General features: G+C 69.7%; 61 protein-coding genes and 1 pseudogene (2 of these 62 running past the window's edge). 30 read left to right on the top strand and 32 right to left on the bottom strand.

From position 1 onward, the window contains the following. On the top strand, positions 1-659 hold the 3' portion of the coding sequence (locus tag ACQPYK_RS32725; protein ID WP_433239470.1) for an enoyl-CoA hydratase/isomerase family protein. It extends 97 nt beyond the left edge of the window; only the last 659 of its 756 coding nucleotides appear in the window; its start codon lies beyond the left edge, outside the window; it ends in the stop codon at positions 657-659. A 39-nt stretch (positions 660-698) separates the two neighbouring features. Here ACQPYK_RS32725 and ACQPYK_RS32720 read toward each other — a convergent pair whose 3' ends face one another. Continuing rightward, positions 699-1073, bottom strand: coding sequence for a VOC family protein (locus ACQPYK_RS32720; RefSeq protein ID WP_433239467.1), 375 nt, complete (start codon positions 1071-1073; stop codon positions 699-701). A 10-nt stretch (positions 1074-1083) separates the two neighbouring features. Next, complete coding sequence (locus ACQPYK_RS32715; RefSeq protein ID WP_433239464.1) at positions 1084-1245, bottom strand: hypothetical protein; 162 nt, start codon at positions 1243-1245, stop codon at positions 1084-1086. 44 nt (positions 1246-1289) lie between these two features. Between ACQPYK_RS32715 and ACQPYK_RS32710 the strand changes: the two genes are divergently transcribed. Further along, the gene (locus ACQPYK_RS32710; protein WP_433239461.1) at positions 1290-1412 is read left to right on the top strand and encodes a hypothetical protein; all 123 of its coding nucleotides are present in this window, start codon (positions 1290-1292) and stop codon (positions 1410-1412) included. A 100-nt stretch (positions 1413-1512) separates the two neighbouring features. Here ACQPYK_RS32710 and ACQPYK_RS32705 read toward each other — a convergent pair whose 3' ends face one another. From ACQPYK_RS32705 to ACQPYK_RS32695, 3 genes are all read right to left on the bottom strand, one after another. Next, positions 1513-1968 carry a hemerythrin domain-containing protein gene (locus tag ACQPYK_RS32705; protein ID WP_433239458.1) on the bottom strand — a complete coding sequence of 152 codons (456 nt, stop codon included), beginning with the start codon at positions 1966-1968 and terminating at the stop codon, positions 1513-1515. A 1-nt stretch (position 1969) separates the two neighbouring features. Continuing rightward, positions 1970-3037 carry an alkene reductase gene (locus tag ACQPYK_RS32700; protein ID WP_433239455.1) on the bottom strand — a complete coding sequence of 356 codons (1068 nt, stop codon included), beginning with the start codon at positions 3035-3037 and terminating at the stop codon, positions 1970-1972. 344 nt (positions 3038-3381) lie between these two features. Beyond that, positions 3382-6615 (bottom strand): BTAD domain-containing putative transcriptional regulator, encoded by a 3234-nt coding sequence (locus ACQPYK_RS32695; RefSeq protein WP_433239452.1) that lies wholly within the window; start codon positions 6613-6615, stop codon positions 3382-3384. Between the two features lie 102 nt (positions 6616-6717). Here ACQPYK_RS32695 and ACQPYK_RS32690 point away from each other — a divergent pair, with 102 nt between their 5' ends. The 3 genes from ACQPYK_RS32690 (at position 6718) to ACQPYK_RS32680 (ending at position 9334) form a co-directional block, all read left to right on the top strand. Further along, positions 6718-7356 (top strand): hemerythrin domain-containing protein, encoded by a 639-nt coding sequence (locus ACQPYK_RS32690; RefSeq protein ID WP_433239449.1) that lies wholly within the window; start codon positions 6718-6720, stop codon positions 7354-7356. Positions 7357-7391: 35 nt separating this feature from the next. Continuing rightward, a complete protein-coding gene (locus ACQPYK_RS32685) occupies positions 7392-7820 on the top strand; it encodes a DUF4267 domain-containing protein (RefSeq protein ID WP_433239447.1) in 429 nt (142 codons plus the stop codon). A 203-nt stretch (positions 7821-8023) separates the two neighbouring features. After that, positions 8024-9334 (top strand): FAD-binding oxidoreductase, encoded by a 1311-nt coding sequence (locus ACQPYK_RS32680; RefSeq protein WP_433239444.1) that lies wholly within the window; start codon positions 8024-8026, stop codon positions 9332-9334. Here ACQPYK_RS32680 and ACQPYK_RS32675 read toward each other — a convergent pair. Beyond that, positions 9316-10572 (bottom strand): Tn3 family transposase, encoded by a 1257-nt coding sequence (locus ACQPYK_RS32675; RefSeq protein ID WP_433239442.1) that lies wholly within the window; start codon positions 10570-10572, stop codon positions 9316-9318. The genes ACQPYK_RS32680 and ACQPYK_RS32675 overlap by 19 nt on opposite strands. A gap of 76 nt (positions 10573-10648) precedes the next feature. On the opposite strand from ACQPYK_RS32675, the gene ACQPYK_RS32670 reads away from it, so the two are divergent. The 3 genes from ACQPYK_RS32670 (at position 10649) to ACQPYK_RS32660 (ending at position 12468) form a co-directional block, all read left to right on the top strand. Next, positions 10649-11716, top strand: coding sequence for an LLM class flavin-dependent oxidoreductase (locus ACQPYK_RS32670; RefSeq protein ID WP_433239440.1), 1068 nt, complete (start codon positions 10649-10651; stop codon positions 11714-11716). 9 nt (positions 11717-11725) lie between these two features. Next, entirely contained in the window at positions 11726-11929 is a 204-nt protein-coding gene (locus ACQPYK_RS32665; protein WP_433239437.1) for a sigma factor-like helix-turn-helix DNA-binding protein, read from the top strand. Positions 11930-12306: 377 nt separating this feature from the next. Continuing rightward, positions 12307-12468, top strand: coding sequence for a hypothetical protein (locus ACQPYK_RS32660; RefSeq protein ID WP_433239434.1), 162 nt, complete (start codon positions 12307-12309; stop codon positions 12466-12468). Positions 12469-12595: 127 nt separating this feature from the next. On the opposite strand, the gene glgC is transcribed toward ACQPYK_RS32660, so the two are convergent. Next, a complete protein-coding gene (gene glgC / locus ACQPYK_RS32655; protein WP_433239432.1) occupies positions 12596-13822 on the bottom strand; it encodes a glucose-1-phosphate adenylyltransferase in 1227 nt (408 codons plus the stop codon). 48 nt (positions 13823-13870) lie between these two features. Between glgC and glgA the strand changes: the two genes are divergently transcribed. Next, on the top strand, positions 13871-15049 hold the full coding sequence (gene glgA, locus ACQPYK_RS32650; protein WP_433239429.1) for a glycogen synthase: 1179 nt from the start codon (positions 13871-13873) through the stop codon (positions 15047-15049). Between the two features lie 146 nt (positions 15050-15195). Here glgA and ACQPYK_RS32645 read toward each other — a convergent pair whose 3' ends face one another. Then, a complete protein-coding gene (locus ACQPYK_RS32645; RefSeq protein WP_433239426.1) occupies positions 15196-15561 on the bottom strand; it encodes a PH domain-containing protein in 366 nt (121 codons plus the stop codon). A gap of 98 nt (positions 15562-15659) precedes the next feature. On the opposite strand from ACQPYK_RS32645, the gene pgeF reads away from it, so the two are divergent. Next, positions 15660-16346 carry a peptidoglycan editing factor PgeF gene (gene pgeF, locus ACQPYK_RS32640; protein ID WP_433258979.1) on the top strand — a complete coding sequence of 229 codons (687 nt, stop codon included), beginning with the start codon at positions 15660-15662 and terminating at the stop codon, positions 16344-16346. A gap of 34 nt (positions 16347-16380) precedes the next feature. Here the strand turns inward: pgeF and ACQPYK_RS32635 are convergent, their stop codons facing one another. From ACQPYK_RS32635 to ACQPYK_RS32625, 3 genes are all read right to left on the bottom strand, one after another. Then, complete coding sequence (locus ACQPYK_RS32635) at positions 16381-16788, bottom strand: nitroreductase family deazaflavin-dependent oxidoreductase (protein WP_433239423.1); 408 nt, start codon at positions 16786-16788, stop codon at positions 16381-16383. Between the two features lie 72 nt (positions 16789-16860). Further along, on the bottom strand, positions 16861-17676 hold the full coding sequence (locus ACQPYK_RS32630; RefSeq protein WP_433239420.1) for a sirohydrochlorin chelatase: 816 nt from the start codon (positions 17674-17676) through the stop codon (positions 16861-16863). A 108-nt stretch (positions 17677-17784) separates the two neighbouring features. Then, on the bottom strand, positions 17785-18342 hold the full coding sequence (locus tag ACQPYK_RS32625; protein ID WP_433239417.1) for a GNAT family N-acetyltransferase: 558 nt from the start codon (positions 18340-18342) through the stop codon (positions 17785-17787). Between the two features lie 232 nt (positions 18343-18574). On the opposite strand from ACQPYK_RS32625, the gene ACQPYK_RS32620 reads away from it, so the two are divergent. Continuing rightward, entirely contained in the window at positions 18575-19750 is a 1176-nt protein-coding gene (locus ACQPYK_RS32620) for an alpha/beta hydrolase (RefSeq protein ID WP_433239414.1), read from the top strand. Here ACQPYK_RS32620 and ACQPYK_RS32615 read toward each other — a convergent pair. Both ACQPYK_RS32615 and ACQPYK_RS32610 read right to left on the bottom strand, forming a co-directional pair. Further along, positions 19736-19927, bottom strand: coding sequence for a ferredoxin (locus tag ACQPYK_RS32615; RefSeq protein WP_433239411.1), 192 nt, complete (start codon positions 19925-19927; stop codon positions 19736-19738). The two genes, ACQPYK_RS32620 and ACQPYK_RS32615, sit on opposite strands and share 15 nt — an antisense overlap. A gap of 11 nt (positions 19928-19938) precedes the next feature. Continuing rightward, positions 19939-21138: a cytochrome P450 gene (locus tag ACQPYK_RS32610; RefSeq protein ID WP_433239408.1), complete on the bottom strand. Its 1200-nt coding sequence runs from the start codon at positions 21136-21138 to the stop codon at positions 19939-19941. Positions 21139-21247: 109 nt separating this feature from the next. Here ACQPYK_RS32610 and ACQPYK_RS32605 point away from each other — a divergent pair, with 109 nt between their 5' ends. The 5 genes from ACQPYK_RS32605 to ACQPYK_RS32585 all read left to right on the top strand — a co-directional run bounded on the left by ACQPYK_RS32605 (position 21248) and on the right by ACQPYK_RS32585 (position 26263). After that, entirely contained in the window at positions 21248-21874 is a 627-nt protein-coding gene (locus ACQPYK_RS32605) for a TetR/AcrR family transcriptional regulator (RefSeq protein ID WP_433239405.1), read from the top strand. A gap of 172 nt (positions 21875-22046) precedes the next feature. After that, a complete protein-coding gene (locus tag ACQPYK_RS32600; protein ID WP_433239402.1) occupies positions 22047-23372 on the top strand; it encodes an aminotransferase class V-fold PLP-dependent enzyme in 1326 nt (441 codons plus the stop codon). Positions 23373-23496: 124 nt separating this feature from the next. Then, entirely contained in the window at positions 23497-23880 is a 384-nt protein-coding gene (locus ACQPYK_RS32595) for a hypothetical protein (protein ID WP_433239399.1), read from the top strand. An 83-nt stretch (positions 23881-23963) separates the two neighbouring features. After that, positions 23964-25022, top strand: a complete 1059-nt coding sequence (locus ACQPYK_RS32590; RefSeq protein ID WP_433239396.1) for a PLP-dependent cysteine synthase family protein — start codon at positions 23964-23966, stop codon at positions 25020-25022. Beyond that, on the top strand, positions 25022-26263 hold the full coding sequence (locus ACQPYK_RS32585) for an MDR family MFS transporter (RefSeq protein WP_433239393.1): 1242 nt from the start codon (positions 25022-25024) through the stop codon (positions 26261-26263). The genes ACQPYK_RS32590 and ACQPYK_RS32585 overlap by 1 nt, the downstream gene beginning before the upstream one ends. 61 nt (positions 26264-26324) lie before the next feature. Here ACQPYK_RS32585 and ACQPYK_RS32580 read toward each other — a convergent pair whose 3' ends face one another. After that, positions 26325-26765 (bottom strand): Lrp/AsnC family transcriptional regulator, encoded by a 441-nt coding sequence (locus tag ACQPYK_RS32580; protein ID WP_433239390.1) that lies wholly within the window; start codon positions 26763-26765, stop codon positions 26325-26327. Positions 26766-26911: 146 nt separating this feature from the next. On the opposite strand from ACQPYK_RS32580, the gene ACQPYK_RS32575 reads away from it, so the two are divergent. Further along, on the top strand, positions 26912-27766 hold the full coding sequence (locus ACQPYK_RS32575) for a tryptophan 2,3-dioxygenase (RefSeq protein WP_433239387.1): 855 nt from the start codon (positions 26912-26914) through the stop codon (positions 27764-27766). 34 nt (positions 27767-27800) lie between these two features. On the opposite strand, the gene ACQPYK_RS32570 is transcribed toward ACQPYK_RS32575, so the two are convergent. Next, positions 27801-28790 (bottom strand): LysR substrate-binding domain-containing protein, encoded by a 990-nt coding sequence (locus ACQPYK_RS32570; protein ID WP_433239384.1) that lies wholly within the window; start codon positions 28788-28790, stop codon positions 27801-27803. A gap of 71 nt (positions 28791-28861) precedes the next feature. Between ACQPYK_RS32570 and ACQPYK_RS32565 the strand changes: the two genes are divergently transcribed. After that, on the top strand, positions 28862-29728 hold the full coding sequence (locus ACQPYK_RS32565) for a 4-hydroxy-tetrahydrodipicolinate synthase family protein (protein ID WP_433239381.1): 867 nt from the start codon (positions 28862-28864) through the stop codon (positions 29726-29728). Here ACQPYK_RS32565 and ACQPYK_RS32560 read toward each other — a convergent pair whose 3' ends face one another. The 7 genes from ACQPYK_RS32560 to ACQPYK_RS32530 form a co-directional block, all read right to left on the bottom strand. Further along, on the bottom strand, positions 29729-30538 hold the full coding sequence (locus tag ACQPYK_RS32560; RefSeq protein WP_433239378.1) for an Fpg/Nei family DNA glycosylase: 810 nt from the start codon (positions 30536-30538) through the stop codon (positions 29729-29731). Positions 30539-30778: 240 nt separating this feature from the next. Continuing rightward, positions 30779-31228, bottom strand: coding sequence for a DUF2809 domain-containing protein (locus ACQPYK_RS32555; RefSeq protein WP_433239375.1), 450 nt, complete (start codon positions 31226-31228; stop codon positions 30779-30781). Between the two features lie 52 nt (positions 31229-31280). Further along, the gene (locus ACQPYK_RS32550; protein ID WP_433239372.1) at positions 31281-31595 is read right to left on the bottom strand and encodes an L-rhamnose mutarotase; all 315 of its coding nucleotides are present in this window, start codon (positions 31593-31595) and stop codon (positions 31281-31283) included. A 239-nt stretch (positions 31596-31834) separates the two neighbouring features. Further along, positions 31835-32197 carry a DUF5615 family PIN-like protein gene (locus ACQPYK_RS32545; protein ID WP_433239369.1) on the bottom strand — a complete coding sequence of 121 codons (363 nt, stop codon included), beginning with the start codon at positions 32195-32197 and terminating at the stop codon, positions 31835-31837. Further along, on the bottom strand, positions 32194-32637 hold the full coding sequence (locus tag ACQPYK_RS32540; protein WP_433239366.1) for a hypothetical protein: 444 nt from the start codon (positions 32635-32637) through the stop codon (positions 32194-32196). Before ACQPYK_RS32540 ends, ACQPYK_RS32545 begins: the two co-directional genes overlap by 4 nt. A gap of 186 nt (positions 32638-32823) precedes the next feature. Then, positions 32824-34113, bottom strand: coding sequence for a M1 family metallopeptidase (locus tag ACQPYK_RS32535; RefSeq protein WP_433239363.1), 1290 nt, complete (start codon positions 34111-34113; stop codon positions 32824-32826). Positions 34114-34127: 14 nt separating this feature from the next. After that, entirely contained in the window at positions 34128-37925 is a 3798-nt protein-coding gene (locus tag ACQPYK_RS32530; protein WP_433239360.1) for a Pls/PosA family non-ribosomal peptide synthetase, read from the bottom strand. A gap of 333 nt (positions 37926-38258) precedes the next feature. On the opposite strand from ACQPYK_RS32530, the gene ACQPYK_RS32525 reads away from it, so the two are divergent. The 4 genes from ACQPYK_RS32525 to ACQPYK_RS32510 all read left to right on the top strand — a co-directional run bounded on the left by ACQPYK_RS32525 (position 38259) and on the right by ACQPYK_RS32510 (position 42927). Next, complete coding sequence (locus ACQPYK_RS32525) at positions 38259-39338, top strand: NAD(P)H-dependent amine dehydrogenase family protein (RefSeq protein ID WP_433239357.1); 1080 nt, start codon at positions 38259-38261, stop codon at positions 39336-39338. Next, positions 39335-39877 (top strand): carboxymuconolactone decarboxylase family protein, encoded by a 543-nt coding sequence (locus ACQPYK_RS32520; protein WP_433239354.1) that lies wholly within the window; start codon positions 39335-39337, stop codon positions 39875-39877. The genes ACQPYK_RS32525 and ACQPYK_RS32520 overlap by 4 nt, the downstream gene beginning before the upstream one ends. A gap of 198 nt (positions 39878-40075) precedes the next feature. Then, a complete protein-coding gene (locus tag ACQPYK_RS32515; protein WP_433239351.1) occupies positions 40076-41632 on the top strand; it encodes a GMC oxidoreductase in 1557 nt (518 codons plus the stop codon). Positions 41633-41850: 218 nt separating this feature from the next. Further along, positions 41851-42927 carry a DUF2332 domain-containing protein gene (locus tag ACQPYK_RS32510; RefSeq protein ID WP_433239348.1) on the top strand — a complete coding sequence of 359 codons (1077 nt, stop codon included), beginning with the start codon at positions 41851-41853 and terminating at the stop codon, positions 42925-42927. Positions 42928-43320: 393 nt separating this feature from the next. Here the strand turns inward: ACQPYK_RS32510 and ACQPYK_RS32505 are convergent. Beyond that, a pseudogene (locus ACQPYK_RS32505) lies at positions 43321-43467 on the bottom strand (hypothetical protein); the annotation flags it as partial. Then, positions 43460-43594, bottom strand: a complete 135-nt coding sequence (locus ACQPYK_RS32500; RefSeq protein ID WP_433239345.1) for a hypothetical protein — start codon at positions 43592-43594, stop codon at positions 43460-43462. The gene ACQPYK_RS32500 and the pseudogene ACQPYK_RS32505, both read right to left, overlap by 8 nt. A 128-nt stretch (positions 43595-43722) precedes the next feature. Between ACQPYK_RS32500 and ACQPYK_RS32495 the strand changes: the two genes are divergently transcribed. Both ACQPYK_RS32495 and ACQPYK_RS32490 read left to right on the top strand, forming a co-directional pair. Further along, positions 43723-44013: a Scr1 family TA system antitoxin-like transcriptional regulator gene (locus ACQPYK_RS32495; protein WP_433239342.1), complete on the top strand. Its 291-nt coding sequence runs from the start codon at positions 43723-43725 to the stop codon at positions 44011-44013. After that, positions 44004-44243, top strand: a complete 240-nt coding sequence (locus ACQPYK_RS32490) for a DUF397 domain-containing protein (RefSeq protein ID WP_433239339.1) — start codon at positions 44004-44006, stop codon at positions 44241-44243. The genes ACQPYK_RS32495 and ACQPYK_RS32490 overlap by 10 nt, the downstream gene beginning before the upstream one ends. A gap of 90 nt (positions 44244-44333) precedes the next feature. On the opposite strand, the gene ACQPYK_RS32485 is transcribed toward ACQPYK_RS32490, so the two are convergent. Both ACQPYK_RS32485 and ACQPYK_RS32480 read right to left on the bottom strand, forming a co-directional pair. Then, on the bottom strand, positions 44334-45581 hold the full coding sequence (locus ACQPYK_RS32485) for a tetratricopeptide repeat protein (protein WP_433239336.1): 1248 nt from the start codon (positions 45579-45581) through the stop codon (positions 44334-44336). Further along, positions 45578-47029, bottom strand: a complete 1452-nt coding sequence (locus tag ACQPYK_RS32480) for an AAA family ATPase (RefSeq protein WP_433239333.1) — start codon at positions 47027-47029, stop codon at positions 45578-45580. The genes ACQPYK_RS32485 and ACQPYK_RS32480 overlap by 4 nt, the downstream gene beginning before the upstream one ends. Positions 47030-47296: 267 nt before the next feature. Here ACQPYK_RS32480 and ACQPYK_RS32475 point away from each other — a divergent pair, with 267 nt between their 5' ends. From ACQPYK_RS32475 to ACQPYK_RS32460, 4 genes are all read left to right on the top strand, one after another. Next, positions 47297-47683: a TraR/DksA family transcriptional regulator gene (locus tag ACQPYK_RS32475; protein WP_433239330.1), complete on the top strand. Its 387-nt coding sequence runs from the start codon at positions 47297-47299 to the stop codon at positions 47681-47683. Between the two features lie 291 nt (positions 47684-47974). After that, complete coding sequence (locus ACQPYK_RS32470; RefSeq protein WP_433258977.1) at positions 47975-48361, top strand: transposase; 387 nt, start codon at positions 47975-47977, stop codon at positions 48359-48361. Between the two features lie 45 nt (positions 48362-48406). Beyond that, the gene (locus ACQPYK_RS32465; protein WP_433239327.1) at positions 48407-49210 is read left to right on the top strand and encodes a helix-turn-helix domain-containing protein; all 804 of its coding nucleotides are present in this window, start codon (positions 48407-48409) and stop codon (positions 49208-49210) included. Next, positions 49201-49440: a DUF397 domain-containing protein gene (locus tag ACQPYK_RS32460; protein ID WP_433239324.1), complete on the top strand. Its 240-nt coding sequence runs from the start codon at positions 49201-49203 to the stop codon at positions 49438-49440. The genes ACQPYK_RS32465 and ACQPYK_RS32460 overlap by 10 nt, the downstream gene beginning before the upstream one ends. 203 nt (positions 49441-49643) lie before the next feature. On the opposite strand, the gene ACQPYK_RS32455 is transcribed toward ACQPYK_RS32460, so the two are convergent. From ACQPYK_RS32455 to ACQPYK_RS32430, 6 genes are all read right to left on the bottom strand, one after another. Then, entirely contained in the window at positions 49644-49964 is a 321-nt protein-coding gene (locus ACQPYK_RS32455; protein ID WP_433239322.1) for a type II toxin-antitoxin system PemK/MazF family toxin, read from the bottom strand. Beyond that, positions 49954-50184 (bottom strand): hypothetical protein, encoded by a 231-nt coding sequence (locus tag ACQPYK_RS32450; RefSeq protein WP_433239319.1) that lies wholly within the window; start codon positions 50182-50184, stop codon positions 49954-49956. Before ACQPYK_RS32450 ends, ACQPYK_RS32455 begins: the two co-directional genes overlap by 11 nt. A gap of 336 nt (positions 50185-50520) precedes the next feature. Next, positions 50521-50733, bottom strand: a complete 213-nt coding sequence (locus ACQPYK_RS32445) for a hypothetical protein (protein WP_433258975.1) — start codon at positions 50731-50733, stop codon at positions 50521-50523. Then, the gene (locus ACQPYK_RS32440) at positions 50630-51253 is read right to left on the bottom strand and encodes a DUF6082 family protein (RefSeq protein ID WP_433239316.1); all 624 of its coding nucleotides are present in this window, start codon (positions 51251-51253) and stop codon (positions 50630-50632) included. The genes ACQPYK_RS32445 and ACQPYK_RS32440 overlap by 104 nt, the downstream gene beginning before the upstream one ends. Next, positions 51250-51798 carry a DUF6879 family protein gene (locus ACQPYK_RS32435; protein ID WP_433239313.1) on the bottom strand — a complete coding sequence of 183 codons (549 nt, stop codon included), beginning with the start codon at positions 51796-51798 and terminating at the stop codon, positions 51250-51252. The genes ACQPYK_RS32440 and ACQPYK_RS32435 overlap by 4 nt, the downstream gene beginning before the upstream one ends. A 33-nt stretch (positions 51799-51831) precedes the next feature. Next, complete coding sequence (locus ACQPYK_RS32430; RefSeq protein WP_433239311.1) at positions 51832-52071, bottom strand: hypothetical protein; 240 nt, start codon at positions 52069-52071, stop codon at positions 51832-51834. A gap of 559 nt (positions 52072-52630) precedes the next feature. Between ACQPYK_RS32430 and ACQPYK_RS32425 the strand changes: the two genes are divergently transcribed. Beyond that, positions 52631-53140, top strand: a complete 510-nt coding sequence (locus ACQPYK_RS32425; RefSeq protein WP_433239308.1) for a hypothetical protein — start codon at positions 52631-52633, stop codon at positions 53138-53140. 141 nt (positions 53141-53281) lie between these two features. Continuing rightward, positions 53282-53444: the beginning of an alpha/beta hydrolase gene (locus tag ACQPYK_RS32420; protein ID WP_433239305.1), read on the top strand. 1679 nt of this gene lie beyond the right edge of the window; 163 of the gene's 1842 nt are visible here — the first part of the coding sequence; the start codon lies at positions 53282-53284; its stop codon lies off the right edge, out of view.

The raw sequence follows: 53444 nt of genomic DNA, 5'->3' as shown, positions 1-53444 counted from the left end.
TGTGGCGGGCGCTGCCCGGGGTGCTGGCGCCGCTGGCGGGCGACCCCGGGGTGCGCGTCCTGGTGCTCACCGGCGCGGGCGGGACCTTCTGCTCCGGCGCGGACATCTCGGAGATCGCCGGGCTCTCCGCGGCCGGCGACGACACCGGGCTGACCGTCGTCGCGGAACGGGCGCTGGCCGAGTTCCCCAAACCGGTGATCGCGATGATCGAGGGCTTCTGCGTCGGTGGCGGCTGTCAACTCGCCCTCGCCTGCGACCTGCGCCTGGCCGCCGAGGACGCCCGTTTCGGTATCACTCCGGCCAAGCTCGGCATCGTCTACCCGCTGAGCTCCACCCGTCGTCTGGTCGACCTCGTCGGCCCGTCCGCCGCCAAGCTCCTGCTCTACTCGGCCGACCTCGTCGACGCCGACCGGGCGCTGCGCACCGGCCTGGTGGACGAGGTCCTGCCCGCCACCGAGCTGTCCGAGCGGGTGTACGGCCTCGCCCGCACCATGGCCGGGCGCTCCCAGCTCACCCTGGCGGCCACCAAGGAGATCGTGGACGGCCGGGCCGGCGAGGAGCGCCTGCGCGAATGGCAGAAGGAGTCGCGAGAGGAGGTCGCCGAGGGCGTGGCCGCGTTCCTGGAACGCCGGCCGCCCCGGTTCACCTGGTCCCCCTGATCGGCGGGTCCTGCCCCTCCGGCGTCTGGTCCGAGGGTCTCATTCGGGGGACATGACCTCGTAGAGGTTGCCGGAGTCGTCGACGAAGAACAGGCCGCGGGCGCGCAGCGGGTGGTCGATCCGGCCGTTGGCGGGATCGGCGGGGCTGTTGCCGTACGGCACGCCGCGCGTGCGCAGGCGGGTGAGGACGCCGTCGAAGGTGACGGGATCCACGTCGAAGGCCAGGTGGTGGCCTCGGGGCACGTCGACGGTCATGTAGTCGAAGGTGAGGGAGGCGTTGACCCGGACGGGCGCGAAGCGGCCGCGCGAGCCGCCGGGCGGCGGGCACTCAATGCCCATGACTTCGGCGAAGAAGCGAGCGGCCCGCTCGTTGTCGAGCGCCGGGACGATGGCGTGGTTCAGGGTGACGGGCATGAGGGGCCTTTCAGGTCAGGGCGCCGTGCACGAACAGGTCGACCAGGTCGTGGTCGCTCACCTGGGGGCCGCCCAGCGGGCGGCGGGCGCTGGACGACATCAGGTGGAGGAAGATCGTCGCCGGCTTCTCCGGGGGGAATCCCAGCGAGTGGCGCTCGGGCTCGAACGCCACTGGCCGTTCGGTCGCTGCTCAAGGGCCTCTACCTGAACACCCGGATGGTACAGATCGTCCTGGCCGAGCCGAAGTGGAGCAAGAAACTCACCGACGCCGACCGGCGCGGTCTATCGGCCCTGTTTTGGAGCCATCTGAACCTGTACGGCAAGTTGAGGCGCCGTTAAGAATTATGCGATGAGCCGGCAGACCGCGTCTGAGCTGGGTTTCGCGAGCTAGGGGTACTCGATCCCGTTCGTCGTGGTTTTGTGCTTCATGGTGATCACTTCATGGTTTTGGCTGCGGATTGGGCAGTTTGTTTAGCGCTGTCACAAGCTGCTCCTCTTCGTAGTCGAAGTGTCTCTCCAACTCGGCGGCCAGGCGGTTGAGGTCCGCCCGGACCCGCTGGGGATCGTCCTGCCTGAGCGCTTCATGCAGGTCGTGGTAGATGCGTGCCACCACGACGTGTTCCTCTCTGAGTTTCTCCAGTGCTGGGCGCAGTTCGGGGAAGTACTTTTCCAGCAGGGGGAAGCCCAGGCGGTCCTCGCCCTGATGATGCTCGTGGAGGGCGTCGCAGAAGGTCAGGCAATGTGTTCTGAGGTCGGTGCTCAGCGGTTGCGGCAGCGTCGTGGTGGGGTCGTTCAGCTGGGCGTCGACCTGGGTGCGCACGGTGGCGAGCTGTTCGCGCAGGCGGGCGTGGATGGCGATCAACTCGTCGCCCACGGCTCTGGCACGCTCGGTCACGTCAGCCTGCCAGGGTCGGGTAGTCGGTGTAGCCGTGGTGGTCGCCGCCGTAGAAGGTCTGCGGGTCCGGCTCGTTGTACGGGCCGCGGGCCCGGATCCTGGCGGGCAGGTCGGGGTTGGCCAGCCAGAGCCCGCCGAGGGCGACGACATCGGCCACGGGCAGCGCGGCCTCGGCCTCCTCGGCGGAGGCGAACATCCCGGCGACGGGCGACTTGCCGGTGTGCGGGTTGAGTACGAGCGTGCCCGGCCATGCCACCCGCAACTGCTCGGTCAGGGAACGGTCGCCGATCTCCAGCAGGTGGACGTAGGCCAGGTCGGGGCGCAGGGCGCGGAGCAGCGCGGTGTACAGCCCCGCCGGGTCGCTCTCCTCGATGCCGTTGTAGGGGTTCCCCGGCGAAAGGCGGATACCGGTCCGTTCGGGGCCGATGGCCTCGGCCACCGCCTGGGCGACGTCGAGGGCGAAGCGGGCAGGCTCACCGTACTCATCGTCACGCAGGTTGACGTTGTCGGACAGGAACTGGTGGATCAGGTACCCGTTGGCGGCGTGCAACTCGATCCCGTCGAATCCGGCGGCCATCGCGTTGCGCGCGGCGGATGCGAAGTCGGCGATCGTCTCAGCGATCTCCTCCGAGGTCAGCGCGTGCGGCGTGGGATGGTCGAGCTGCTCCCCGGCGTGGCCGACCATCTGGCCGCCGGACGGCACGGCGGAGGGCGCCACGGGCAGTCGCCCGTCGGGGTAGAGGCTGGGGTGGGCCACCCGGCCGCTGTGCCAGAGCTGGGCGAAGATGCGTCCGCCTCGCTCGTGCACGGCATCGGTCACCTTCCGCCATGACTTCACCTGCTCGTCGCTGTGCAGTCCGGGGGTGTTGATCGACCCCTGGCCGACGACCGACGGCTGAATGCCCTCGGTGATGATCAGACCTGCGCTCGCCCGCTGGGCGTAGTACTCCACCATCAGGTCCGAGGCCAGGCCGTCATAGGAGCGGCTGCGGGTCATGGGCGACATGGCCAGCCGGTTGGGCAGGTCGAGCTTGCCCACGGTCACGCTGTCGAAAAGGCTCTTCGTCATGGCGCCGACGCTAGAGACAGGACCACTGGGGCCGATTCCGTAGCACCACTGGATCGCGTTACTGGTGTGCATGATCTGCAAAGGGCGGAGATATCAGCCGCCACAGCACGTACGGCCAGCGGCGCCGGCACCGCCATCGTCGTGCATGGTGAGGCCGGCATCGGCGGGGAGGGTGTTCGGGTGCCCTTAACAGACGCGTCAACAGCTGCAAACGAGGGTGATGGTGGGCCGCTGAGGAGGTTCGGGTCCGGGGGATCCTGGCAGGCGGTGAGGGCGCCGACGTAGGGCAGTGTGACAGGTGATCCAAGTTCTGTGTCACAGATGTGCGGCGTCGTGGGCAGAGGCTAGGCGGTCGTTCGCGACCGGGCCTCGGCGGCCCAGGGGGGTGCGTTCCATCGGTCGGCGATGGTGGCGGCCTGGGTGAAGTGGGCGGCGGCCTCGTGGTCGCGGCCGAGGAGGACGGCCAGCTCGCCGAGGGTGTGGGCAACCGGGCGCAGCGCCACCGACAGGCTCGTGGCGCCCGCCGGGGGGCCGTTGCGGTGCGGAAGCAGCGTCGCGTAGATCTCCTCGGCGGCGTCGCGGTCGTTCAAGGCCACGATGGCCATCGCGCGCAACGTTGTGAGGAAGGTGAAGAAGAAGTCGGGGCGGATCGGGCTGGGTGACGCGCGGACCTCGCGGGCCTCGGCGTCCAGACCGTTGGCGTGGAGGGCGAGCGCGAGCAGGTCGGAGGTCATGGGGTCGAGCGCGGAGTGGAGGGCGCGAACGTCGTCCAAGTGCGCGCCGAGCGTGCCGTCGTTCAGCCAGATCGACGCCAGCGCGAGGCGGAGAAAGCCTGCGGCGTGCACCGATCCGGCGCGTTGCATGCGCTGGGTGGCCTTGATGTAGCGGTGCTCGGCGTCGGCGAATCGGCCCTCGATGAGTGCCAGGGTGGCCAGTGCGATCTCGGCGGCGCCGGTCGCCTCCGGCATCCGATAGGAGCGGGCGAGGTCGAGTGCCTCCCCGGTCAGGCAGCGCATAGTCTCCGGGTCGTTGACCGCGGCGGCGCAGGCGGCCTGGTTGAGCAGCCCTGTCACCTGGTAGACGGGCAGGTCGTGCTCGACGCTGATCTTCACTAGCTCGCGGGAGTACTCCTTCCGCTCGGCGTCGCGGGCGAGGACGTCGCGGGCGAGGACCAGCAGCGCCGCAGCCCGGAGGCGGGGATCGGTGGCGAGGTCGAGTGCTTCCCGGGCCGCCTCCATGACTGTCGGATCGTCCTCGCCCATCAGCTCGTGGGCGTAGGCGATGAGGAGGTGGGACCGCACGTCGGGGGCGAGACCGGTGCGCTTGAGCAGGCGGCTGAGGCGGTCGACGATGGGGCGGTCGACCGTGCCGTAGGTGCGGGCCTGCCAAGGGGTGGGCTCGGTCCAGGCGGTGAACGCGGCGATCATCAGGTCGTCGCGGCCGATCGACTCGGCGTGCTGCACGGCCTGCTCGCGCGTGTCCCTGGCCGCAGCGAAGGCCCCGGCCCTGATCTGCGCGCGCAGCAGCCTGCCGAGCAGGGCGACGCGCTCGTCCGGGTCGCTGGAGTTGGCGACGGCGTCGGTGAGGAGCACGGCCGCCACGTCGTGGGCGTAGCGCGCCTCGGCAAGCTCGGCGGCCTGGACGCAATAACCGACGGCTTTCGGCGAGCCGGCTCGCGCGTAGTGGTGGGCCAGGGCCGCGACGTCGCCACTGCCCTCCAGGGCGGCGGCGATCCGGGCGTGCATCCTGGTGGCCCGCAACTGGCTGACGTCGGCGACAAGCGTGTCCCTGACCAGCGAGTGGACGAACCGGACCCGCCCGGGCCCGGGCTCGTCGAGGAGCCCGGCGATGACGCCCGCGTCCAGCGCGTCCATCACGCCGTCCTCGTCGGTGTCGGCGGCCTTGACGAGGACGTCCACCGAGCTTTCCCGGCCTGCGACCGCGGCGAGCCGGAGGACGGACACGCCTCCCTCGGGCAGGCGCGCGAGCCGGCGGCGCAGGACGTCCCGTACGCCTTCGGGGACCTCGGAGAGGGCGACCAGCGCGCCTTCGCCGTTCAGCAGCCGGGCGCTTTCGCGCACGTAGAACGGGTTGCCGCCGGTGCGCTCGGCGATCCCGGCGATGGTCTCCTCGTCGGCCTCGCATTCGGTCCGTACGAGCTCTGCGACGGCCTCGTCGTTCAGCCCCGGCAGCGCTAGGCGGAGGGGCGTGGCGCGCGCGAGGGAGGCCAGCGTTCCGGTGAGGTGCCCGCTCTCGTCTGCGCGGTACGCGGCGACGACCAAGATCGGGGCCCGCATGCCGAGGCCGCCGCCGAGCAGTTCCAGCGTGGCGGCGTCCGCCCAGTGCAGGTCGTCCAGCACGACGGCGACCGGGCGTTCCGTGGCGACCTTCGCGAGCCACTTCCACACGGCTTGGCACAGGCGGAACCGTCCAGCGGTGGCGTCGGCGTTCACCGGCTCGGTGTCGGTGAGCAGCGGCGCGAGGTCGTCCGCGAACTCGCCCGGGGACGTGGTCGCGGCGACGGCTCTCAACGCCTCGGTCCAGGCCCAGGCGGGCGGCGCGCTGTCGACCTCGGGGCAGTGGCCGGCGGCGACCAGCCATCCGTCACGTTCGAGCCGCCTGCCGAGGTGTTCCAGGAGTGTCGACTTGCCGAGCCCGGCCTCGCCGGTGACGAGGGCGATGCGGGCGCCGTCGGTGGCGGCCTCGGCGGCGGCCGTGACGAGTGCCGACAGCTGTGCCTCGCGTCCGACGAACGGCGCCTCGATGATCGGAGCCGGCCGCGGCAGCGGTGTGGTCGGCGGTGGCGGGGGCACGGTCTCGCGCATGACGTCCGTGCGCTGGGTGAGGATCGCCTCCTCCAACGCCGCCAGGTCCGGGCCAGGGTCGAGCCCGAGCTCCTCGGCGAGGATGCCGCGGGCGCGGCGGAGCGTCGCCAGCGCGTCGGCTTGGCGGCCGCTGCTCCACAGTGCCAGGGCGTGCAGCCGCCAGCCTTCCTCGCGGAGAGGCTCGTCGCGGGTGAGCCGCTCGGCCTCGGGAACCACCGCGGCGGAGTCGCCGATTCGCAGACCCGCCGCGACGTGCAGTTCGGTGGCGACCAGGCGCAGCTCGTTCAGCCGGGCCGTCTCGGCGGCGGCCCACGGCTCGTCGGCGACCTCGGCGAACGCCGGTCCCTGCCACAGCCCCAGCGCCTCGGCGAGCCGAGCCTGCGCGACGCGCGGGTCGGTGTCCGTACGGGCCTGGTCGAGCAGGTCCTCGAACCGCCACGCGTCCACCGACTCCGGCGGCAGCCGCAGCGCATAACCCGGCGCCGCGCTCACCAGCAGCCGAGCCGGCGTGCGCGGCGGACGTCCTGGCTCCAGCAACCGGCGCAGGTTGGACACATACGCCTGCAAGGACATCAGCGCCCGCGCGGGCGGCTCCCCGCGCCACAGGTCCTCGATCATCCGATCGACCGGCACGACCTGCCCACGCGCCGCCACCAGCAACGCAAGCACACCCCGCTGCCGCGGCCCGCCGAGGTGAACGGCCGCACCGTCTACCTCCGCTGCGAACGAGCCCAGCACCCGGATGAAGACCATGATCCGCACATCGTACCCGGACGGTTCCAAATCCCTTCCAAGTCCCCTCCAAACACCCGGGAGCAGCCTGAACACGTCGCAACCGATGAAGGGCAGGAACAGATGAGCGTCAACACCCAGGACATGGAGATCGTCCACCGCGTCCTCCGCCGTGAGTCACGGCTACTGGTGGAGCTCGTCGCGGCCGCCGCCCCGGGTGACACCGCTCGCGCCAAGGTGATCGCCGACCACTTCCGCGTCTACCGCATGGGCCTGCACAACCATCACGAGGGCGAGGATGAGCTGCTGTGGCCGCCGCTGCTGTCCCGGGTGGACCTGGAGGCCGACATCGTCCTGCGCATGCAGGCCCAGCACGAACGCATCGGGGCCACCCTGACCAGGCTGGACGCCGCGGTCCCCGCCTGGGAGGCCACCGCGGGCGCCGACGAACGCGACACCCTGGTGGCAGCCCTGGCCGAGCACCGCGCGGTCCTGCTGGAACACCTCGACGACGAGGAGGCCACCCTCCTCCCGCTCGCGGCCGAGCACATCACCGAGCAGGAGTGGGCCTCCCTGGGCGACCACCTGGTGAACAACACTCCCAAGCTCACCCTGCTCACGCTCTTCGGCGCCGTCCTGGAAGACGCGAACCCGGCCGAGCGCGCCATCGTCCTCAGCGGCCTTCCCGCCCCGGTTCGCGTCATCTGGCACGTCATCGGCCGCCCCCGCTACGCCCGCCACATCCGCCGTGTCCGCGGCTGAACCCTGCCCAGTCTGAACATCAAAGGAGAACAACCATGTCGCAGAAGAAGCTCAACACCGTCCTGGCCACCGCCGTCGTCCTGTTCACCCTCTACCTCGGGTTGTCCTTCGTCCTGCCCCTCGAGACGTCCTTCCCGGGCCTGCCGAACTGGCCCTCTGGCGACAGCGGCTTCCCTATCGTGAAGAGCAGCCGCGAAATCGCGATGGGCCTGGCCATGGGCATCCTGCTGGTGACGGGCCACCGCCGCGCCCTGGGCTGGGTCCTGCTGATGGTGGCCGTCGCCCCGTTCGGCGACATGGTCAACGTCCTGGCCCACCACGGCTCCATGGCCGCCGCATTCGGCATCCACGGCCTGACCTCGGCGCTGATCGCGGTCACGGGCCTGCTGATCCTTCGCGAGACCAGCAAGGCACGCAGGGCCCAGGAGGCCGCCGCTCCAGCGCCCGCCGCGCAGCCCGCCTGACGTCTGCACGCCCCGAAGGGGTGGCCTGAGAACTTGCTGAAGCAGCAGCGTGTTGACGTGCACCAGCGCGGACCACCACAGGTGCAGGACCGGCATCGAGGTTTCGGCGTGATCCTTGTCCGGCCGGTCAAGGCGCCGTCCTTCCCGTAGTGCAGCACGATATTCCTTCGCATTTTCTGAGAACTCGAAAAAGGGAGACGACGATGACGATCAACGATCTGCGCGGTGTCCTCAAGGGGCGCGTGCTCCTGGCCGATGACGACGGCTTTGAACAGGCGGCCACCGCGTGGAATCTGACCGTCAGGCAGCCGGTGGCGGCCGTGGCGGAGGCCGCGGATGCCGATGACGTGGCGGCGCTCGTGCGTTACGCGCGGCGGGCGGGTATGACGGTGACCGCGCAGCCGAGCGGGCATGGCGCCTCGGGTGATGTGGAAGGCCTGATCCTGTTGCGTACCGGACTGCTGAACGAGGTGGAGGTACGCGCGGGGGAGCGCGTGGTCCGGGTGGGCGCGGGTGTGAAGTGGGGGCAGGTGCTGGCGGCGGCCGGTCCGCTGGGTCTGACTGGCCTGGCCGGCAGCGCGCCGGGGGTCAGCGTGACCGGCTACACCCTGGGCGGTGGGGTCGGCTGGTTCAGCCGCAAGTACGGCTTCGCCTCCGACAGCGTGCGGGCTATCGACATCGTGGACGCCGATGGCGAGCCGGGCCGGGTGACCGCCGAGTCCGATCCCGAGCTGTTCTGGGCGCTGCGCGGCGGTGGCGGGGACTTCGCGGTGGTGACCGCCCTCGAACTCGAGCTGTATCCCGCGCCGGTCCTGTACGGCGGGCGCGTGATCTGGCCTGAGCACCGGATCAGGGAGGTGTACGACGCGTTCCTGGAGATCACCGCCGAGGCGCCGCGTGAACTCAGTGTCTGGATCAACCGGCTCCAGCCCCCCGGCGCGTCGCCGATGGTGACGCTGGATCTGGCCTACCTGGGTGAGGCGGCTCAGGGGGAGGACCTGCTGGCGCGCATCGACAAGATCGAGGGCGCGATCTCCGACAGCCGCGGCGTCGTCCCGGTTGCCGACCTGGGTGACATCACCGCCGAGCCCACCGATCCGGCCCCATCCATCACTCGTGCGGAGCTGCTCACCGGCCTGGACGCGGACGCGGTGGAGCTCCTGCTGGCCAAGCCGGTCGAACCGCTCATCAACGTGCAGATCAGGCACCTGGGCGGGGCGCTCGCCGAGCCGGGCGGCGGGGCCGGTGCGAGCGGCGCGGTGGCTGAGCCGTACCTGCTCGGCCTGCTGGGTCTCGGCCTGCCGCACGCGGCCGATGCGACGCGCGCCAAGCAGGCCGAGGTCGTGGCCGACCTGGAGGCCTACATCAGCGGCCGCAAGCCGTACACCCTGCTGTCCCCCGGTGACACGGCGGCGAAGTCCTTCTCCGGCAGCGCGCTCGCGCGGCTGCGGGAGATCAAGCGGGCCCGTGACCCGCACGACGTGTTCCGCGCGAACTACCCGGTGCTCGGATAGATCGGTTCCCAGTAGGTCACGGCCCCTCCGCCCACCGGGGCGGCGGGGCCGCACCGAACCCGCGTGACAGATGTCGCCGCGAGCACTGTGAAGGGCGCACCCACACAGGAAGGACTCGCACAATGAGGGGTTGCCAACCTGAATTGACTGGTCACGGGGCTGGGGTATCGGGGTTTGCGACCTCGAGATCGTCTGCCAGTGTCGTGGGTGCTCGCCGGAGAGAGCGGATGGCGTGGAGAGCTTGACGTCGCCTCCTGCTCTTGCGCGAGCAGGTCGAGGTGGATGTGCATATCCTCCAGCGGCGCGTCGAGATCGTAGACGAAGTCGCCGAAGCGGCGGATGTCGTCTTGCTGGTAGGGCGCCATCGTGGCCACGTCCGGCCGGTAGACCGGGAATCCCTCGCCGCGCGGAGCGTTGAGGACCACGGAAATGTCGATCGCGGTGTGATACATGACCAGGTCGGCGACCAGCGTGTTGAACTTGATCATCTTCTCCTGGGCTTCGGGCTCGTTCTCGGCGATGACGTCGTTGCCGAAGGCCGGCCACCTGGAGAAGTCGTTGAACGACTCGCTCATGTCGGTGGCCCGCGTGATGTGCTCGCGCAGCTCACCGTCGGAGATGTGGCGCAGCAGCACCATGGTGCGCACCGCGCGGCCGAGCTCGCGGAAGGCCCGGTAGATCTTGCTGCGGCGGGAGTCGTGACGCAGCCGGCGAAGCAGCGTGACCGACGACAGCCGAGCCTCGCGGATGGACGGCACCACCCGCATCAGGTCCACCCAGTGCTCTTCGATCAGCCGCCAGTTGATCGGTTCGCCGAACAGCGCGTCGATGTGCTCATAGGTTTCGTCCCTGTCGGGCCGGTGGAAGATGAGGTCCTTGAAGTTGCGGATCCGCGGCAGCAGCGGGCGATGACCGCGGTAGAAGGTCTCCAGCAGCGGCAGGTGGTCGTCACCGTGGAAGGCGGCGAGCTCTTCGTGTTCGGTGACCAGCGTGGGCAGGCCGCCGCGCTGCTCGACCACCTCCAACACCGCCTTGCCGATGTGCGTGTGCTGCTTGACCGGCGGCCACGGCTGATCGTCGGCCAGCGCGGCGGTCTGCACCTCGCGGGCCGCGCTCAGCAACTCGTCCAGCGCGTTGTTGTCGGTGCTCGCGTCGGTGTTCAGGGTGAGTTGTCGGATTCCGTTTTCGATGTCGTCGAACGACACCCGCAGCCGCTCGGCGCCGGCTTGTCCAATCAACCTCGACGTGCTCGATCCACCGTCTGATGTCAGGCTGAGTACGTTCGATTCGATCCTTTGCGCCTCGGAGGTTTTGATGCGAGCAGGCGTCGTGCTCACCGCACACCCCGGTGTGGAGGACCTCGCCGTACAGGCCGAGGAGTCGGGCCTGCACAGTTTCTGGGTCAATGACACCCCGATGGTCCACGGCGACCCCTTCGTCGCCCTGGGACTGTGTGCGAAGGCCACCAGCCGCATCAGGCTCGGCCTCGGCGTGACCTCACCGGCGCTGCGCTCGGCCCCGGCCGCCGCGAGCGGGCTCGCCAGCCTCAACGCCCTGGCGCCGGGCCGGATCATCTGCGGAGTCGGCACCGGAAACACCGCCCGGCGCACGCTGGGCATGCGGCCGACCACGGCGGCCACGATGGAGAAGTTCACCGCCGCACTGCAGGACCTGTGCGCCGGACGCGCCATCAAGTACCGCGAAGGTGACCGGGTCCGCGACGTCCGATTCCTGCACACCGGGGCGCACGTGAACACGGCCGACCCGATCGAGTTCGTCGTGGCCGCGCTGCTCGGACCGAAGGCCGCCGCCGTCGCCGGTCGACGTGGCACCGGCCTGATCTCCTTCGGCCTGCTGGACCCCACCGCCTGGCACGCACTGCACGACGCCCGCCGCCACGCCGCCCCAGGCACACCCCGCAACCCCGGCTCCCGTACGGGCTCCTACGTGGTCACCGCGCTGCACATCCTCGACGAGGACGAGAACCCCCACGGCGACGCGGCCCGGGACGCGACCGGCCACCTCGTCCTGTCGCTGCTTGCCTTCGCCGCCGATACCGCCGCCGACCCACGCGCCTTCGCCGAGCAACTCGGCCCCGAGGAACGCGAGGCGGTACGGCGACTTCTCGACCGGCGCGGCACCACCGCCACCGCACCCGACCGGCACACCAAGCTCTACCCCAACTACCTCGCACGCATCGCGGCGGAGGATCGGGACCTGATCCTGCCCTCGCTGATGAACGCCCTGACCCTGGTCGGCACCCCCGACGACCTCCGCGCCCGCATCGCCACCCTGGAACAGGCCGGTATCGACGAACTGCTCATCCAGCCGGTGATCGACCCACCCACCGAGATGGCTCAGCTAGCGAAACTTCTTACCTAACTCGGGCACATGCGCACCCGCGAAGGCATGGCCCTGGCGAAGAAGAACGGCAAGCTCAAGGGCAAGCAACCCAAACTGCCCGAACCCGCCCGGCGCTCCATCCGCCGCCGCTACGCCGAGGGGGAGGTGTCCCTGGCCGACCTGGCCACCGAGTACAGCGTCGGACGCTCCACCATCCACCGCATCATCCACAGGCCAGAAACCTCCAGGTAGAGCGTCGCAGGCCGACGCCGGACATCACCCTTGCTCGCAAGATCGTTCTCAGCGCCAACGGCTGTTCCTGGGTTCCCCGACCCCGGGCAGGCACTGCGAAAGCGCCTGCTCTTGAGGGGGTGAGGATCGAGCCTTGAGGGATGAGGGTCGAAAGACGTGTGACACGTGCGGCTGGAAGGGTTTTCCACCCCGCCCGGGGCTCTCTTCCCACCGGGAGGGGGAATTCCACTCCCCGGCGTCACGGTGGATCCCTTTGAGGGGCCCGCGGGGCCTCAGGCTGTTTCCCGTGAGGATCCGGGTCCCAGCCCCTTCCTCATCGGCGCGCCTGGGCCGCGCCGAATCCCGAATCCCGAATCCCGAATCCGGAGGACATTCTCATGGCCACCCTGCAGGAGCGGGCGACCTGCCTGGAAAGTGAGTTCCGGGCGCTCCGCACCCGATGCACGCCAAGGGGCACGGTCCAGGCCCATGAGGGCCCGGGCATCCACCCGGGGCAGACCTCACCCGACGGGCCGCCTCGCCTGGAGCGGCAGCCGTAAGCGGCCGAAGCCGGCCGGACGGCCGTCTCAGCTGTCCGGCGGGGCTTTCCCGTCTTCCCGCCCGGCACGCCGGCGCCCGGCGGGGCTTTTTCGTCTTCCCGCCCGGCACGCCGGCGCTCGGTGGGGCCTACCGCTCGACGATCTCGTTCTTGCCGATGACCACGATGCCGTTGTGGGTCACCGCGAAGCGGCTGCGGTCATATTCGAGGTCGAAGCCGATCCGGGCGCCGTCCGGGACGATCACGTTCTTGTCGATGATCGCCTTGCGGACGATGGCGCCGCGGCCCACCTTCACGTTGTCCATCAGCACCGAGTCCTGCACCTGGGAGTGGGAGTGCAGCACCACGCCCGGCGAGAGGATGGAGCGCTCCGCGAGCCCGCCGGAGACGATGACGCCCGCGGAGACCAGCGAGTCGATCGCCCGGCCGACCCGGTCGCCGTCGTTGTGCACGAACTTCGCCGGCGGGAGCGGGTCGTGGCCGGTGTAGATCGGCCACTGGTTGTTGTAGAGGTTGAAGACCGGATGGGCCGAGATGAGGTCCATGTGGGCCTCGTAGTAGGCGTCGAGGGTTCCGACGTCCCGCCAGTAGCCCCGGTCCCGCTCGGTGGAGCCGGGCACGACGTTGTCGGCGAAGTCGTAGACCTCCGCGCTGCCCGCCTTGACCATCATCGGGATGATGTTCCCGCCGAGGTCGTGCTTGCTGGTGGGGTCGAGCGCGTCCTCCCGGAGCGCGTCGAGCATCGCCTGGGTCTTGAAGACGTAGTTGCCCATCGACGCGTACACCTGGTCGGGTGCGTCCGGCAGACCCACCGCGTCCTTGGGCTTCTCGCGGAACGCCACGATCCGCCGCCCCGCGGGATCGGTCTCGATCACGCCGAACTGGTCGGCCAGCGACAGCGGCTGCCGGATCGCCGCCACGGTCACCTCGGCGCCGGAATCGATGTGCTGTGCCACCATCTGCCGGGGGTCCATCCGGTAGATGTGGTCGGCTCCGAACACGATGACGTGGTCGGGCATCTCGTCGTAGATCAGGTTCAGGTTCTGGAACAGCGCGTCGGCCGACCCGGAGAACCAGTGCGGCCCGAGCCGCTGCTGTGCGGGCACGGGCGTGACGTAGTTGCCCAGCATCGACGACAACCGCCAGGTTCGGGAGATGTGCCGGTCGAGGCTGTGGTTCTTGTACTGGGTCAGCACGACGATCTGCAGATAGTGACCGTTGGCCAGATTCGACAGCACAAAGTCGACGAGCCGGTATATCCCCCCGAATGGCACTGCGGGCTTAGCCCGGTCGGCCGTCAGAGGCATCAGTCGTTTGCCTTCACCGCCGGCGAGCACAATCGCGAGGACTCTCATATCACGACCTTAACCTGCCGAACAGGACTGAAACACTAAGCTGATCATATGCGCGTTGATCTGCTGAGTCGTGAGTATCCGCCCGACGTGTACGGCGGTGCCGGAGTCCATGTCGAATACCTCGCTCGGGAGCTGCGCCGGCTGGCCGACACCCGGGTCCGCTGCTTCGGAGCGTCACGGTCAGAGCCGGGCGTCGAGGCGTATCGGGTGCCCGGCGGGCTGGAGACGGCCAACGCCGCCCTTCAGGTCCTGGGTGTGGACCTGGAGATGGCGGCCGGCTGCGAGGGTGCGGACGTGGTGCACAGCCACACGTGGTACGCCAACTTCGCGGGTCAGGTGGCCAAGATGCTGCACGGCACGCCGCACGTGGTGACCACTCACAGCCTGGAGCCGCTGCGGCCGTGGAAGGCCGAGCAGCTGGGCGGCGGTTACGCGCTGTCGTCGTGGGCCGAGCGGGGCGCGCTGTCGACCGCGGACGCGATCATCGCCGTGTCGGAGGGGATGCGGCGCGACGTGCTCGCCAGCTACCCCGAGATCTCGCCGGACAGGGTTTCGGTGATCCACAACGGGATCGACACCGGCGAGTACGCGCCCGACCCGAACACCGACGTCCTGGCCGGGCACGGCATCGACCCGAGCCGGCCGTACGTCGTGTTCGTGGGCCGGATCACCCGGCAGAAGGGCCTGGTCCACCTGCTCCACGCGGCCAGGGACTTCCTTCCCGACGCCCAGCTGGTGCTGTGCGCCGGAGCGCCCGACACGCCCGAGATCGCCGCCGAGGTCACCGCGCTCGTCCAAGGGCTGAAGCGGGAAGGCGTCGTCTGGATCTCGGAGATGCTCCCGCGCCCCGAGGTGATCCAGATCCTCACCCACGCGACCGTGTTCGTCTGCCCGTCGGTCTACGAGCCGATGGGCATCGTGAACCTGGAGGCCATGGCCTGCGAGACCGCCGTCGTGGCCACCGCCACCGGCGGCATCCCCGAGGTCGTGGCCGACGGCTCCACCGGCCTGCTGGTCCCGATCGACCAGTCCGCCGCCGACGGCACCCCTGACGATCCCGAGCGGTTCGCCGCCGATCTCGCCGAGCGGGTCAACCGGCTGCTGGCCGACCCGGCGCTCGCCGCCGAGATGGGCAGAGCGGGTCGGGCCCGGGCCGTGGAGCACTTCTCCTGGGCCCGGATCGCCGAGCGCACGATGGATCTGTACCGCTCGGTCAGCCGGTCCTGACCGCCGGCCCGCCTGGCCCGTCTGGTCCGCCTGGCCCGTCTGGTCCGTCTGGTCCGCCTGACTCCTCTGACCGCTTGACCGCCTGCTCGCCGACGGCCGGCGAGGCCCGGCCGCGCCGGAGCCCCTCGCCGGCCCGGTGCGGCGGTTCAGCCGCTGATGAAGTGCAGGATGACGTTGTGCACGTGGTGGGCCTTGTTGTCACCCCGGAACTCCACCTCGTAGGTGTGGGTGCCCACGTGGATGGCGATGGCCCCGGAGGAGAAGAACGAGCCCGCGAAGGACTTGTTGCTCACCACGCTGACCGCCGAGACCTTGCCGTAGGGGATGCTCGTGATGGCGATCTTCTTGCCCACGAAGGACTTGTCCTGCACGATCACACGCTTGTCGGTGAGGCCCAGGAAACCGGTTCCCGCGCCGACGGCGTCGTAGACGGCGATGATCTGCTCCCCGGGCATCAGACCGCTCTCGATCTGCTGGAGCTGTTCCTTCCGGTCATACGCGACCTGTGCCATGACGCTCGCAATCTCTCAGGGGATCTGCGTACTCATGTAACGAACGCCCCAAGAGGGAGGTTCCGTCGGCGGGTAGGGTCGGGGCCGTGAGCTTTCAGATGAGGATCACCGACCGACACGGCGGTGTCAGTGCCGAGCCGTACGGCAGCCGCAACCTCGGCGGCATGTGCGGGGACGACCCGGGGGCGGTCGCCGCCAACAGGGCGCGGACCGCCGCCGAGTTCGGCCTGGACCGGGTCGTTTTCATGCGGCAGGTCCACAGCGCCGACGTCCGGTACGTCAGCGAGCCGTTCGGCGACGACCCGCCGCCCCTGGACGGGATCTTCACCGATGTGCCCGGTCTCGGACTGGCCGCGCTGTGCGCCGACTGCGCCCCTGTCCTGCTCGCCGATCCGCGGGCCGGCCTGGTCGGGGCCGCGCACTCCGGCCGGGTCGGCACCACGCTCGGCGTGGTCCCGGCACTGGTCGCGGAGATGGCCGAGCGCGGTGCCGACCCGGCGCGGATGACCGCGCTGATCGGCCCGATGGCCTGCGGCAGCTGCTACGAGGTTCCGGCCGGGCTACGCGACGAGGTCACGGCCGTCCTGCCCGAGGCGTGGTCGATCACCCGCCAGGACACCCCCGCCCTCGACCTGCGTGCCGCGATCACCTCGCAGCTCGCCAAGGTGGGCGTCGGCGAGGTCACCCACGACACGCGCTGCACCATCGAGACCCCCGAACTGTTCTCCCATCGCAGGGATCGCACGACCGGCCGTTTCGCCGGCTATGTCTGGCTGGAGGCCTGAGGCGCGGCCGGAGCCGCGCCGGCGGGTCGGCCCGTCAGGATGAGACGCGCTCCAGCACGACCACCGGGATCTCGCGGTCGGTCTTCGTCTGATACTCGTCGTAGGGCGGCCACGCGGCCCTCATGATCGACCAGAGCTCAGGCTTCTCCTCGGCGGTGGCGGTGCGGGCCCGGGCCTTGAACCGGTCGGCCAGCACCTGGACCTCGACGTCGGGGTCGGCCTGAAGGTTGAGATACCAGTCCGGCGGGGCGTCGGCTCCGCCTTTGGAGGCCACGACCAGATAGTCGTCGCCGTGGCGCTGGTAGATGAGCGGTGCGTCCCGGCGCCGGCCGCTTCTGCGGCCCGTGGTGGTCAGGATCAGGGCCGTGGTGCCCTGCCACTCGTGCCCCTCGGCGCCGTCGGTGGCCCGGTAGCGGTCGACGTGCTCTTTTCCGAACAACATGATCGGTCTCCTCTGGTGGGTACGAGGTTTCGTTACCCACCGGAGGAGACCTTTCACGTCAGTCCGCTCACGTCAGTCCGCGGCCAGGACGCTCCCGTAGGCGCGGGCGGCGAGGTCGGCGATGAGGCCGTGCGCGCCCAGCGGGTCCGCGCAGTCGGCTTCGATCGCCGCCGCCGCCTCGTTCGCGAGGCCCGGGGTGATCTCGGGGCCGATGGCACACGGGGACAGGGCGATGCGCTGGGCGCCGATGCCACGCAGCCGCTCGGCCGCGTCGGCGACGTGGGGCGCGCTGTCCAGGGAGGCGACCACGACGGGGAGCGTCAGCCGGGAGGCCAGCAGCACCGCCGTCGGCTGTGCCTCCGCCGCCGCGTTCTCGCCGCCGATCGTGGCCAGGATGACCGCGTCGACCGGGCTGGAGACGTTGAGCAGCCGCATCCGGTCGGCTCTGGCCAGGTCCTTTTCCGCCAGGCGGATGTGCAGGGCCTCGGCGAGCAGCGGATGCGGTCCGAGCGTCTCGGTGACCGTCACCGACGCCCCGCTCTGCGCGACCGCGGTGGCGATCAGGCGGTCCGCGACGGGGTGCGGCCCGGTCATGAGCGGCACCACGATGGCGGCGACCCCGTCTTCGGGACGCTCGCGGGCGGCCGCCTCCAATTCGGCGGTCAAGGCCTTGCCGTCCTCGCCGAGACCGGCCAGGCGAACCTCGATCTGCGGGTTGTCCCCGCGTATCAGGGCTGCTAAATCGGCGACGGCGCCTGTCGCGTCGCCGAGTGCGGCCAGCACCAGCGCGGGTGCCTCGGGCGGGAGCTGGGAGGGCACGGGTCTGCGGTGCCGGCCGGAGGGCCGGACGGCGCGTCCGCGCACTGGGAGGATGGAACTCTCACTCACATGCGCGGACTCTAGGCCCATTTCACTCCCTTTGTAATGAGAAATGGCGGCAATTCCGTCACGACATCCTCGGGAGGAGACTCCCGTCACACGGGGGTACCGGGCCGGTCAGACGTCCCGGTAGCCCTCCCACTCGTCCTCCAGCGCCGAGTGGACGACGGAGTCGCGCCACGCGCCGCGGGCGCGCACGTGATGCCTGATCCTGCCCTCCTCGACCATCCCGGCGACCAGCATCGCGAGCTGGGCGGCGGTGTTGGCGGGGGAGCGGGCGCCCCAGATGCGGTGCAGGCGCAGGTGCCGGAAGCCGAACATCAGCAGCAGCCGGATCAGGTCGGTGCCCATGCCCCGCCCCCAGTGGTCGGGGCGCAGGCCGAGGCCGATCTCCGCGCTGTGCGGATGGTCGGCCTCGATGTGCAGCCGGGCCACGCCTATGGCCTCGTCGTCGTCCCGGTCGATCACCGCGAGCACGTACAGCCGCCGGGGTTCGGCCTGCGCGGCCTCCAGCGCCTGGTCGACTATCTCCTCGACCTCCTCGCGGGTGCGCGGGTCGAACGGCAGATGCTCGGTGGCGGTGGGATCACCGTAGACGGCGTGCAGCGCGTCCACGTCAGCGCTGGTGACTTCCCTCAGCCGGAGCCTCTTACCGGAGATTTCAACGTGGCGCATGCGCAGACGCTAACGCCTCAGAAGTCCCACGGCTAGAGATCGTTCCATCAGACAACTATCCCAAAGGGCGCATATGTAACTTCCTTCCCACCCATAGGTCGGGTGGTTCCGTGAGACGGAACGATCACTGTGATAGGAGAACATCGTTGCCGTATCATCCCGCCGCGTCACCGTGGCAGCCGGCTCGCCTGCCGCAGCGATGTGCGGGGACGGGATGAAGGACAATGAACGGATGATCCCTCCCGTCCCCAACGTGCTTGTGATCACCGGCCCCGGCCTGGTCGCCGATCTCCGGCTGCTCACCGAGGTGGCCGACCGCGAGTTCGCCGCCCTCGGCGTCAGCGGGAAGGTCTCCTCGGCCTCGGATCCGGACGCTTTCCGGGCCGCGCTGGATTTCTCCGGCGCGCTGGTCGCCGTCCCCGGACCGGATCCCGAGGCGCGGAGCCTGCTCTCCGCGCGGCCCGGTGCCGTCTGGCTCGATCTGACGAGGTCGGCCGCCCCCGCCGGGCCCGTCTCCGGCACACCCGACCCGGCCGGCGCGTTCGAGGGCGTCCACCTGCACGGCCGGGGGGTGTGGGGATTGGCATGGGCGATCAGGCACGCCGTACACCGGCTGCGGTGGCCGGCGCGCCGGATCGCCTACGGCGACCACCCCGATCAGTGGGCGGAGGTACGGCTGCCGCACGGGGCCACCGGATCGGAGCCGGTGGCGGTGCTGCTGCACGGGGGCTACTGGCGCTCGATCTGGGGTGCGGATCTGATGGACGCGCTCTGCATCGACCTGGCCGAGCGGGGATTCGCCGCCTGGAACATCGAATACCGGCGTCCCGACCTGCACGGCTGGACCGCGACCGCCGACGACGTCGCCCGGGCGATCGCCCTGGCGGCCGAGGGCGCGTCCGGCCCGATCGTGGCCATCGGCCATTCGGCGGGTGGGCAACTCGCCCTCCGCGCCGCCGCCGACGACCCCCGGATCACCCTGGCGGTCTCCCTGGCGGGGGTGCTCGACCTGGTGGAGGGCGATCGCCGGCACCTCAGTTCCGGCGCCGTCGCCGCCGCCCTCGGCGGATCCGCGGCCGAGGCGCCGGAAGTCTACGGGCGTTCCAGTCCGCTGGAGCGCCTGCCCCTGGGAGTCGCCCAGCTCATCGTGCAGGGCGGTGGCGACGATCTCGACCTGGTCGACCTGGGCAGGCGTTACGCGCGAGCCGCCCAGGCCGCCGGCGATCAGGTGACCTATCTCGAAATGTCGGGCGACCATTTCGACGTCATCGACCCCGCCTCCCCGATCTGGCGGGCGACGGCCGGAGTGATCGCGGACTGTAAGTCCCCGGTCCCGTCCCACGGGCCCGCGAACGCGCCCCGCGCCGCGCGGGACGCCGGTCCTGTCCGTCCGTCAGGAGACGGATAGGGCTCCCGACGGGCACAGCTGTACGGCGCGGCGGACCGCCGCCTCCAACGAGGCGGGCGGGTCGCCGTCCAGCAGGACCACGGTTCCCTCGTCCTCGCTCTGGTCGAAGACCTCCGGCACGGTGAGCGCGCACATCCCGGCTCCGACACAGCGGTCGGTGTCTGCCTTGATATCCATAATTCACCTTCCTACCAGGTGACCGGCAGCCGGTGCACGCCGTAGATGGTCATGTTGGAACGCATGGGGACCTCCTCGGGCGCCACGGCCAGACGCAGGTCGGGGAAGCGGCGCAGCAGCGCCGGGTAGGCGATGCGCATCTCGGCTCGCGCGAGTTGCTGCCCGAGGCACTGGTGGATGCCGTGGCCGAAGGAGAGGTGACCCGTCGGCGGCCGGGTGATGTCGAGGGCGTCGGGGTCGTCGAACCGCTCGGGATCGCGGTTGACCACCGGTAGCGAGAACGCCACCGTCTCACCGGCCTCGATCGGCCATCCGTCGATCTCGACGTCCTCCAGCGCGGTCCGGACCGGACCCATGTGGACGATCGTGAGGTAGCGCAGGAGCTCCTCGACCGCGCTCTCGGCCACCGCCGGGTCCTCGCGCAGCCTGGCCAGCTGGTCGGGGTTGCTCAGCAGCGCGAACGTGCCGAGCGAGAGCATGTTCGCGGTCGTCTCGTGGCCGGCGACCAGCAGCAGGAACGCGACCCCGGTCAGCTCCTCGTCGTTCAGCTCCCCGCTCGTCACCAGGCCGCTGAGCAGGTCGTCGGCCGGTTCCGCCCGCTTACGGAGCACCAGGTCGCGCAGGTAGCCCATCAGGTCGGCCAGCGCCGCGTTCGTCTGCTCCGCCGAGGACTCGAGGTTGAGCAGCGCCGCCGAGTCCCGCTGGAACCGCACGCGGTCCTCGTACGGCACGCCGAGCAGCTCGCAGATCACCAGGGAGGGGATCGGCAGGCCGAAGTCCTGCACCAGGTCCGCGGGCCGGGGGCCCTTCTCCATGGCGTCCAGGCAGTCGGAGACGATCTCCTCGATCCTCGGTTCGAGCAGCCGCATCCTGCGCACCGTGAACTGCCCGGTCAGCAGCCGGCGGTAACGGGTGTGCTCGGGGGCGTCCATCCGCAGGAAGATGCCCGGTGGCAGTCGCCGGTCGACCCGTGGGGCCAGTGGATTGGCGACCGGCGGATGGGTGAGCTCGACCCGGTTGCTGAAACGGTTGTCGGCGAGTACGGCTCGGGCGGCGGAGTGGCTGGTCACCAGCCAGCCCAGATGGCCGTCGGCGAAGGTCATCCGATGGAACGCGCCCTGCCGCTGCCACCGCCCGGCTTCCACGGGCGGGTCGAAGGGATGTTCGCGGGCGATGGGAAAGGTCGCCGGGCAGGATGGGGCCTCGGTCATGACGCAACTCCTCATGGGTGGACGCGTGATCCTTTCGCTTCCACCAAACAACATTCGATGTAAATTTGCAATGGGTGAATAAAGCTTCTGGATGCAGTAAAGTACGTGCATGGTCGATGGTCTGGGATTGCGCGAGCGCAAGAAGCTGCGCACCAGGCGTGCGCTGATCGAGGCGGCTCTGCACCTGTTCGAGGAGAAGGGCTACGAGGAGACCACCGTCGCGGAGATCGCCGCGGCGGCGGACATCTCGACACGGACGTTCTTCAGCTACTTCGCGAGCAAGGAGGACGTGGTCTTCTTCGACGTCCAGGCGCGCATCGGCGAGGCCGTCGAGACGATCACGCAACGCCGGCCCGGCGAGACGGTGGTCGAGCTCCTGCTCCGCATGGCCGAGCAGAGCCTGGCCCACGCCGTCGCGGCGACCGACCTGGCCATGGCGCTGACCCCGCTCCGCACCCGCCTGATCATGTCGAACCCGGCGCTGCAGGCGCGCGCGTTGCGGCTGCTCTTCGACAGCCAGCGGCAGTTGGCCGAGGCGCTTCATCGGGCCTACTCCGAGGAGATCGACCTCGTCGAGGCGGCCGCCGCCGTCGGCGCGATCGTCGGAGGGGCCAAGCTCGCCATGATGGCCTGCCTGGAGCGGGGCGATTCACCGATGCAGGTGCTGGCGGCGGCGCGCAGGGCCACCGAGATCGTCATACGAGGCCTGCAGTCGGTGGACGCGCCGCGTCTCTGACCGTGCGCCGCGCTTCTGGTCGTGCGCCGCGTCTCTGATCGGGTGCGCGCCACGCCCGCGCGGCGCGGATGCGGACCTGTGAGGCAGGGTCGGCGCACACTGGAACCCGATCGCTGCAATCACCGGGGTGCGCCACAGGGCGAAGCCTCACCGTCTCGCGTGGAGTGGTTCGATGGTCATATCCAGGCGCCAGATGGTGGCCGGGCTCGGCGGGCTGGCCACCTCCCTCGCCTCGCGACCGGCCGCCCCCGGCCCGGCACCCGAACCGCCGCCCGCCGGAGTGCCGGCCGTTCCCGCGGACGTCGCCCCCGACCGGCTGGCCCGGGACGAGGCCTTCTGGCGCACCGTCGCACGGCAGTACCGGGTCAGCCCGGACTTCGTCAACCTGGAGAACGGCTACTACGGGATCATGCCCGAGCCGGTGCGTCAGGCCTACCACCGCAACGTGGACTACCTGAACGAGCAGAACTCCCACCTGCTGCGCACCACCTACAAGGCCCGGGCCGACGAGGTGAGGCAGCGCCTCGCCACCGTCGCCGGCGTGCTCGGGGAGGAGATCGCCCTCACCCGCGGTGGCACCGAGGCGCTGCAGAACCTGATCGCCGGCTACAACCGGCTGCGCCCGGGTGACGCGGTGATGTACGCCGACCTCGATTACCACAGCACGCAGTACGCCATGAACTGGCTGCGCGATCGGCGCGGCGTGAGCGTGGAGCGGATGATCGTCCCGGAGCCGGCCACCCGTCAGGCGGTGCTGGACGCCTACGCCGGAGCCCTGCGCGAGCGGCCCCGGGTCAAGCTGCTCCTGCTCAGCCACATGAACAACCGCACCGGTCTCGTCCTGCCGGTGCGGGAGATCGTCGCCATGGCGCGGGACAGGGGCGTCGACGTCATCGTCGACGCCGCCCACTCATGGGGACAGCTCGACTTCACCATCGCCGACCTCGGGGCGGACTTCGTCGGATCCTCCCTGCACAAGTGGATGGGGGCGCCGCTCGGGGCCGGATTCCTCTACATCCGCAAGGACCGCCTGGCCGACATCGACCCGGCGTTCGCCGACGAGACCTATCCCGGCGGCGACATCCGCTCGCGGGTCCACTCCGGCACCATGGACGTCGCGCCGATCCTCACGGTGGACACCGCGCTGGACTTCCATGACGCCCTGGGCGCCGCGGCCAAGCAGTCACGTCTGCGCTTCCTGCGGGACCGCTGGGTCCACCAGGTGCGCGACATTCCCAACCTGGAGATCCTGACCCCCGAAGATCCCGCCATGTACGGGACGATCACCGCCTTCCGGATCGCAGGTCGTGTCTCGGAGGCCGACAACGTCGCGATCACCGACCGTCTGTTCGAGCGGTACCGGATCTTCACGGTACGGCGGGGCGGGCCCGCCAAAGGCGACTGCGTCCGGGTGACGCCCGCGCTGTTCACCTCGCGAGACGACGTCGACCTGCTGGCCACGGCGGTGCGCGACCTCGCCCGCCGCTTGCGCCGCTGACCGATCCGACGAGGTCCGTCCGCCGCCGTGACGGCGCGCCGGACGGCCGTCACGGCAGCCGGCCGATATGAAAGACCCCCGCCTTCACTCTCTGTAATTGCTCGTATACATTAAGTCACTAGATATGAGCGTTCAGTGGAGAGTCCAGGGCAAGCCACGCGTGGCCGCGTGGCTTGCCCTGCTGGTCGGAACCCTCACGGTGATCCATCTGTGGAGCCACGCCGCGATCCCGTACAAGGATCGGGCGTGCCGGATCGTCTCGGCCGCCGCGGCGGACTCACACCCGTCATCGCAGGATCATCACTGTGAGCAGGCCCACGCGGCCGAATGCGTGCCCCCCTCCGTCTGGTCTCCGCCGCCTCCCCAGGACAGAGGTGTCCTGGCCCACGCGGCCACCGTCACCGTGGTCCCGGCTCCGCCCGTGCCCGCACGGCTGGGCAGGGCTCCGCCGGCCGGCTATCGGGCGAGGTCCGTGCTGACCCACACCCTGGAGATCTGTCGCTGCTGATGCGCGGGGAGGCCGCCCGTCCACCGGGACGCGCGGCCCCCGAACACGCCGTCACAGATCAGCGACCATCGCAAGGGTGCATCATGTCGTCAATTTCCACCGTCCACGTCCAATCTCCTCGCCTCACCGACCTGGTGGGCAAGACACCCATCTGCCGGATCGGCGAACCCTTCGTCCCCGACGGCCGGGCTTTCTGGGCCAAGCTGGAAGGGGCCAACCCCGGCGGACTGAAGGACCGCCCCGCGCTGCACATCGTCCAGCGCGCCCGGGCCCGCGGAGAGCTCGCTCCGGGCGCGATGATCCTCGACTCCAGCTCGGGAACCTTCGGACTCGGTCTCGCGCTCGCCGGAATCGTGCACGGCCATCCGGTCACGGTGGTCTCCGACCCCGGCATGGAGGCCATCGTGCACGGCATGCTGGCCGCCTACGGCACGCGCATCGAGACCGTCACCGAACCGCACCCGGCGGGCGGCTGGCAGCAGGCACGCCTTGACCGGGTGGAGGAGCTGCTCAGAGCCCATCCGGACGCCTATTGGGCCCGCCAGTACGACAACCCCGACAACGTCGACGCCTACGCCGAACTCGCCCACGAACTGATCGTCCAGGTCGGCCGTGTCGACGTGCTGGTGTGCAGCGTCGGTACCGGTGGCCACTCGGCGGGCATCATCGACGTGCTGCGCCGTTTCCACCCGCGTACACGCCTGATCGGCGTGGACGCCACCGGGTCGACGATCTTCGGCCAGCCGGCGCGACCCCGGCTGATGCGAGGTCTCGGCAGCAGCATCCGTCCGCGCAACGTCGCCTATGACGCGTTCGACGAGGTGCACTGGGTCGCCCCGCACGAGGCGGTGTGGGCCAGCCGGAAGCTGGCCGCCACCCACTACACCACCGGAGGCTGGAGCGTCGGCGCCGTCACCGTGGTCGCCTCCTGGTACGCCCGGGTGATGCCGCCGCACACCCGCATCGTGGCGATCTTTCCCGACGGGCCCGCCCGCTACTACACCACGGTCTTCGACGACGCCTACTGCGCCGAGCACGACCTGCTCGACCGCCCTCCCGCGGACGAGCCCGAGGAGATCGCCCATCCGGGGGCGGCCGAGGTGTCACGCTGGACCCGCTGCGCCACGGTGGTGAGCTCCTGATGTGGCGGCGGCTGCGTTCCTTCGACCGCAGCGTCCAGCTGCTCATGCTCAACCAGCTGACCATCAACACCGGTTTCTACATGCTGATGCCCTACCTGGCCGGACACCTGTCCGGCGGGCTGGGCATGGCCGCCTGGACGGTCGGCATGGTGCTCGGCGTGCGCAACCTGTGCCAGCAGGGGTTGTTCCTGCTCGGCGGCACCATCGCCGACCGGCTCGGCTACAAGCCCGTCATCGTCGCCGGGTGCCTGCTGCGGACCGCGGGCTTCGCCCTGCTCGGAGTGGTCGACTCCCTTCCGGCGCTCCTGGTCGCCTCGGCCGCGACCGGGTTCGCCGGAGCACTGTTCAACCCGGCGGTGCGCGCCTATCTCGCCCACGACGCCGCCGACCGCCGGGTGGAGGCGTTCGCGCTGTTCAACATCTTCTACCAGGCCGGAATCCTGGTGGGCCCGCTCATCGGGCTGGCCCTGGTCGCGGTGGACTTCCGGCTGGCGTGCCTGACCGCGGCGGCCCTCTTCGCGGTGCTGACCGCCCTGCAGATCCGCGCGCTGCCACGGTGCCGCATCGAGGCGGCTCCCGCCCGAGGGGTCCTCGCCGACTGGTGGAGCGTGTTGTCGGGCCGGTCGTTCATGCTGTTCGCGCTGGCGATGACCGGGGCGTACGTGCTGTCGTTCCAGCTCTATCTGGCGCTCCCGCTGCAGCTGAACGGCGCGGGCCCCGTCGGCGCGTTGTTCGTGCTCTCGGCCGTCGTCGCCATCGCCGGCCAGCTCCGCATCACCGACTGGGCCCGCCGCCGCTGGTCCCATTCCGCGGCCATCACCCGCGGCCTGCTCCTCATGGCGGTGGCCTTCCTTCCGCCGGCGGTGTCCGGCGCGGCGTGGCCGTACTCCACCGCGGCGCGGGTGGGCGCGGTCCTGCTCTGCGCGGTGGTGCTGACGCTCGCGACGACGCTGACCTATCCCTTCGAGATGGACACGGTCGTCTCCCTGTCCGGTGGCCGGCTCGTCGCCACTCACTACGGCCTCTACAACACCGTGGCCGGGATCGGCATCGCCCTGGGCAACCTGCTGACCGGCCTGCTGCTCGACCGCGGGTCCGCGGTGACGCCATGGCTCGTGCTGTCGGCGCTGGGAGGCGCCTGCGCGCTGGCCGTCCACCTCCTCGGCCGGCGGGGCCGGCTCACCATGGAGGAGACGGATCGGGGGGAGGGGCGGCTCACTGCGGTGGATGCGCAGAGGTGAGCAGAGGTGAAGAGCGCCGGTCCGGTCCGCCATCGATCGCCGGCCTCGGGGCCGCTCTCGCCTAGGTGGGGGAGAGCGGCCGCCAGGGGACCGGGCTGGAGAGCACCATCATGCTCGACGGGTGACCGTACGGTGCGAGCCGGTCGATCAGCTCCTCGAAGGCCGTCATCGAGGAGGCGGCCACCCGCAACAGGCAACAGGTGTCGCCGGTCACCCGGTGGACCTCCAGGATCTCCGGCCAGGCCAGAGCCTGCTCGTCGCGCAGCACGCAGCGGGGTCCGTAACACGACATCCTGATCAACGCGGCCACCCCGCGCCCGGCCAGGGCCGGGTCGACCCGCGCGTGGTAGCCGGTGATCACTCCGGACTCCTCCAGGCGGCGCACTCGCTCGGCCACCGCCGGGGCCGACATGTGGACCCGGCGCGCGAGCTCGCTGTAGGACAGCCGCGCGTCCCCCTGCAGTTCGGCCAGCAGCGCCCAGTCCATCGCATCCACCGTCATGCTCCGTCACACTCCGTCATGCCGCAGCCCGGAAAGCCCAACGCCTTCCGTTCGAAAGGCTAAAGCCTGAAATCGCCTTGTTCCTATTATTTCCGGACCTGTCAATACGGGCCACCATGGAGGTGAACAACCTCAAGGAGTCACTGATGACCAGCACCAGGCAGCTCAGCGCGCGAGACCGGGAAGAGCGGGCCGTGGCCAACGAGGGACTGCCCACGCTCGGATTCGACGCGGCCACGCCGTACGACGACTACGTCGGCACCGCCACCCTGCACCGGCTTCAGCGCACCGTCACCGACGCCCCCGAAGAGCTCGCGTTCCTGGTCACCACCCAGGTGATGGAGCTCTACTTCGGCCTGCTCCGCTCGGAGTGGCAGCTCGCCCAGCGCCAGCTCGACGATGACGACGCCGCCGCCGCGACCGTGACGATCAAGCGCTCGGTACGCCACTTCGAGGCGCTCAACGCCGCGTGGGCGTCGCTCAGCTGGCTCACCCCCGCGCAGTTCAACCAGTTCCGCGACGCGCTCGGCGAGGCGTCGGGCTTCCAGTCGGCGCTCTACCGGCACGTGGAGTTCCTGCTCGGCAACAAGTCCGAAGCGCTCATCCGCCCGCACCGCCGCAACCCCGACGCCTACCGGGAGCTCACCGAGGCGCTCGCCCGGCCGAGCCTGTACGACTCGGTGCTCGCCTTCCTGGCCCGCAACGGCCACGTGATACCCCCGGAGGTGGTCGAACGCGACCACTCCGTCGAATACGAGCCCCACCCCGAGGTCGAGGCGGTCTGGGTCGAGGTGTACGGCGGGCCGCTGGCACCGCTGGCCGACGCGCTGACCGACCTGGCCGAGCAGTTCTCCGACTGGCGTTACCGGCACCTGATGGCGGTGCGCCGCTCAATGGGCGCGAAGCCGGGCTCCGGCGGATCGAGCGGCCTGAGCTGGCTGGAGCGGAGCATGCGCCGGGAGATCTTCCCCGAACTCTGGAGCGCGCGCACGTTGATGTGAGGCCCTCGACGCGAGGCCGGCGCCTGTCGCGCGACTACCCGGCAGGGGACGTGTGAGGACCACCGGGGATCGACGACCGCAGCGCGGCGGTGAAGGCGGCGACGGCCGGGTGGGCCGCGGCTCCCCGGCGGAAGGCGATCTGGGTGCGGCGGCGCATCGGCAGCTCGGTGAGCCTGACTCCCCCGGGCGGGTCGGCCGCCCCGAGCTCCGGCACGAGCGCGACGCCCTGGCCCACCGCGACCATCGCCAGCACGGTGGTGAAGTCGTCGATGTGATGGCGGATCCTGGGGGCGAACCCGGCGGCCTGGCAGGCCCGCACGGTCATCGTGTGGCAGAGCGTGCCGGGTTTGGAGACGATCCAGGAGTCGTCGCGCCGCCGTAGCAGCGAGTCGGCCACGTCGTCGCCGGGACCGGCGGGCGAACGAGCGTCGCCGGGACCGGCGGGCGAGCGGGCGGCGCCGGGCGCGCCGTGCCCCGCCGGGGTGGCGTCGCCGTCTCCGGAGGCCAGATACATGGGCTCCTCCAGCAGGGGTTCGGTGTCCAGGGCGAGGTCGGGGACGGCGGGAACGAAGTCGTACTCGTGGACGAGGGCGACGTCCAGGTCGCCCGCCCGCAGCCGGGGCGCCACCTCGGCGGGGTCGATCTCGTCCACCATCGGCTCCAGCCCGGGATGGTCGCGGCCGAGGGCGGCCAGGGCTGCGGGCAGGATGGTGCGGGTGGCGGTGGGGAAGGCGCCGACCCGGATGATCCCGACCAGGCCCGTGTGCGCGGCCGCCAGCTCCGCCGAGGCCTGCTCCAGCCGTTCGAGCACGGCTTCGGCGTGTCCGACCAGCGCGACCCCGGCGGGGGTGAGCGTCACCCGGCGGCCGGTCCGCTCCAGCAGGGCCACCCCGGCCTCCCGCTCCAGCGCCGCGAGCTGCTGGGAGACCGCCGAGGGCGTGAACGTCATGGCCTCGGCGACCGCGGCGATCGTGCCACGGTAGGACAGTTCGCGGAGCAGCCGCAGGCGTCGCACATCGAGCATCAGTTCAGCTTAACGGTTTCGGAAGAAAACAGAACTGGACCTGCACGGTCACCGGCCGCGAGGCTGAGAACATGACATTTCACGGCGTTTACGTTCCCCTGATCACCCCATTCGCCGAGGACGGCGAGATCGCCGTGGAGGCGCTCGAAGGTCTGGCGCGCGCCGTGCTCGACGAGGGGGCCGCCGGGCTGGTCGCGCTCGGCACCACCGCCGAGGTCGCGATGCTCGCCGACGAGGAACGGCGGGCGGTCGTCGAGGTGTGCGCGAAGGCGTGCCGGGAGCGGGGGGCGACGCTGGTCGTCGGCGCCGGCGGCAGCGACACCCGCGGCTCCGTCGAGGCCCTGCGCGGGCTCAAGGACCGGGCGGACGCCGCACTGGTGACCGTGCCGTCCTTCGTCCGCCCGTCCGAGGCCGGAGTGCTCGCCCACTTCACCGTGCTGGCCGAGCAGAGCCCGGTGCCGCTGATCGTCTACAACATCCCCTACCGGACGGGGCAGTCCGTGGGCGCGGCCACCCTGCGCCGGCTGGGAGAGCTGCCCATGGTGACCGGGGTCAAGCACGCGGTCGGCGGCGTCGACCAGGACACCGTCACCCTGCTGGCCGACCCGCCCGAGGACTTCGCGGTGCTCGCCGGGGACGACCCCTTCTTCTCCGCCCTGCTGGCCCTCGGCGCCTCCGGCGGCATCCTCGCCTCGGCCCACCTGCACACCGGCCGGTTCGTCGAGCTGGTGGAGGCCTGGCGCTGCGGCGACGTCGCCCACGCCCGCGCGCTGGGTCACCGGCTCTCGGTCATGTCGGCGAGCCTGTTCGCCGAGCCCAACCCCACGGTGATCAAGGGCGTGCTGCACGCCCGTGGCCTGATCCCCACTGCCTCGGTCCGGCTCCCGCTGGTCCCCGCGAGCCAGGACTCGATCGAGGCGGCCGCGCGCCTCGTGTGATCACCCGCCCTGGCAGCGCGGGCACCAGAAGAGGTTGCGGCCGGCGAGCACCCCGGCGCGGACCTCGCAGCCGCACAGCAGGCAGGGCATCCCCGCGCGCCGGTAGACGTAGACCTCGCCGCCGTGGCCGTCGACACGGGGCGGGCGGCCCATCGCCTCGGGCGTGTGCTCGGGCCTGACCGTGTCGATCCGGCCCGCCCGCACCCCGTCCGCCATGAGCTCCACCAGATCCGCCCAGATGGCCGCCCACTGCGTGTGAGCGAGGTCGCGGCCGGGACGGGACGGGTCGACGCCCTGCCGGAACAGTGCCTCGGCGCGGTAGATGTTGCCCACGCCCGCCACGACCGACTGGTCCATCAGCAGGACGCCGATGGAGGTGCGGCTGCGGCCGATCCGCCGCCAGGCGAGCTCGGGATCGGCGTCGGCGCGCAACGGGTCGGGCCCGAGCCTGTCGTGCAGCGCCTTCTTCTCCGCGGGGTCCAGCAGCTCGCAGGTGTTGGGCCCGCGCAGGTCGGCGTACTCTTCGGCGTTGCTCAGGCGCAGCCGCACCACGCCCGTCGGCGCGGGCGCCGGCGCCGGGCCGAAGGCGTATCTGCCGTAGATCCCCAGGTGCACGTGAAGCCAGCGGTCGTCGTCGAAGCCGAGCAGCAGATGCTTGCCGTGCGCGTCGGTCTCCCGCAGCACCCGCCCGTCGATCTGGCGGGCCCCGGCGGCGAACCTGCCCTGCGGGCTCTCGGCGCGCACCACTTCGCCGCCGAACGTTCGCCGGTGCTGCTCGGCCAGGCGGTGAATGGTGTGTCCCTCGGGCATTCCACAGAGCGTAATTCATGACGCCCTTCCCCCGGCCGCGACCCGGGACGGCCGCTGCCGTTCCACCGCCCCGAAGATCCATGCGGCCTGATGGAAGAGAGCGTCTCGCGGGAGGATGTGCCCGGCATCGACCTGTACGCCGAACGGGATCGCGGTGACCTGTGCCGTGACCGCCCGCTGTCCCGGCTTCCGGCGATGGTCACACCGGAGGAGGGCGAGGTCCTCGGGATCGAGTCGAGATCATCTTCTGTGCACCCTCCGGGCGGGCTCCCCAGGGTCTCCGGGCGGGACGGCTCGGCGCAGGAGGGCGTGCGCCGCCGCGGCGAAGGCCGCTCCGGCGATGTAGGCGAGCAGGTCGGCGACGCCGAACGTGCTGCCGAGCACCAGCCTGGCCAGCACGCTCATCTCGGAGAGGGCGGCCGGGACGGGGGTGAGCTGGGCGAACTCGACCGCCCAGCTGAACGCCAGGGCGCCCGCCGCGGCCCGGACCGGCGAGACCCGAGGCCGGACCAGCACGATCAGCGCGTGAACCAGCACGGTGTAGAGGGCGTCACCGGCGTACTTGCCGAACCAGCCGCCGGTGAGCGCGCGGACCGAAAGCCCGGCGGCGACGGTCGCGACGACCGCGAGCACGGCGGGCAGGCGGCTGCGGAGCGCGGGGAGCGGGCGGTTCAGGGGGGCGGGAGGCACCCGCTCACGATAGCGATCGGGTCACGGCGCTCGTGCCGCGGTGAAGGGCGGCTCAGGGGAGCCGCCACACCGCGGGAAGTCCCTTGTCCCCGCCGCCGGCGGAGTAGTCGTGCGCGACCTCCAGCAGCTCGCCCATCCGGGCCTGCCAGGCGATGTTCACCGGCAGGTCGGCCAGCGAGGCGATCAGCGCCTCGTAGTCGTCACAGTCGATCACGTGGAAGAGCTCCAGGCCGCTGCGCCAGATCGTCCACTCGTGCGCGCCACCCCTCCTGATCGCCTCCACCAGCTCGGCGGGCACCTCCCGGTGCGCCTGCTCGTACTCCGACTCCCCGCCCGGCCTGATCCGGGTGTGCAACGCGACGCGCACGCGAACTCCTTCGTAGGTCGTAGCGCAATGTATAGCAGAGATCCGACCTATTTCCAGACAGGTCTGGGTAGAGTGAAATTTATTGGGGTTAAGGCGGTAAAAGATCCGATGAAAGAGGAGGGTGGTGCGGGGGAGCCGTACGGCCGGACGGGGGAGTGGCCTCTCCGGCGGCTTGGGCTCTGTACGGCGCCGCTCAGGAGAGCGGCGGCCGAGGGTGGTCATGGTCGCGGATACGGCCGTCAGACCAGCCAGTCCACCTGGCCGAGGGTGGGTAGCCTCTTTTCGGACAGGAGCCCGTCCAAGGCCTCGACCAGTCGGCCGATCGAGATCTTGGTTCTCGGAAAACGACGTGGGTTGCTGTAGAGGAGGCCCGCGCACGGCTGGCCGTCGTGGAGTCGCCGTGCCCGGAGGATTTCGAAATCACGGACGTTCTCGGTGAGCAGGCGGCGACGTTCCGCAACTGCCAGATCCAGCACCTGAGGATCGGCGAGCCCCCGGCCTTCGGGGCGTTCGACGAGCGCGACGACGTCGTGCCCTCGTTCGCGAAGACTCTCGGCGAGCAGGGGTGCGAACATCTCGTCCAGCAGAAGTCCGCCGCTCATGACGCCAGCAGCCCCCGCTCTCGTCTCCAGCGTTCCTCCGCCTTCTGCGCGGCGGCGTCGGCTCCGGCGATCTGCGTATCGATCTCGTCCGGATAATCCGACCAGTAGCGGATCGCCGTTCTGACCTGGTGAGGCGGGAGCCCGGAGTATTCGGCGGTCATGGCCACGATCTCGTCGGCGGTCGCGTCCGGCTCGGCGGCGCGGGTCGCCCTGATCGCTCGGATGACCTCCCAGACGTCGGGGCCGCCGACGACCACCGCCCGGCGGCCCGACGGCCCGGTCCGGAACAACACGCCCGGGTGTTCCTCCATCCGCAGGGCCTCAGTGATGAGAAGGTTGACGGCGGCGGAGACCGAAAGCCCCGGGTGTTCCATGACGAACTTTGCAAGCTTGTCCAGGACGGCGTCCTCGAACCGGACGGACCGTGGTGTCGGTGACATGACTACAGCGTAGGCGAACGTAGCCGACCGGAGGCAAGATTCGCCGGTACGGCCCGCGGGTGCGCGCCGTCGGCGCGCAGGCCGGTGAAGCCGCCGAGACGGGCCGGAGCGCTCCGCCCCGGCGTCCGCGGGTGATGGGCCGCGAGCGTGGCGTCCGGGTGCACGGCGATCCGGTCCGGAGTCCTGTCAGGGCAGCGGCGGCAGGCGGGAGCCGTACAGCCAGGCCGACAGCAGCCCCTCCACCGGCTCGGGCGTGCGACGGGTGACCAGGGCGGCGAACTGTTCCGTCGTGACGGACCCGTGGCGGTGGCCGGCGGTCCACTCGCGCAGCAGCGCGAAGAAGGGCGCCTCGCCCAGGACGCGCCGGAGCGCGTGCAGGGTGAGCGCCCCGCGCTTGTAGACGCGGTCGTCGAACAGGTTCGGCGCGCCGGGGTCGGCGAGGACGAAGTCCTGGGGAAGGGCGGCGAGCCGCCGGTGCCAGCGGGCCGCGTGGTCGCCGGCGGCCGGGCCGCCGGAGGCCTCCGACCAGATCCACTCAGCGTATGCGGCGAACCCCTCGTGCAGCCAGATGTCGCGCCAGGCGGCCGCGGTCAGGCTGTTGCCGAACCACTGGTGCGCCAGCTCGTGGGCGACCAGCCGCTCCTCGCCGCGCCGGCCGTCGACATGGTTGACGCCGAAGATCGACATGCCCTGGGCCTCGACCGGGATCTCCAGCTCGTCGTCCACCACCACCGCGGTGTAGGAGCCGAACGGATAGGGGCCGAAGCGCTCGCAGAAGACCTCCATCATCCGGTCCTGGCGCCCGAAGTCGTGCCGGACCCGGAGGGCGAGCCTGGCGGGGAAGGCCAGCCGCATCCCCGGGCCGAGCTCGGCCTGCTGGTATCGGCCGATCTGGACGCTCGCCAGGTAGGAGGCCATCGGCTCGGCCTGCTCGTAGACCCAGGTGGTCGCCGACGCCGCCCGCCGCCGGGAGACCAGCTCCCCGTTGGCGATCACCGTGTACGGCGAGGCGGTGGTCACCGAGATCCGGTAGCCGGCCTTGTCGTCGGGCCGGTCGTTGCACGGGAACCACGACGGGGCCCCGATCGGCTGGCTGGCCACGATCACGCCGTCGGTCAGCTGCTCCCAGCCGAGGCCGCCCCAGTGGCTGGACACCGGCCGGGGAATGCCCGAGTAGCGGACCTCCACGCTGAACGGGCCCGCCCCCAGCCGTCCCGGCGCGAGGTGAAGCTTGCCCCCGCGGTGGGTGAAACGCACCGGCCTGCCGTCGACCAGCACACCGCCCACCCGGAAGGCGCCGAGGTCGAGGGAGAGGCGGTCGAGCGGCCCGCGCGCCACCGCCGACAGGCGGGCGATCCCGCCGAGCCGGTTGGCCGGGACCCGGTAGTCGAGGGACAGGTCGTAGTGCTCCACCCGGTAGCCGTCGTCGCCGTGCATGGGGAAGTAGAGCTTGCGGGGGGTCGTGCTCAGAACCACACCTGTTTCCTCTGCTATTTCCGCTGGGCCCACGCCGCGATCGGATTGCCGAACCAGCGCGTGCCCGGTGGCACCGATTCACCACGCATGACCAGGGACGCCGGTCCGACCGTGGTGTTGTCTCCGATCGAGGCGGCGGGCAGGACGACCCCGTGCGGGCCGAGTGTCGATCCGGCCCGCAGGACGACAGTATCGATGCTCATGACCCGATCATGGAACAGGTGCGTCTGCAGAACGCAGCCCCGGTTGACCGACACCCCGTCGCCCAGGGTGACGAGATCGACCTCCGGCAGCCAGTAGGTCTCGCACCACACCCCGCGGCCGATCCGCGCGCCGAGCGAGCGCAGCCACAGGTTCAGCGGCGCCGTGCCCAGCCAGGGCCGGGCGAACCAGGGGGCGGCCAATACCTCCACGAAGTTGTCGGCCAGCTCGTTGCGCCACACGAACGAGCTCCACAGCGGCCGGTCGCCGATCGCGATCCGGCCGACCAGCGCCCACTTGGCCACGGTGGTGACCGCCGCGGCGAGCACCCCCGCGCCGAGCAGCACCACACCGCTCAGCAGGCCGGCGACCGCGAAGCCGTACGCCCCGGCCAGCCACTCCAGGGTGGCCGCGGCCAGGACGGCGACCGCCACCGTGCACATCGCGGGAACGACCCGGCACACCTCGACGGCGGCGCGGGCGATCTTCAGTCCTGGCGGCGGGTCGTAGGTGCGGCTGCGGTCGCCGTCCTCGGCGGTACGGCGCAGCTCCACCGGCGGCATGCCGAGATAGGACGAGCCCGCCTTGGCCTTCTTCGGCGCCGCCGACAGCACCGCGACCAGCCCGTCCTTGGGGACCTTGCGGCCGGGCGCGGTCATCCCGGAGTTGCCGAGGAAGGCGCGCTTGCCGATCCGCACGTGGTCCACCCGGAAGCGCCCGCCGTCCAGCTCGTAGGGCGCGACCATCGTGTCGTCGGCGAGGAAGGCGCCGTCCCCGACGGAGGTCATCGACGGCAGCGCCAGCACCGTGGACAGCTCCACGTCCCGGCCGACCTTCATGCCCAGGGCGCGCAGCCACACGGGAGTGATCATGCTTGCGTACAGCGGGAACAGCCAGACCCGCGCCATCGACATCAGGCGTCCGGTGGCCCACGCCTGCCAGGCCTGGCGGCTGTGCACCGGATGGTGGCCGGCGTGCAGGCCGACCGCCAGCAGCCGCACCAGGACCAGGATCACCAGGGCAAGGGCCGCCATCGAGGTGACGGTGGCCAGCGGCACGCCGTACAGGACGCCGGACAGGGAGGTCGTGTCGCCGCCCAGGAGCACGGCGACTCCCGGGACCACGGCGACCAGCGGGACGAGGCTCAGCGCCAGCGCCGACAGCCCGTAGCCGGCCGCCCAGCGCCGCGAGCGCGGTGGCCGGTCGGCGGAGGAGGGGCGGGCCTTGCCCGTCCTGGCGGCGGGCACGCCCGCCCAGCGTTCCCCGGACGGCACCGGCCCCGCCACCGCGGAGCCGGGCGCCACCTGCGCGTTCTTGCCTATCCGCGCTCCCGGGAACAGGGTGGCGCGGGCGCCGACGGTGGCCGCGGTGCCGATCCTCACCTCGCCGACGTGCACCTGGTCGCCGTCGATCCAGTAACCGCTCAGGTCGACCTCGGGCTCGACCGCCGCGTTTTTACCCAGCCTGAGCATCCCGGTGATCGGCGGCGCCGAGTGCAGGTCCGCGTCGTCGCCGACCTGGGCGCCGAGCGCCCGGGCGTAGTGGGTGAGCCAGGGGGCGCTGGACAGCTCGGCCACACCGAGGCTCTCGGCGAGCCGCTCGGCGAACCAGATCTTCAGATGCGTCCTTCCACCCCGGGGGTAGGTGCCCGGCTTCAACCCCCGCAGCAGCAGCCGGGCCGCGCCCGCGGTCAGCGCGATCCGTCCGGCGGGGGAGACGAACAGGACACCGCCCAGCAGCACCCACCACCACGAGACCGCCGGCGCCCACGGCAGGCCGACCAGGTTGTTCAGCGCGGCCAGGCCGACCACCCAGCGCAGCGCGCCCGCGGTGAGCAGCGGCACGGTGAGGACCGCCTGCGCGACCGCGGCGCGGCGCGGCAGCGGCGTGACGACCCGGTCGGTGGTCACGACCTCGGGCGCGTCCAGCGCGGACAGGTGTCCGGCCAGCCCGCGCAGTGTCGGGTGCTCGTAGACGTCGCCCACGGTGACCGCCGGATAGCGGACCCGCAGCGCCGACACCAGCCGGGCCGCGGCGAGACTGGTGCCGCCCTCGGCGAAGAAGTCGCCCTCGGTGTCGCCGAGGACGTCCTGCCAGCAGCCGGCCACCCACGGGTCGACGCCGGGCCGCTCGACCTTCTCACGGTTGGGCAGCGGCCACGGCAGGGCGTCCCTGTCGATCTTCCCGGAGGTACGGGTGGGCAACTCGTCCACCAGGGCGATCCGCGGGACCAGCGCGGCGGGCAGCGCGTGGCGCAACTGCTCCCTGGCGTCCCCCTGATCGAACCCCTCGGCGGCCACCACGTAACCGACGAGCAACTGGTGCCCGCCGCCGGTGGTGCGCACCGCGGCCGCGGCGCCGGCGACCCCGGGCAGCGCCTGCAGGGCCGCATCCACCTCGCCCAGCTCGATGCGGCGCCCGCCCAGCTTGATCTGCTCGTCGGCCCGCCCGACGAAGAGCAGGCCCTCCGGCTCGGCCCGCACCAGGTCGCCGCTGCGGTAGGCCCGCTCCCAGCCGAGCGAGTCGAGCGGGGCGTACTTCTCGGCGTCCTTGGCCGGGTCGAGGTACCGGGCGAGGCCGACCCCGCCGATGACCAGCTCACCGGTCTCGCCCATCGCGACCGGCTCGCCGCCCGCGTCCACGACGGCCAGGTCCCAGCCGGTCAGCGGCAGCCCGATCCGCACCGGCCCGTCCCCGGTCAGCGGCGCCGCGCACGCGACCACCGTCGCCTCGGTCGGGCCGTAGGTGTTCCACACCTCGCGCCCCGGTACGGCCAGCCGCTCGGCCAGCTCAGGCGGGCACGCCTCGCCGCCGAAGATCAGCAACCGCACGTCGTCGAGCGTCTCGACCGGCCAGAGCGCCGCCAGTGTCGGCACCGTCGACACGACCGTGATGCCCATCTCGATCAGCCATGGTCCCAGGTCCATGCCGGTGCGCACCAGGGTCCGGGGCGCGGCCACCAGGCAGGCGCCGTACCGCCAGGCCAGCCACATCTCCTCACAGGAGGCGTCGAAGGCCACCGAGAGCCCGGCCAGCACCCGGTCGCCGGGTCCGATCGGCTCGCGGGTCAGGAACAGCTCCGCTTCGGCGTCCACGAACGCCGCCGCGCTGCGGTGGGACACCGCCACGCCCTTGGGCCTGCCGGTGGAGCCGGAGGTGAAGATGATCCACGCGTCGTCGTCCGGCGTCGGCCGGTCGGCGGCTCCCGCCGGCCCGTCCTCGTTGCGGAAGGGGACGACCTTCTCTCCCTCGCCGACGACGGCGCGCACCCCCGCCTCGGTGAAGACCAGCTCGGCCCGCTCGTCGGGGTCGTCGGCGTCCACGGGAACATAGGCCGCGCCGGCCGTCAGCACGGCCAGGATCGCGACGTAGAGGCCGACGGTGCCCGAGGGCACCCGTACCCCCACGCGATCGCCGCGCCCTACTCCCGCCTGCCTCAGCTCGCCGGCCAGCCGGCCGACCTCGGCCCGCAGGCCGAGGTAGTCGAGACGGGTCCGGCCGTCGTCGAGTGCGGCGGCGTGCGGATGGCGCCGGGTCGTCTGGTCGAGGATGTCCAGCAGCGTACGGGCCCGTGGCGCGGGTCCTCCCGGCAGAATCGCCCGCGATGACAAGTCGGTTTCCGCCGGCAACGTGCTCACATTTCCCCCCACTGTCAGGCTTACCCCGTGTATCAGGTCACCCTGAGCCGAGACAGCCTACGTGGGCGAGATGAACGCAATTTGTGACGGATATCTGTACGTGCCGTGAATTTCGCCCGTTTTCCCTGGTGGGGCGGTTGCCGCGTTATTCATCCGCCTCGTCGAGTACATGAGACTTATCCCGTATATGTGCTGAAAGTCTCACTCTGCGCGCTCTGTCGGTCGCCCCTGACGGTCGTTGCCGTCCCTCCGGCGCGCCTCCGAACACCACTATACGGTGAACCAAGCGCTTGCTACGCTCCGGCCATGATGTCCACGGTTGTCTGGGGCACCGGCAACGTCGGCCGCGCGGCCATCCGTGCCGTCGAGGCCCACCCCGCGCTGAAACTCACGGCTGTGCTCGTCCACGACCCCGGCAAGGTCGGCCGCGACGCGGGTGATCTCGGCGGGCTCGGCCACGATCTCGGGGTCGTGGCGACCGACGACGTCGAGGCGGTGCTGGCCGCCGGTCCCCGCGCCGTGGTGTACGCGGCGTCCGGCGACATCCGTCCCGACGGGGCCCTGGCCGACATCGTCAGGGCGATCCGGGCCGGAGCCGTGGTCGTCACCCCCGCGATGTACGCGCTCTACGACCAGCGCAACGCCCCGCCGGAGCTGCGGGAACCGGTGCTGGCCGCCATCGCGGACGGCGGCGGCTCGCTGTTCGTCTCCGGCGTCGACCCCGGCTGGGGCAACGACGTGCTGCCACTGCTGATCAGCGGGCTGGGCACCACCGTGGACGTGATCCGCTGCCAGGAGATCTTCGACTACTCCACCTACGACCAGCCCGACTCGGTCCGCTACCTGGTCGGCATGGGCCAGCCGATGGACTACGAGCCGCCGATGATCGCGCCGACGGTCCCGACGATGGTGTGGGGCGGGCAGGTACGGCTGATGGCCAGGGCCCTCGGCGTCGAACTCGACGAGATCCGCGAGACCCTGGACCGGCGCCCGCTCGACTCCACGGTGAGCACCGAGACGATGGGCGAGTTCGAGGCCGGCACCCAGGGCGCGGTGCGGTTCGAGGTGCAGGGCATCGTCGAGGGCGAGCCCCGCATCGTCGTCGAGCACGTCACCCGCATCCACCCGTCCTGCGCACCGGACTGGCCGGCGCCGCCCGACGGCGGCGGGGCGCACCGGGTGATCATCGAGGGCCGCCCGCGCATCGAGGTCACGGTCGAGGCCACAGACGAGGGCGGCAACCGGTCCGCGGGCGGGAACGCCACCGCGGTCGGCCGGCTGGTGAGCGCCATCGACTGGCTCGCGGACGCGGAACCCGGGCTCTACGACGCGCTCGACGTCCCACTGCGCCCCGCAGTCGGCAGACTCGGAAGGAGACGACCATGAAGATCGACATTCCCGAGGGCAGGGACGCGATCGAGTACGTGTGGGGGGAGATGGTCCCCGGCATCGGGATCGCCGCCTCGAATTTCTCGCTGTCGGTCTACGCCCACACCACCCTCGGACTGCGCGAGTTCGAGGCCGCACGGCTGCGGATCGCGCAGATCAACGGATGCGTCTTCTGTCTCGACTGGCGGACCGAACGGGACGGGCGGAAGGTCGAGGAGGGGTTCGCCGACGCGGTGGCCCAGTGGCGCACCACCGAAGCGTTCGACGATCGCACCCGGTTGGCCGCCGAGTACGCCGAGCGGTACGCCCTGGATCACCACGGCCTCGACGACGAGTTCTGGAAGCGGATGACCGCCCGCTACAGCCAGTTGGAGATCGTGGAGCTGAGCATGAGCATCGGCTCCTGGCTGGCGTTCGGCCGGCTCAACCATGTGCTGGGTCTTGACACCGTGTGCATGCTGCCCAGCGGTTCATCGCCCTCCGCTGGGTCGCCCTCGGTCAAGTCGCCCTCCGCCAAGCGGGCGGACGCGCCGTGACCTGGCGTTCCAGGTAGGCGATCGGTGCAAGTTACTCCTTGGTAGGTGGTGGCCTAACACCCGGGAAAGATATAGAACTTGTTCCATTCCACCAAGAGTGAGGAAAATCACATGAGTGAAAAAGCCTCGGGTGGTACTGGTTCCAAGGGCATATCTCGCCGTGGATTCATCACTGGAACTGGTTCTATCCTGGGAGTCGTGGCCCTTACGGGCCGCACCACCGCAGCTCAGGCGGAGGCCGTCCCCGCGGCTGCTCCGATCGTCACCGGGGCCCACGTCCCGGCCCTGGTGATCGGCACCGGATACGGCGGCTCCGTCGCCGCTCTGCGTCTCGCCCAGGCGGGCGTCGGCGTGCACATGATCGAGATGGGCATGGCCTGGGACACCCCCGGCCCCGACGGCAAGATCTTCTGCAACACGCTCGAGCCGGACCACCGGTCCTACTGGCTGCGCACCAGGACCAAGGCGCCGATCAACTACTTCCTCGGCTTCCCGATCGACAGGAACATCTCCCGCTACACCGGGATCCTGGACGCCGAGGACTTCAACGGCATCACCGTCTACCAGGGGCGCGGTGTCGGCGGCGGCTCGCTGGTCAACGGCGGCATGGCGGTCACCCCCAAGCGCGAGAACTTCGGCGCCGTCCTCCCGTCGGTGAACGCCGACGAGATGTACGACATCTACTACCCGCGCGCCAACGCCGGCCTCGGGGTCAACACCGTCGACCCGGCCTGGTTCGACTCCGCCGCCTGCTACCAGTACGCCCGGGTCGGCCGTAAGCACGCCCAGCGTTCCGGCTTCCCGTTCGTCTTCGTCCCCGACGTGTACGACTGGGACTACATGAAGCAGGAGGCGGCCGGGACCGTCACCAAATCGGCGCTGGCCGGTGAGATCCTCTACGGCAACAACCACGGCAAGAAATCACTGCAGCAGACCTACCTCGCCCAGGCCAAGGCCACCGGCAAGGTCACCATCTCGCCGCTGCACAAGGTCACCTCGGTCGCCCCGGCGGCCGGTGGCGGCTACACGATCGTCATCGACCAGATCAACACCAACGGTGACACCACGGCCACCAAGACCGTGACCGCGGACAGGGTGTTCTTCGCCGCCGGCAGTGTCGGCACCAGCAAGTTACTGGTCAAGCTGAAGGCCACCGGCGCGTTGCCCGACCTGAACGACGAGGCCGGCAAGGGCTGGGGCGACAACGGCAACGTCATGTGCGGCCGCGCCAACCACCTGTGGGACCCGACCGGCAAGCTCCAGTCGTCCATTCCCTGCTCCGGCATCGACAACTGGGCCGCCGGTGGCGCGTTCTCCGAGATCGCACCGCTCCCCACCGGGATCGAGACCTACGCCTCGTTCTACCTGTCGATCACCAAGAACCCGAACCGCGCCCAGTTCTCCTGGAACGCCGCCACGGGCAAAGTCGACCTGAACTGGCAGGCCTCCTGGAAGCAGCCGTCCATCGACATGGCCAAGTCGATCTTCGACAAGATCAACGCGAAGGAGGGGACGATCTACCGGACCGACCTCTTCGGCACCTACAAGATCTGGGGCGACGAGCTCACCTACCACCCGCTCGGCGGCGCGGTCCTGAACAAGGCCACCGACAACTACGGCCGCCTCGCCGGCTATCCCGGCCTGTACGTCATCGACGGCTCGCTGATCCCCGGCAACACCAGTGTCAATCCGTTCGTCACCATCACGGCGCTCGCCGAACGGAACATCGAAAAGATCATCGCCACCGATCTGTGACGATGACCCGATGCGGTAGTCGGCCACGGGCGCGTGTGGCCGGCCTATCCCGACCTCGACGGCAGCGGCGTGAAGACCACCGCCCACCCGTACGAGAACAGCCGCATCACATCTGACGCCCTGAGTCTTCGGCACGTGACGCGATTCACCCCGTCCGCCCCTGCCGTACACGCCGGCGCAGGTGAAGGATCGTCGGTATCCGGATGAGGAGGACGCCGATGTCCCGCGAGCGCGTCGCCGTCATGGTCGAGCATCAGGCGCAGGGGTGCGCGAGCCTCGGTTCGCCGCTCTACGCGTTCCTGCTGGGACGGGTGGCGCAGGACGTCCGCGCCGCGGGCCCCTGTATGGAGGCGCTCGCCGGATACGAGGACGCACCCGGGCCTGACGCCATCGCGCTGCGCCTGCTCGGCGGTGTGCACGCTCTCGCCCTCACCGGCCGCGCCCCCGAGCTGGCCGCCCATTACCCGAGCACGGGCGGCGCTTTCGTCCCGGAGCGGCCGGACGCCTGCTGGCACGCCTTCCGGGCCGCCGTCGCCGACGGAATGGAGTGGGTCCGCGACTGGATGACCCGCCCGCCGCAGACCAACGAGGTCGGCCGGGCCCATCTCCTGATCGCCGGTCTGCTGAAGGCCGCGGACGCCGGCCCGCTGCCGGTCAGGCTGTTCGAGCTGGGCTCCAGCGCCGGGCTCAACCTGCGCGCCGACCACTTCCGCTACGCCTGCGAGGGCTTCGCCTGGGGCCCCGCGGACTCGCCGGTCCTGCTGGAGGACGCCTGGCGGGACGCCCCGCCCGCCTGGCTGGCGGAGGCCGCCGTCGAACGCCCTGACCTGGCCGTCATCGAACGGCGCGGCTGTGACGTGACGCCCATCGACCCGCTGTCCCCCGGCGGCGCGCTGGCCCTGCGGGCGTACGTCTGGCCGGACCAGACCGCCCGCGCCACACGGCTGGAGGGCGCCCTGCGGGTGGCCGCCCAGGTGCCGGCCGAGGTCGAGGCCGTCGGCGCCGCCGACTTCCTCGCGGGCGTCCGGCTGGAACCCGGCACGCTCACCGTGGTCTGGCACTCGATCATGCGCCAGTACGTCCCGGCCGCCGAATGGGCACGGGTCGAAGCCGAGCTGGCCCGGCTCGCGGCGGCCGGGACGGCGCAGGCGCGCTTCGCCCACGTCTCCTTCGAGCCGCGCAGGGTCGGCGAGCGGCACCGCTTCCGGCTGGCCGTACGGCTCGGCGCCGCGGCCGAGACGGTCCTGGCGGAGGCGCGTCCGCACGGCCTGCCCGCCCGCGCCCTCGCCGCCTGACACCGGCGACACGGCGGTCCGGCCGGACCGCCCCCGACCCACGGCCGAAACCACGGGGACCCCCGTTTGAGGGTGCGGAACGCCGGCGCCGTTTGAGGGCGCGGAACGCCGGCGCGGACCTTCCGCGAGTGGGTGCTCGACCACGCCGGAGACTTTCGCCCGCTCGCCGGAACCGTGGGCGATCGCGGGTAGCCGCCGTTCCCGATGTTCAGGGCCATGCCACCAGCTGGAACCAGACGGACTTGCCGTAGGGGTTGAGAGTCCAGCCCCAGTTGTGGGAGAGGTCCTTGACGATGGCGACTCCTCTGCCGGAGATCTCCATGTGCGTCGCCCGTCTCGCCCGGGAATCGCCGTGCAGGAGTCGTAGACGTCCACGGTCATCATCTCGCCGTCCCCGCCTACCGTGACGCGGATGGTGGTCGTGGCGGGAATGTCGGCCGCGCCGTATGCGATCGCGTTGGTGACGAGCTCCGAGACCAGGAGTTCGGCGATTTCCCGGACGTCTTTCCTCGTGCTCCAGTCGGCCGCGAGATCACGCATGAATCGGCGGGCGGATGCCACGTTTTTCGCCGCGCGGTATCCATTTCTCGCCCAGAACGCAGAAGTCCGGATCCATCGTGTAGCGATATCCGGTCAATGTCGCGATCGCTTTGAGGGCCTCTTCCATGGATTCTCTCTCTGTCTCGGATTTCCTGTGTTCAGGGTGCCGAGTGATGGCCACGCTCGGTGGTGAAACGATTACCGGATCCGGGCGCTGGAATTCGCGCCCCGTTGTCGAATTCCGGCAAGGAGGGCATGGTGGTAAACCTCTACACGCCTCAGGCGATATGGGGCACCCCACGGCTGAGCGTCCAGGTGGTCCCGCACGGAATGCCCTCGGGCTTGATGGGCGGCTTCGCAATCGCCACGCTGGACAGCGGAAGCGACGTACTGCATGCGGAGACGGCCGTCCGAGGTATCACCACGAGCGACCAGGAAGACGTCACCGCGGCCGTGGAGCGTTTCGAGGCCATTCGGAGCGAAGCGCTGCCGATAAGCATGTCCATCGAGCTCATCCAGAAGGTGGTAGGGGAAAGATGGACCTGAGTAACGCCGTGTGGTTCAAGTCGATTTTCTCCGGAGACAACGGCGGAAACTGCGTCGAGGTCGCGGAGCTCGAAGACCTCACCTACGGCCCCGGTCACAAGGCCGCGTACGCCGATCTGATCGCCGTACGCGACTCCAAGGACCCCGACGGTCCCAAGCCGTTCTTCACCCCCGCCGAGTGGGACGCCTTCGTCGACGGCGTGAAGGCCGACGAGTTCGACCGTCGGTAGAGCACGAAGACCTCCGGCCGTTCAAAGCGATCGCTTTCGGACGGCCGGAGGTGGAGATCCGATGACGCTCTCACGGCTCAGGTGACGCTCTCACAGGTCATAGGACACCCGTCCGAAGAGGCGCCGGACCGCCACGGCCACCCATATCGTGCCCAGCCCGGCCCACATGGCCAGCAGCGGGATGCTCGCCGGTATGCGGCCGGCCGGCCACAGTGCCGAGAGGGCCGAAGACGCCGCGATCACCAGCGCCAGAGCTCCCGCCCACCCGGTGAGGATCTTCCGAGCGAGTGGGGAGGCGGTGTACGCCGCCTCCTGGATGGGGGTGACGAGCGCCAGCAGCGCGGCACCCGCGACCCCCGTCAACGGATGGGACAGGGCCAGGCCCAGGACCAGGAGAGCCGTACCCCCGGCGAGGACGGCGCCGCAGAGGACGGCGGAACGCAGCTCACCGCGCCGGAACAGCAGCCGGGTGTACGTGCCGCGGGCCAGCCGCAGGGTGACCAGCGACTCGGCCACCCACATCGCCCAGTGGGCCACCGCGATGACGACGAAAACGGCGATGAGCGGGGGAGCCATCGGAAGCAGGGCGAGCACCCGCCGGCTGCCCAGGGTGCCCGGCAACCGGGACACCGCCCGGTACAGCGGGTTACGCCGCTTGAGCGCCACCACGAGCAGCTCCCGCGCCTGATCCAGCCCGGGATTGAGCCTGAGCGCCTCGCGGAACGCCCGCGCCGCGTCCCGGGCGCTGCCGAAAGCCAGGCTGACCCGTCCGTGCACCAGGTGCGCCAACGGGTCCTCGGGATCGAGCCGGACCGCGTCGACCGCCACGGCCAGTGCCTGTTCCCTGTCCCCCAGCTCGCCGAGGGCCACGGCGAGGAAGCTCACGAGCCGGCTGTCATGCGGGTCGAGGGCCAGCCCCCGCCGGGCGGTTTCCGCCATCAGCGGCCACTCCTCGCGCTCCCCGTGCAGCCGCGCGAGGAGCTCCCAGATCTGCGCCTGGCCGTGGTCGATCGCCAACGCGGCCTGCGCGGCGCGGAGCGCCTCGTCCGGGCGCTCCGCGTAGTAGAGGACCTGGCCCGCCATGTAGTGCGGATACCAGCGGTCGGGGGCGAGCCGTACCGCCTCACCGGCCTCGGCGATCGCCTCGTCCACGGCCCCGCGGGAGATCAGGGCGAGAGCGAGCAGGGAATGCGAGACGACGTGCAGAGGGTCACGGACCAGAGCTCCGCGCAGCTCCCGTTCGGCGGCCTCAGGACGGCCCAGCTGCAGCAGCGTCCTCGCCCGCTCGGCCACCGCGTCGAGACCGGCCTCACCGGTGGGGGAGTGCGCCGTGCTCACCGCAGATCACGCAGCCAGGGCAGCAGTTCGTCCCACACTCCGCTCTCGTTGGCGTGCAGCACATAGTTCCGTGCGGTGCCCAGCCACTCCCGCACGGCCGTGGCCCGCACCGTCCGCGTGGCGGCCATCAGGTCTGCGGTGGACAGCGGGACCGGCCGGCCGGCCCGGATCGACTCGTGCAGCTTGGCCTCCACCGCGCGGTCCACCAGGCCCTTGAGATCGGCGCCGACGAACCCCTCCGTGGCACGCGCCACCTTGTCGAAGTCCATCTTGCCGAGGGGCTTGTCGCGGCACATCAGAGAGAGCATCGCCGCCCGCGCGGTGGTGTCGGGCGGCGGCACGAACACCATCTGGTCGAACCTGCCGGGACGGCGGAAGGCCACGTCGATGTACCAGGGCGCGTTGGTGGCCGCCAGCACCAGCACTCCCTCGTTGGCCCGTTCGTCCACCCCGTCGAGCTCGGCCAGGAACTGGTTGACGATCTGCCGGCTGTGGGCCTGGCGCATGTCGGAACGGCGGGCCGCGAGTGCGTCGACCTCGTCGAAGAACAGGACGCAGGGGCGGTTCCGGCGGGCCGCGGCGAACGTCGCGCGCAGGTTGCGCTCGCTCGACCCGGTCCACATGTCGAGGATGTCGGCCAGCCCGACGTTCATGAACGCCGCGCCCAGCTCACCCGCGGCGGCCCGGGCGAGGTGCGTCTTCCCGGCTCCGGGCGGCCCGTACAGCAGCACCCCGCCCCCGGCCCGTTTGCCGAACGCCGCGAACAGCTCCGGCTGCTGGACCGGCAGCAGCAGCTTCATCCGCAGTGCCTCCTTGACCGTGTCCATCCCGGCCACGTCGGCGAAGGTCACGCGTGCGCGCTCCATCTCCGCGGTCGGCTCCACGTCCGCGGGACCACCCGGATGACCATCGGCCGGCTGCGGCGGGGCGTACGGCTGCGGATGGGGAGCCGGGATCAGAGAGGGGGGCTGCGCCTGCGGAGCGGGTGACGGGGCGGGCGGCCCTGCGGCCGGGCCGGGTGAGGCCGGGGACGGAGAGGGCGAGGCCTCTCCCAGGCCGAGGAGGTCGGCCAGTTCCGGGTCCGCCTGTGACGGGTCGCGGGCGATGGCGTAGCGGTACCAGTAGGCGGCCGCTCTTTTGTTGTCCGGAAGTATCGCCCTGGCCGCGAGTACGTCAGCGCGCACCGGGTGCTCGGACATGGTCAGGAGCGGGTCGAGCACCGCCAGCGCCACATCGTTCTTGCCCTGCCGGACGCAGGCCTCCGCCAGGGCGATCGTGATGCCGTGATCTCCGGGGGAGAGCACGAGCGCCGCCCGGTACTCGCCTTCGGCCTGGGCGTGATGCCCCGAGGCCAGCAGCAGGTCCGCCAGATGCCGCCGCAGGGGGAGGTTCTCCGGGGATAGACGAGCCGCCTCGCGTAGCGCGTTGAGTGCAGCGTCATCGGTCACGTGACGGGTCCTTTCCACAGCAGGGCGGGATCTTCACGCCAGTCTCGGGGATTCACCCCTTACCGGAGATCGGGACCGATCTCACCATCAATCCAGCGGCTACGCGACTCGGCGGGTACCAGGCCGTGCCGTCGGCGCCCTGCTCGGGAGGAGATTTCACCAGAGCCGCCCGAGCCGTAAACTGCGAAGAAATCCCAGATCAGCTCCCATATGTGATTCTCCGGCCGCTCCGGTCCGGGACGCGGGGCAGAACGGGGTGCGAGGCCGATGAACGAACGGTTTTCCGGCGCAGTCCTCTCCCCTGCGGAGCGGGCGACCATCCAGGACCGCCTGACTGCGGACCGCGAGAGCACGATGGTCCAGATCGCGGCGTTGACGCGTGACTGGGACGACATCGTCGCGTCGTCGGCGCTGGTGGCCAACGATGACGAGCACGATCCAGAGGGGGCGACGATCGCGTTCGAGCGGGCCCACCTCCAGGCCCTGCTCGACAGAGCGCGCAGCCATCTGGAGGAGCTGGAGCGGACGTTCGAGCGGCTCCGCCAGGACGCCTACGGCGTCTGCGAGAACTGCGGGCGGCTCATCGCCTTCGAGCGCCTGCGGGCTCGCCCGGCCGCGCGCACCTGCATCGCGTGCGCGGCCGGGACCCGGTGAGCCGGGCCTCTCAAGGTCGGGTTGCAGCACCGCTGGGCGCCGTGCGGCCGTACCCCGATCGTGCACGTGACCGGCAAGGGCTATGGCCGCATCTGTTTGGCCGGGCTGGTGTGTGCCAAGCCCGGCCGACGTACCTGGCTGATGGACCAGGAGCTGATCCGGCGGGGATGACCTGGAGAGGTCAAAGGTTTTGTCCAGGCAGGTGTCGGCATTACTGAATGCCGCTCATACCCGGTTCGGCGGTCCAATCATGTGGTGTGAGACAACGACCGCCGTCGTCTCAGCGCCGTGATGCGCGCCGCGGTCGAGGTTCGCCAGTGGCCGACGGTCTTCCGGCTGCCCGCGTACGCGCCTGAATTGAACCCGGCCGAGGGCGTTTGGTCGGTCCTCAAGCGCGGTTTGAGTAATCTCGCACCCTGCGACCCTGTCGGACTCGCCGCGATGGTTAAGAGCAAGCTCAAGCGGATGCAGTATTGCCACGAACTGCTATCGGCGGGCGGATGCCAGGTCATTTGTCGCGCGCGGTATCCATTTCTCGTCCAGAACGCAGAAGTCCGGATCCATCGTGTAGCGATATCCGGTCAATGTCGCGATCGCTTTGAGGGCCTCTTCCATGGATTCTCTCTCTGCCTCGGATTTCCTGTGTTCAGGGTCCCAAGAAGCGACTACGCTTGGTAGTGAAACCATTACCAATGGCAAGCGTTGGGATTCACGCCCCCGCTGTTGAATTCCGGCAAGGAGGGCATGGTGGTAAACCTCTACACGCCTCAGGCAATATGGGGCAGGGAACTGCGCCACTATCGGAAAGAGGCGGGCCTCACCCAGGGTCAGCTCTCTGAGAAGATCCACTTCAGCGAGTCGCTGATCAGCGGTGTGGAGACCGGCCAGCTCCCGGCCAGCCCGGAGTTCGCCGAGATCTGTGACACGACCCTCGGCACAGGTGGTGCCCTACGTCGGCTCCTCGACTGGAGGAGGGGGCAGGCCTTCCCCTCTTGGTTCGGCAAGTGGCGCGACAAGGAGCAGGACGCTGTCACTCTGCGGGTCTATGAGCCGATGGTGATGCCGGGGCTGCTTCAAACCGAGGCTTACGCGCGTGCTTTGTTGGGCGACGACGATGCGACCGCAGCCCGTCTGGAGCGCCAGGCCATCCTGACTCGCGAGGACCCTCCGCCGCCCACCCTTCGATGCGTGATCGACGAGCTGGTTCTGCACCGTTTGGTGGGCAGCCCTGAAATCGTGCGTGACCAGCTGAAACATCTGGTGGAAATCGCCAGTTCTCAAGTTAGTGTGCAGGTCGTTCCGCGTGGTTGCGTGCGTACGGGCATTCTGGCGGGGTTTGCGATTGCCACGCTGGAAGGCGGCGTCGAGGTAGTGTATTTGGAAACGGCCATTCACGGACTGACGACCGGCGATCAGGATGAGGTGGCAGCAGCCGTAAAGCAGTTCGAGGCCATTCGCATAGAGGCGCTACCGCTAGGTATGTCGCTAGAGCTCATCAAGAGAACGGCAGAGGAACAATGGACGTGAGCAAGATACAGTGGCGTAAGTCAAGCTTCAGCGGCAACAACGGCGGAAACTGTGTTGAGGTCGCGGAGCTCAAAGACGCCACCGGTGGTCCCGATCACAAGGCCGAGCACGCCGATCTGATCGTCGTACGCGACTCCAAGGACCCTGACGGCCCCAAGCTGTTCTTCACCCCCGCCGAGTGGGATGCCTTCGTCGACGGCGTGAAAGCCAACGAGTTCGACCGTCGGTAGACCGCGACCTCTGGCCGTCCACAACGATCGTTGTGGATGGCCAGAGGTATTCGTGGGGGTGAAGGTTTTCGCACCGGGCAGGCTGAAGTCGCTGCGTCTGCGCGCCGTACCGGCCGGGGATGAGTGCGGTCCGATGTGCTGCGTATAGAGGCCGGATGCGGTGAGTAGGGCAAGTGAAGACTGCGGTGCCCGGTTGAGAAAGGTTAGGTCAGCAGGCCGAGGACGGTGTGCAGGGCGTCGTCGATCTCTTCGATCTCGGCAGGGTCGAGGCGTCCCGCGAAGTCACCCAGGCGGTGTGAGGCGACGGCCATAGTCTGCTCGACCATGATGCGTGTCTGCTTGCCGAGAAGTTCGACCTCAGGGCGGAAGGGCGCGGCAGGCGCGCTGGCCGAGGTCGGGGCAATGAGCACCGTGGACAGATGGGTCAGGAAGTCCGATTGAAGGATTACGGCGAAGCGCTCGCCTCGCTGCTCATGCCCCATCGTGTCACGAGGAGCGCGCAGCCGATACACGTCACCACGCACGTAGGTGCTCCGTATCCCTCATGATCGCTTCCGCTTCGGCTCTGTCAGCAGGATCGTTGGCCAGCCTCTCGGCTGCGATTCGGGCCAGCTCCATGCGGTGGAGGCGTTGAGCGATGACGAGTGCCTCACGGACGGCTTCGGCTGCGGAACGCCCATCGGAGGTCAGCTCGTTAAGAGCTTTCTCGGCTCTGGCGTCGAGGTCAACAGTCAACATGCCCATATCTTCACTGTACGACGGAGGGCCTCGCAGGACTTCGAGTGAAATGCGTGATCGATTGAGTGCGTACTGTGATTATGGGAGGTCGGGCACTGTAGCGCCCGTCGCACGTCTTCCGATCCGTCGGGCAAAGGGCGGGTGAAGTGGCTTCGGCTCCCGGTCGTAGCTTGCTCGGCCGAGGTGGCGCTCGCCATTCATACAGCCGGCACCGTCCACCGCGACCTCAAGCTCGCGAACGTGCTGCTTCCCCCGTGGTCCCCGTGTCGCGGTCTTCGGCATCGCCTACACGCTGAACGCCGTGACGATCACACGATCGGGCATGGCGATCGGCTCTCAAATTTACCTATGCCACTGCCTGGCGGCGTCCTGGAGCAGGGAGAAGAGGCTTCTGAGCCGGGGAGGAGTGGCACCGGCGAAAGCCCTGTCGACCTCGGCGGTGAAGAAGTCCTCACCTTCGTCGCCCTGAGTCACCTCGACCCGCACGGCCCGGACCTTTTGCCAGAACAGATAGATGTCCCGGCTCTCCATCAGATAACTGAGCGCGCCGCGCAGCTCGGCCAGCTCGATCGTCCGGGTCTCGTAGGCGACCTTCTGCAGATTGCAGGATCAGGTTGCAGTAGTGGTCCTTCTTCGTCACCCTGGTCCCCGACGAGATCTGCGGCCAGACCTGCCGCAACTCGGGGTCGTCGATCGCCATTCGGATCAAGTTGGTGTGTAACTCGTGCAGCGCGATCTCGCTGCTCCGCTGCTGCTCCTCCCTCGCGATGGTCAGTTCCTCGCGCTGGTTGCGCAGTTCGCGCCCCTGGAGGAAGAGGGTAAGGGCGATGCCGATGAACGCGACACCCGAGAAGAAGACTCCGATCGGTGACAGCGCCTCACCGATCTTGGACCAGCGGTCAAGCGTCGTCGCGTCGGTACGGAACAGCAGAACCGTCGGTACGGCGAGTCCCACCGTCACCAGCACGATGCCGATTATCGGAGCGGAGAAAACGGCAAATGTTCTCAACCACTGGCGGCGATCCATTATCGGAACGTATCCGGGAGGCGTGTCATCGTCCACATCCCGCTTCATGCGGCCGCCAGGAACTCCTCGAACGGTATGGCTCGCTGCCGGAGTTCGACCGCCTTCTTCTCCAGTGAGGTTATGACGGCGGCATCCTGAGTCATCCATCCGCCGGATTGGAGGCCGATCTCACCGTAATTATGGATCAATGCCGTGTGCCGGTCGAAGAGCAGGAAATCAAAGTGCTCCTTATCGGGGAGCTGCATGCTCGAGGCACAGCGCACTATTTCGATGTTCTCGCCGATCTCCGACCGGATGCGATAGGCGATCAGCTCATAGTCGAGGTAGGGCGTCAGTGGTTCCTGGGTCAGGCGAATCCGCGCGTAGTCGATTCCTTTCCTCTCGACGTCCTCGTAGAGCGACCTCTCGGTCTCCGACTCCTGCCGCAGCAACCTCTGGGTCTCCTGGACGTCGCCCCGCTCGTGCGCGGCCTGGGATGTGGTGACCTCGCGCTCCCGATAGCTCTGCCGGCACTCAATCTTGAGGAACCGCAAGTTCGTCCGTGACCAGGCTTCCAGAAACGATGTCCCGAACTCATCGAGATTCAGCCGCATGCCTGATTTTGTTATCCATTGCGGGGGACTCATCTAATGCTCCAGAATGTCGGTCTTCGCCGAGATCAGCGTGGCGCGTGAGATTTTCACGACCCGCTCATCCGCGGCACATCTTGCGTCAGGCAACGGATTTATGCCGATCTGATCGGTGATATCAGTCCCGATGACGGCGAAGTTTCCGTCATCCAACTCGATGATATCCGGCGACCCCGTCGCGGAAGTCGTGTCGCCACGCTCTTGCGGAGTCTTGCCCAGTCGCCGAACAGCCTTCATCTTGCCTCACTCCCGATTGAAGGGTTCCATTTCCTCTCTATCATTAGAAGACTCAAGCAGCAAGAAAGATTGATTTGTTTGAGATGTCATGATGAATAATGGTATGCCCTAATTTTTGTCTCGATCTGGTGGGACTCCTGGTGTGCTGGAGATCAGTAGGCCATCCAGCTTCTGCCACGAGGTGTGGCGATCACCGACGCTGTAGCCGTGCCCTCTGAGGGCGGGAAACCATGCCATTTTCACTGAATCACGGTCAATATATTCTCTGGCTTCTTGGAATTCAGTCAAAGGGCCGTTTGAAGTTGTGGAGGTGATATTGAAGACCCTTCGGGGTGACGGAGGGAACGGTTGCCACGAATATCGGGGGAGGCGGCAGCCGGGTGTCAACGGTGCTCTTGTCCGATCACAGCGATCGCATATCTGTGGGGTCGGGGCGTGTGACGTGTGCCGGAGGTCTGCCTGCGCCACTTATGCGATCCACTCTCCATCCCCCGGAGGTTTGGTGTCAGATCCGCGTATTCCTTTGGGCCCGCTGGCCGGCGTCCCGGTGAGAGCGCGCATGCCCAGGGAGGTCAAAGCGGCCATAGTGGTCATGATGCTTCAGATGATTGTTGGAGTGCCGGAGTTCTGGATCGGTTTCATGTTTCTCGCCCTCGCCATCGGCGACACGCCTGGCCTTGATCTTCCGGGGTGGCCTTTCTGGCTGGCCTTCGCGCTCATGGTGCTGCCGGGCCCGCTGGCGCTGGCCTTCAGCCTGCGGCGGCGGTGGGTGCGTGTCGCGACTCTCGGAACCGAGTGGGTTCTGGCCCTGGCGCACGCCTGCTTCTTACTGCTCGGGTTCATCATGAACTTCTGCGCGGCGATCAACCTGGTCCTGGCCGTCCTCGTGGCCGTCAAACTGTCCGACACTGAGGTGACCCGCTGGTTCGAGCGGGAGAAACGCCCGGCGGACAGCTCGCTGCTCAAGCGACAAAAGGGGGGATTTTCGTCAGTCCTGTATGCCGAATGTCGGATTAAAGTAATTTCAATTTCATATCTTGATCCTCTGCGCCCTTGTGTGAGACTCTGACGCACTGTGGCGGCGAATGCGACTGCGGAGTTGGAGGCGGCCTTATCGCGGGTCACGCAGCTTGGTCAGAGTCATGCGTCGGCGCTGGATCCGTGCATGCGATACATGGCGGCGCATGCGTGGGTCGGCGGGGGAGCCCCGATGTTCGCCCAGGCGCTCGCGGCTCGCCGCGCGAGTCTTCAGCTGGCCTTCCAGTCGGCGACCGAGCAGATAGCGCAGCGGATCAGGCAGCTCGGCGGCCAAGCGCACGCCCCCTCGTTCTCGACGTCGATCAGCGCGACGGCGGCGTCTCCGTCCTCCTTCT

The organism is Streptosporangium sp. CA-135522, from assembly GCF_050949235.1.
Classification (GTDB): domain Bacteria; phylum Actinomycetota; class Actinomycetes; order Streptosporangiales; family Streptosporangiaceae; genus Streptosporangium.
The sequence above is the reverse complement of the archived record's forward strand: the minus strand, read 5'-3'. Positions and strand labels throughout refer to the sequence as shown.

Excerpts from the sequence above, each read along its gene's own strand:
- ACQPYK_RS32685 (WP_433239447.1), top strand. The coding sequence starts at position 7,392 with ATGTCGCAGAAGAAGCTCAACACCGTCCTGGCCACCGCCGTCGTCCTG.
- ACQPYK_RS32595 (WP_433239399.1), top strand. The coding sequence starts at position 23,497 with ATGAGCGTTCAGTGGAGAGTCCAGGGCAAGCCACGCGTGGCCGCGTGG.
- ACQPYK_RS32610 (WP_433239408.1), bottom strand. The coding sequence starts at position 21,138 with ATGACCGAGGCCCCATCCTGCCCGGCGACCTTTCCCATCGCCCGCGAA.
- ACQPYK_RS32590 (WP_433239396.1), top strand. The coding sequence starts at position 23,964 with ATGTCGTCAATTTCCACCGTCCACGTCCAATCTCCTCGCCTCACCGAC.
- ACQPYK_RS32430 (WP_433239311.1), bottom strand. The coding sequence starts at position 52,071 with ATGAAGGCTGTTCGGCGACTGGGCAAGACTCCGCAAGAGCGTGGCGAC.
- ACQPYK_RS32425 (WP_433239308.1), top strand. The coding sequence starts at position 52,631 with ATGCCCAGGGAGGTCAAAGCGGCCATAGTGGTCATGATGCTTCAGATG.
- glgC (WP_433239432.1), bottom strand. The coding sequence starts at position 13,822 with ATGAGAGTCCTCGCGATTGTGCTCGCCGGCGGTGAAGGCAAACGACTG.
- ACQPYK_RS32690 (WP_433239449.1), top strand. The coding sequence starts at position 6,718 with ATGAGCGTCAACACCCAGGACATGGAGATCGTCCACCGCGTCCTCCGC.
- ACQPYK_RS32605 (WP_433239405.1), top strand. The coding sequence starts at position 21,248 with ATGGTCGATGGTCTGGGATTGCGCGAGCGCAAGAAGCTGCGCACCAGG.
- ACQPYK_RS32440 (WP_433239316.1), bottom strand. The coding sequence starts at position 51,253 with ATGAAGCGGGATGTGGACGATGACACGCCTCCCGGATACGTTCCGATA.
- ACQPYK_RS32475 (WP_433239330.1), top strand. The coding sequence starts at position 47,297 with ATGAACGAACGGTTTTCCGGCGCAGTCCTCTCCCCTGCGGAGCGGGCG.
- ACQPYK_RS32470 (WP_433258977.1), top strand. The coding sequence starts at position 47,975 with ATGCGCGCCGCGGTCGAGGTTCGCCAGTGGCCGACGGTCTTCCGGCTG.
- ACQPYK_RS32615 (WP_433239411.1), bottom strand. The coding sequence starts at position 19,927 with ATGGATATCAAGGCAGACACCGACCGCTGTGTCGGAGCCGGGATGTGC.
- glgA (WP_433239429.1), top strand. The coding sequence starts at position 13,871 with ATGCGCGTTGATCTGCTGAGTCGTGAGTATCCGCCCGACGTGTACGGC.
- ACQPYK_RS32490 (WP_433239339.1), top strand. The coding sequence starts at position 44,004 with ATGGACCTGAGTAACGCCGTGTGGTTCAAGTCGATTTTCTCCGGAGAC.
- ACQPYK_RS32720 (WP_433239467.1), bottom strand. The coding sequence starts at position 1,073 with ATGCCCGTCACCCTGAACCACGCCATCGTCCCGGCGCTCGACAACGAG.
- ACQPYK_RS32545 (WP_433239369.1), bottom strand. The coding sequence starts at position 32,197 with ATGAGCGGCGGACTTCTGCTGGACGAGATGTTCGCACCCCTGCTCGCC.
- ACQPYK_RS32695 (WP_433239452.1), bottom strand. The coding sequence starts at position 6,615 with ATGGTCTTCATCCGGGTGCTGGGCTCGTTCGCAGCGGAGGTAGACGGT.
- ACQPYK_RS32500 (WP_433239345.1), bottom strand. The coding sequence starts at position 43,594 with ATGGAAGAGGCCCTCAAAGCGATCGCGACATTGACCGGATATCGCTAC.
- ACQPYK_RS32645 (WP_433239426.1), bottom strand. The coding sequence starts at position 15,561 with ATGGCACAGGTCGCGTATGACCGGAAGGAACAGCTCCAGCAGATCGAG.
- ACQPYK_RS32575 (WP_433239387.1), top strand. The coding sequence starts at position 26,912 with ATGACCAGCACCAGGCAGCTCAGCGCGCGAGACCGGGAAGAGCGGGCC.
- ACQPYK_RS32580 (WP_433239390.1), bottom strand. The coding sequence starts at position 26,765 with ATGACGGTGGATGCGATGGACTGGGCGCTGCTGGCCGAACTGCAGGGG.
- ACQPYK_RS32450 (WP_433239319.1), bottom strand. The coding sequence starts at position 50,184 with ATGGGCATGTTGACTGTTGACCTCGACGCCAGAGCCGAGAAAGCTCTT.
- ACQPYK_RS32540 (WP_433239366.1), bottom strand. The coding sequence starts at position 32,637 with ATGTCACCGACACCACGGTCCGTCCGGTTCGAGGACGCCGTCCTGGAC.
- ACQPYK_RS32495 (WP_433239342.1), top strand. The coding sequence starts at position 43,723 with ATGGTGGTAAACCTCTACACGCCTCAGGCGATATGGGGCACCCCACGG.
- ACQPYK_RS32570 (WP_433239384.1), bottom strand. The coding sequence starts at position 28,790 with ATGCTCGATGTGCGACGCCTGCGGCTGCTCCGCGAACTGTCCTACCGT.
- ACQPYK_RS32585 (WP_433239393.1), top strand. The coding sequence starts at position 25,022 with ATGTGGCGGCGGCTGCGTTCCTTCGACCGCAGCGTCCAGCTGCTCATG.
- ACQPYK_RS32625 (WP_433239417.1), bottom strand. The coding sequence starts at position 18,342 with ATGCGCCACGTTGAAATCTCCGGTAAGAGGCTCCGGCTGAGGGAAGTC.
- ACQPYK_RS32670 (WP_433239440.1), top strand. The coding sequence starts at position 10,649 with ATGCGAGCAGGCGTCGTGCTCACCGCACACCCCGGTGTGGAGGACCTC.
- ACQPYK_RS32460 (WP_433239324.1), top strand. The coding sequence starts at position 49,201 with ATGGACGTGAGCAAGATACAGTGGCGTAAGTCAAGCTTCAGCGGCAAC.
- ACQPYK_RS32565 (WP_433239381.1), top strand. The coding sequence starts at position 28,862 with ATGACATTTCACGGCGTTTACGTTCCCCTGATCACCCCATTCGCCGAG.
- ACQPYK_RS32525 (WP_433239357.1), top strand. The coding sequence starts at position 38,259 with ATGATGTCCACGGTTGTCTGGGGCACCGGCAACGTCGGCCGCGCGGCC.
- ACQPYK_RS32660 (WP_433239434.1), top strand. The coding sequence starts at position 12,307 with ATGGCCACCCTGCAGGAGCGGGCGACCTGCCTGGAAAGTGAGTTCCGG.
- ACQPYK_RS32700 (WP_433239455.1), bottom strand. The coding sequence starts at position 3,037 with ATGACGAAGAGCCTTTTCGACAGCGTGACCGTGGGCAAGCTCGACCTG.
- pgeF (WP_433258979.1), top strand. The coding sequence starts at position 15,660 with ATGAGGATCACCGACCGACACGGCGGTGTCAGTGCCGAGCCGTACGGC.
- ACQPYK_RS32665 (WP_433239437.1), top strand. The coding sequence starts at position 11,726 with ATGCGCACCCGCGAAGGCATGGCCCTGGCGAAGAAGAACGGCAAGCTC.
- ACQPYK_RS32435 (WP_433239313.1), bottom strand. The coding sequence starts at position 51,798 with ATGCGGCTGAATCTCGATGAGTTCGGGACATCGTTTCTGGAAGCCTGG.
- ACQPYK_RS32520 (WP_433239354.1), top strand. The coding sequence starts at position 39,335 with ATGAAGATCGACATTCCCGAGGGCAGGGACGCGATCGAGTACGTGTGG.
- ACQPYK_RS32560 (WP_433239378.1), bottom strand. The coding sequence starts at position 30,538 with ATGCCCGAGGGACACACCATTCACCGCCTGGCCGAGCAGCACCGGCGA.
- ACQPYK_RS32600 (WP_433239402.1), top strand. The coding sequence starts at position 22,047 with ATGGTCATATCCAGGCGCCAGATGGTGGCCGGGCTCGGCGGGCTGGCC.
- ACQPYK_RS32680 (WP_433239444.1), top strand. The coding sequence starts at position 8,024 with ATGACGATCAACGATCTGCGCGGTGTCCTCAAGGGGCGCGTGCTCCTG.
- ACQPYK_RS32635 (WP_433239423.1), bottom strand. The coding sequence starts at position 16,788 with ATGTTGTTCGGAAAAGAGCACGTCGACCGCTACCGGGCCACCGACGGC.
- ACQPYK_RS32710 (WP_433239461.1), top strand. The coding sequence starts at position 1,290 with ATGGTACAGATCGTCCTGGCCGAGCCGAAGTGGAGCAAGAAACTCACC.
- ACQPYK_RS32620 (WP_433239414.1), top strand. The coding sequence starts at position 18,575 with ATGATCCCTCCCGTCCCCAACGTGCTTGTGATCACCGGCCCCGGCCTG.
- ACQPYK_RS32510 (WP_433239348.1), top strand. The coding sequence starts at position 41,851 with ATGTCCCGCGAGCGCGTCGCCGTCATGGTCGAGCATCAGGCGCAGGGG.